This is a genomic window from Burkholderia sp. BCC1993 (genome assembly GCF_905339865.1).
GTDB lineage: Bacteria > Pseudomonadota > Gammaproteobacteria > Burkholderiales > Burkholderiaceae > Burkholderia.
In genome coordinates this window covers 114,661-170,631 of sequence record NZ_CAJPGZ010000017.1, presented here as the reverse complement: position 1 = coordinate 170,631, position 55,971 = coordinate 114,661, and the positions used below count along the sequence as shown (strand labels likewise).

Here is a 55,971-nt window from a genome sequence, read left to right as displayed (position 1 = left end):
ACGCGGCAAGGGGCCGTTCGTCGCGATCAACTGCGGCGCGATCCCGCATCACCTGCTGCAGTCGGAACTGTTCGGCTACGAGCGCGGCGCGTTCACCGGCGCGAACCAGCGGCGCGCGGGCCGGATCGAATCGGCGAACGGCGGCACGCTGTTTCTCGACGAAATCGGCGACATGCCGGTCGAAAGCCAGGCAAGCCTGCTGCGTTTCCTGCAGGAAGGGAAGATCGAGCGGCTCGGCGGCCAGGAATCGATTCCGGTCGACGTGCGGATCATCTCGGCGACGCACGTGGATCTCGACGGCGCGGTCGAAGCCGGCCGCTTCCGCGCGGACCTCTATCACCGGCTCTGCGTGCTGCGCATTCACGAGCCGCCGCTGCGCGCGCGGGGCAAGGACATCGACATCCTCGCGCATTACGTGCTGCAGAAATTCAAGGGCGACAGCGGCCGCAAGATCAGCGGCTTCACGTCGGCCGCGCTCGACGCGATGCGCCGCTACGAGTGGCCCGGCAACGTGCGCGAGCTGATCAACCGGGTGCGCCGCGCGATCGTGATGGCCGAGAGCCGGCTGCTGACGCCGCACGATCTCGGGCTCGAGATCCCGGGCGAAACGGAGCCCGTGACCCTCGAGCAGGCGCGTTCGCTCGCCGAGCGCGTCGCGATCGAGAACGCGCTGCTGCGCAACGATCACCGGATCAACAAGGCCGCCGCCGAACTCGGCATCTCGCGCGTGACGCTCTACCGGATGATGATCGAGCACGGACTCAACGACCACGACAACACCGGCGACAACGGCGGGAAGGACGGCTCGCCGCCCGACGACGCCGACCACCAGCGAGTCGGCTGAAGGCGGCACGAAAAGCGTCCGCGGCCGGTCCGTGCGCGGGCGTCCGGCGGTATGTAAAGGGCGTGAAACGTTTCCTGCCGGCGGCTGTGCAAAAAGCCCCGGCAAACGCGGGCGGCGACGTGCGGCCCGCGCCGGGAAAATTTTCCGGCTCGTCCGCGTGCCTTGTCCGGCAAGGCGCTGCCGCCACGCGACCGAGGCCGCTCGCGCCCGGCATGTTTCAGTTTCGCAACGTCCGGCAGGTCCCGCCCGTTCGGGCCGCGCGCTGGTCCGATGAAAGGCTTGTGCCGTCGGCCCCGAACGAAGCTGGCGCGCTCCTTGCACAGGTTGGGGTGCGAGAGTCGACGACGCGACGTCCGGCCGGTTCGGCAGCGAACCATTCGAGCGCCGGCCAGGACGCAGTCCGCGGGGATGACGGTCGGACGGGCAGCATGGCCCCGTTCCGGGCGGCATGGGCCGTCGTCGTCGGATCGTCGGAGCACCGGCGGTGTCCGGTTGCCGGCACAAGCAACGACTCGAATACGGGGTAGAAAAATGAACGATCTCAACACGCCGCGGCCGGCAGGCCGCGATCGCAGTGATTCGACCCATCGCCGGTCGACCGCGCACCTTGCTGCCGGCCGGCACGCGTCGACAGGCCACCTCTCCGCGCCCGGTGCGAGGCGGATCCGGCTGATACCCGGTCATCCGCGCCGGGCCGGCGCTTTCCTGCTCGCCAATCCGGTCCGCATGGGGATGTGCACGCGGGCGCCGGTACCCCGGCGCCCGATCTTCGCTTATTGAGACGTCGAGCGCCTGCGGTCGCCAGCGCAGGCGATCCGTTTGCCATGCGAATGACGTGCGGCATCCGGTTGCGCGATACGGACGATGAAACCGGTGCGACGGCAGACGTCAGGGAGGCGTCGCCGTCCGGTGAGCAGGGAGGGGCGGTCGGGCCGCGCGCGACGGGCATCGCACCCGTGCGCGCGCGGCGCCGCTTCAGCCGCCGTAGATGTCGAAGTCGAAATACTTCGACGCGAGCCGCTTGTAGGTGCCGTCCTTGACCATGTCGAGGATCGCGCGATCGATCTTCGCCTTCAGGTCGGCGTCTTCCTTGCGCAGCCCGATACCGGCGCCGATGCCGAGCACCTTCTCGTCGACGAGTTCGGGCCCGACGAACTGGTAGCCCGCACCGCGCGGCGACTTCAGGAACCCGATCGCGGCCTGCACCTCGTCCTGCAGCGCGGCGTCGAGGCGGCCCGACGTCAGGTCCGCATACACGCCGTCCTGGTTCTGGTACGACACGACGTTCGCACCCTGCTTCGCCCAGTACGCCTTCGCATACGCTTCCTGCGTCGTGCCCTGTTCGACGCCGATCGACTTGCCCTTCAGCGATTCGGCCGTCGGCAGCAGCGGCGAGCCCTTCTTCACGACGAGCCGCGTCGGCTGGTTGTAGATCTTCGTCGTGAAGCCGATCTGTTCCGCACGCTGCGGCGTGATCGACATCGACGACAGCACCGCGTCGAACTTCTTCGCCTTCAGCGCCGGGATCATCCCGTCGAAATCGTTCTCGAGCCACACGCACTTCGCCTTCAGCCGTGCGCAGATCTCGTTGCCGAGGTCGATGTCGAAGCCGACGAGCTTGCCGTCGGGCGCCTTCGATTCGAACGGCGCGTAGCTGGCGTCGGTGCCGAAGCGCAGCGTGGTCCAGTCCTTCGCGACGGCGGGGCCTGCCGATACCGCGAGCAGGGCGATCGAAACGGCGGCAATCAGTCTCTTCATGGTGGTTCCTTGGCGTGGTCTATCCGGTTCTGGGCGACACGGTTGCTGCGGGGACGCACCGCGTCCCGATGCGCTGTCCGCACGGTCATTAACGCAGAAAATAAAATTCTAGTCCAGAATGGACAAAAAATATCGATCCTTCGGGTGGAATGCCGGCACGTCGGGGGGCGACCCTTGCAAAAATACGAAAATGGACTAATCTTGTTAGTAAATTCGTTTCGAGACTAACGATCATGTCACAGCCCGCCTTCGATCCGCATTCCACCCCGCGGCAGGCTTCGGTCGCGCAGATGTCGGCGGCCGGCCTGCGCGCGTTCTTCAACATCGCGCGCGACTGGGAGCTGACGATCGACGAACAGATCGTCCTGCTCGGGTCGCCCGGCCGCTCGACGTTCTTCAAGTGGAAGGCGTCGCCCGAATCGGCGCGCCTGCCGCGCGATACGCTCGAGCGGCTATCGCTGCTGCTCGGCATCTACAAGGCGCTGCAGATCCTGCTGCCGCAGCCGGCCGCGGCCGACGCCTGGGTCAAGCGGCCGAACGACGCCGCGCCGTTCGGCGGCAAGCGCGCGCTCGACCGGATGCTCGCCGGCAACGTCGGCGACCTGGTCGCCGTCCGGCAATACCTCGATGCGATGCGGGGTGGCTGGGCGTGACGATGCCGATCGAAGCAGTACAGCACTGGCCCACGACCGTCGTCGACTGGGCACCCGCCTATCGCGTGATTCCCACTCGTTTTCCAGCCGTCAACCTGTTCGACCGCGTCGCGTCCGCCGAGGATTTCGATGCGCTCTATGCGCTCGAATCGCTGACCAACGATCGCATCCGCAACGAAGTCGGCACGCTCGAACTCGTGCCGCCGGCGGAGCGTCGCTACGGCCAGGGCTGGGGGCCGATCATGGCCGCGTTCACGCATCTGAATCCGCAGGGCAGCCGCTTTTCGGACGGCAGCTACGGCGTGTTCTACTGCGGGCGGTCGCGCGATACGGCGATCGCCGAAACGCGCTATCACAGCGGGCTGTTCCTGGCCGCGACGAAGGAGGCGCCGATGCGTCAGCAGATGCGGCTCTACACGGTGTATGCGCAGGGCGACGTCGCCGACGTGCGCACGTGGCCGCAGCGCAGCCCGGCGCTGCTCGATCCGCTCGATTACGGCGCGGGGCAGGCACTCGGCCGCGCGGTGCGCAACGCGGGCGGCGCGGGGATCGTCTATCCGTCGGTGCGCGACCCGCGCGGCGAGTGTCTTGCGGCGTTTCGTACGACGCTGCTGCGCGATTGTCATCACGCTGCGTATCTCGAATACAACTGGAACGGATCCGCGATCGATGCGGTGTTCGAGCTGAACCAGGTGGGTTAGCGCGGTGCTCGCGCACGCAAACGCGCGCGTGAGCGTGAGCGTGAGCGTGAGCCCGCCGGGCGTTGCCGGCCCGCGGCCAGCGCAGGCCCGTTATCGGCGTGAACGCGGGCCTAAGGCAGCGGCAGGTCGCCCGCATGACGGGCGCGCGCGTCGGCCTGCGTCAGCGACCACGTGTCGCCCGTGCGCGGTTCGACGATCGTCAGGCGTCCCGACGGTGCGAACGCGCCGGTGTCGATGAACCATTGCGCGCCGATGCGCTGCGGCGCCCGCACCGGCGTGTGGCCGGTGCAGGTCAGGGACAGGCCGGCCTGCCGGGCCGGGTTGACGAGCCCCTGGACCAGGTCGCGTCCCCAGATCAGCCGCTCGCGCACGTCGGGCGAATAGCTGCCCGTGTCGAGTTCGGCGTCCGGACCGAGGAATTCCGCATGCAGCACGTTGAAGCGCGCGGGGCCGTCGCCGATCACGCGTACGAGCGGCAGCGCGTCGACGCGCGCCGCGTGCGCGTGCAGCCGTTCCGGCGGGAGGTCGGCGCCCCAGTCGCCGCCGATCCCGCGCCACGCGTCGGGCGACAGCTTGCCGCGCGCGACGAGGCTCAGCACTTCTTCGTGATTGCCGCGCACCACGTGGCACCACGGGCGGTCGAGCAGCTCGAGCGCGGTTTCGGACGCGGGGCCGCGGTCGACGAGATCGCCGACCGAGAACAGCCGGTCGCGAGCCGGGTCGAAGCCGATGTCGTGCAGCAGCGCGCGCAGCACATCCACGCAGCCGTGCAGATCGCCGACGACGAAGTCGCGTCCGGCCGCGTTCGCGGGATGATGGCAGAGGACGGGAGTCATCCCGATATCTTAGGCGCTCACGCCCTTCGCAACGTCATGCAGGAATGGCGATAATCGGGGCGGTACCCGCCGGCGCGGCCCGGCGGGCCGTTCGCACGCGGGCCGAACCCTTTCCATCCGCTTTCGGAATCACACGATGACGCTTTATCCGCAGGTATTACGCAACCGGCCGCGCATGGTCGCCGCCTTCGCCGCGGGCGTGCTGTGCGCGGTGCTGCTGCCGTTGCAGTTGAGACCGACCGCGCGTGCGCTGATCGGCTGGGATTGCACGGTCTGGCTGTATCTCGTGCTGATGTGGGGGCGCATGGTCACGGCACATCACCACCAGGTGCGCGAGATCGCGATCCGCGAGGACGAGAACGCGACGACCGTGCTGACGGTCATCTGCATCGCGACGGTCGCGAGCGTCGCCGCGATCGCGATCGAGCTCGCCACCGCGAAGAACGTCGGCTTTCGCGCCGGGCTCGGCCACTACGCGGTCACGGGCGCGACGCTGTTCGGCGCATGGTTCCTGATCCCGACGATCTTCACGCTGCACTATGCGCGGCTCTATTACGGCTCGCCGAGCAGCGATCGCGCACTGCGGTTTCCCGACCGCAACCCCGAGCCCGACTACTGGGATTTCCTGTATTTCGCCTTTACGCTCGCGGTCGCGTCGCAGACGGCCGACGTGTCGCTCGCGAATCGCTCCGCGCGCCGCGCTGTGCTCGCGCAGTCGATCCTGTCGTTCTACTTCAACATGGCCGTGCTCGGGCTGTCGATCAACGTCGCGGCAGGGTTGCTGAGCTGACGCGGTTGACTCGAGCCGTTCGTACCGCGCCGCACCGCGATCCACGCGCCCCAGAACAGGCTCGAGAAAAAGCGCAGCGGCGCATCGAAGCCCGCATCGTGCAGCAACGCGAAGACGGCTTCCTCGGCAGCGGGCGGATCGGCGCCCTGCAGGATTTTCGCAAGCTGCGCACGCACGGCGTCGGGCGTCGCGCCCTTCATCCGCCAGCGCTGCTGCCACGCGTCGAGCAGGCGAGGGTGGTCCGCATAGCGGCGATAGTTGCCCGCGATCACGAGCGGTGCGCCGGGCTTCAGGCGGCGCGCGATCGCATCCAGCAGCGCGGCCTTCGCCGCATCGCCGGGGACGTGATGCAGCACGCCGATCAGCGTCGCGCCGTCGAACGCCGGCGCATCGGGCAGCGCGTAGACGCCGGCCTCGACGAATTGCGTGCGGGCGGCGAACCCCGCCGCTTCGACGTTGGCACGCGCGAGCGCGAGCATCGGCGCGGACGGATCGACGGCCGTGAACTGCCAGCCCGGTTCGAGCGCCGCGGGCACGCAGATTTCCTGCCCCGTGCCGCCTGCGCCTACGACGAGGAGCCGCGCGTCGGGACCGCCGATCGCCGACGCGAGCATGCACGCGGCGAGTTCGTGGCACGCGTCGTAGCCGGCGAGCGCGATGCGGGATTGTTCGGCGTATTCGTGCGCGCGTGCCGGATCGAACTTCGCGGCGCTGGCGGGGAGCGACATGGGAGATTCCTCGAATTCGGGCGCGGGCGGGGTGCCCACGCGCATTGCATCGAGCGTAAGCGCGGGGCTGCGGCGCAACAAGGCGAGCGGCCATTCCGGTATGCGGACTACCCGATTCGACGCGCATCGCGCGCAACCGTTGCCGGGGTCGATTCGCATTTAAAAATGTGAGGATTCGATGCGTCGCGATCGTCAAAGCGGCGCATACTTTTCTTCCCCCCTGCCTGGCCGTCGCATGCCGGGCCCGATGCGCCGCGCGAATCGCGCGGCCATGCCGCTCGGCACGCACGAGGAGCGCATGATGTCAGATTGTCCGCACGATCCGTATGCGCAGCACTACATACACTGCCTGCCGTCCGGCGCGCAGCCCTGTGGCGCGCTCGGCACGTCGCCGCGCACGCATTTCCGCGTGTGGGCGCCGGGCAGCACGCATGTTCAGCTCGAACTCGATACCGGCTACGGCCCGACGCTCGTCCCGATGACCGCGGCCGGTCCGCACTGGTTCGAAGTGTTCGTCGAATGCGGTGCGGGCGCGCGTTACCGTTACCGGCTCGACGATGTCGTGTCGATTCCCGATCCCGCGTCGCGTTCGCAACCGGACGGGCTCAACGGCCCGAGCGAGGTCGTCGATCCGCGCGCGTTCACATGGCGCAACACGTTCTGGCGCGGCCGCCCGTGGGAAGACATCGCGCTGTACGCGATTCGTCCGCACGCGGTGGGCGGCTTCGACGGCGTGCGCCGCCGGCTGCCGCGGCTCGCGCGTCTCGGCGTGACCGCGCTGGAGTTGCTCGCGTCGCCGCACGACAGCCTGCCGTTCGCGCCGCTCGCGGCCGAGGGCGGCCCCGACGCGCTGAAGGCGCTGATCGACGCCGCGCACGGCTACGGTCTCGCGGTGCTGCTGGAACTCGATTACGCGCGCTTCGGCAGCGGCACCGACGCGCTGCGCCATTACGCGGCGCCGTTCTTCCATACGCGCGACGATCCGCTGCAGGCGGCGCCGCTCGCGCTCGACCATCCGGAAGTCTGCGACTTCTTCTGCGACAACGCGCTGTACTGGATCGACGAATACCGTTGCGACGGCCTGCGGCTGCGCGAGGCCGACCGGATCGGCACGTCGTGGCTGCGCGAGATCGCCGACCGCGTGCGCGCGGCCGTGCCGGCCGACCGGATGATCCACCTCGTGCTCGGCAGCGAGCGTCATCCGGTGCACCTGGCCGATACGCATTTCGATGCGCAGTGGAACGGTTGCGGAGAGCGCGCGCTGCATCGGCTGACGGGGCGCGACACGTCGGCGCACGAAGGGATTTCGCCCCACCAGTCGATCCACACGCTCGCGCGCGCGCTGACCGCGGCAGGCGCGGCGTTCCAGCCGGCCGCGGCGGGCGACGGCCCATGCGCCGAAGGGCTGGCGCTCACGTCGCTGGTGCTGTCCGACGGCGCGTGGTGCGACAGCGAACAGGGCGACAGCGAGCAGGCGGCGGGCCTCGCGGCGCTTGCGTTGTCGCTGCTCACGCCGCAGATCCCGCTGATCTTCGACGAAACCGCGCGCGATGTCGATCGGGCGCATTTCGTGCAGTCGGCGCTCGCGGTGCGCGCGAAGCTGATTGCGCCGCGGCTGTCCGATTGCCGGCCGCAGGACGCGCATGCGCTGAAGGCGACCGGTGACGGCGATGCCGATGCGCTGCTCGCGTCATGGCGGCTCGCCGACGACGAGACGCTGACCATCGCCTTGAACCTGTCGCCCGACGCGGTGCCGTTCGATGCGCCGAGCGGGCAGGTCGTGTTCGAGACGCCGGCACGCGCACGCGACCGGGTCGATGAAGGGGAGTTGCCGCCGTATTCGCTCGTCGCGTGGCTGACGGGCGACGTCAACCGGTACGCGCTGACGCACGACGTGCGTCGGATCGACGACAGCGCATGGCGGGCAATGCGTTCCGTTCCGCGCGCGTGATGCCCGGAGGGTCGGGCGCTGGCGCGCCCGGCCGCCCTTACCAGAAACTGCGAATGCCCGCGACGCCGTACGCGCCGTGGCGGCGCGCGTCGTCGAGATGCGCGCGCGTCATGCCGCCGAGCGCATAGACCGGCATCGCGGCCTGCGCGGCCAACGCAGCGAATTGCGTCCAGCCGAGCGTCGGCGCGCCGGGATGGCTGAGCGTCGGCAACACGGGCGACAGCGTGACGAAATCCACGCCCGCGCGCGCGGCCAGCACGAGATCGTCGGCCGCATGGCAGGCGGCCGACATGCGGCGAGCGGCCGGCAGCGGCCGCTGCGCGACGGCGCGCAGCGCGGCGCCGTCGAGGTGCCAGCCCGCGCCGTCGAGCCGCATCACGCCGGCCGCGTCGATCGGCCCGTTGAGCATCAGTTGCGCGCCGGCCGCGTCGCAGCGCGCGAGCGCATCGGCGGCCAGCCGCGCGAACGCGGCCGCGTCGAACGACTTCACGCGCAGCTGCACGAGCGTTTCGCCGCGCGCGAGCACGGCCGACAGCGTGTCGAGGAATGCGAGGCAATCGGCGGCCGACGCGGACGCCGGCTCCGGCGTGATCACGCAGCAGCGCGGCAGCGTCGGCGTCATCGCGCGCGGCGCGCGGCAGCCGTCATTCGTCGGCCTCCTTCGCAATCTTCGGATAGACGCGCACCAGCACGATGCGCGGACCGTTCATCTTCTTCACGACGACGTCGAAGCGATCGAACGACACGCGCTGCCCTTCGGTCGGCAGATCGCTGAGCGCCTGGATCACCAGGCCGCCGACCGATTCCGCACGCCCTTCGTCGATGTCGATGCCGAGCGCCTGCTCGAGCGACACGACGGGCAGGCTGCCCTTGCCCATCAGCGTGCCGTCGTCGAGGCGGCTCCAGTCCGCGTCGCCCTGGCGGAACTCGTCGTGGATCTGGCCGACCAGCGCACCGAGCAGGTTGTCGAGTGTCAGGAAGCCGATCGGCTTCTCGCCCTTGTTGCCGACCAGCGCGAAGTGCGGCGCGCCCTTGCGGAAGCGGCGGAACAGCTCCAGCGCCGGCGTGTCGGGCTTCACGTACTGCACCGGGCGCACGTAGTCGGACAGGTCCTCGAGCGCCGCCCCGGCGTGACGCGCGAGCAGCAGGTCCTTCAGGTGGATCAGCCCGCTCACCTGTTCGCGCGACGCATCCTCGAACAGCGGATAGCGGCTGAAGCGGTGCCGCGCGACGATTTCCATGTTGTCGGGCAGCGGCAGGTCGCGGCGCAGGCCGATCATTTCATGCGCCGGCCGCATCAGGTCCGACACCGTCATCGACGAGAAATCGAGCGAGTGCGCGAGCGTGTTCCACTCGTCGTTGGTGTACGTGCCGCGCGCCGGCTGGGCCGCGTTGCCCGCGCTGCGGCGGCTGCGCAGGATCAGCTTCAGCTCGTCCGTCGAGTAGTGCGCATCGCCGCCGTGGTCGGCCGACAGGCCCGCGAGCTTCAGCACCGCGTTCGCGCTGGTGTTGAGCACCCAGATCGCCGGATACATCGCCCAGTAGAACGCGTAGAGCGGCAGCGCGACCCACAGGCCGACCTTCTCCGACTGGCGGATCGCCATCGATTTCGGTGCGAGTTCGCCGACCACGATGTGCAGGAACGAGATCAGCGAAAACGCGAACACGAGCGAAATCAGATGCACGATGCGTTCGGACTGCACGCCGATCAGGTCGAGCAGCGGCCCGATCAGTTCCGCGAACGCCGGCTCGCCGACCCAGCCGAGGCCGAGCGACGCGAGCGTGATGCCGAGCTGGCAGGCGGACAGATACGCGTCGAGCCGGCCGTGCACGATGGCGAGGATGCGCCCGCGCAGGCCGTGCTTGCGGGCAAGTGTCTTGACGCGCGTCGCGCGCAGTTTGACGAGGCCGAATTCGGCTGCGACGAAAAACCCGTTGAGGGCCACCAGGAACAACGCGCCGATGAGCGCGAAGATCTGTAACAAAGAATCGCTCCAGTCATGACAGGCCCAACAGTATAGGGCCGGAAAGGGAAATGTAATGTGTCGGGCGGCCGATGGCTTACACCGGCGCCTCGCAGGGGACGGCGAGCGACAGGGTGACGGCGGCGCCGTCGGCGAACGGGGCGTGCGTGAAGGTGCCGCCGTGCGCGAGCGCGACACGCTGGCACAGCGCGAGCGCCGCTGCGACGCGCTTCCCGTCGCGCGGGCGCAGCATCTCGCGACGCGCGAACGGTTCGAATGCATGCGGCAGCGCCGGATCGGCGAGGGCGGCGGCGTTCACGTCGCAGGCGACGTGCGCGACGCACTGTGCGCCGTCGCGCGTGCACGTGAACGTCACGCGGCTGCCGGCGGCGCTGGCTTCGACGGCCGTCGTCAGCATCGTCCAGAGCGCCTGCGCGATGCGCTCGCGGTCGGCGGTCAGCGACGGCTCGCCGTCGGGCAGCGTCGCGTCGACGCTCACCTGTCGTGCGTCGGCGAGCGCGCAGCGCACCAGTGCGAGCGTGTCGTCGAGCAGCGGGCGCAGCGCGAACGGCTGCGTGGCGATCGCCAGGGTGCGCGTTGCCGCGCGCGGTGCGTCGAGCACGTCGTCGATCAGCGCGACCTGCTGGTCGATCCCTGCGCGGATGCCCGCGAGCGCGCGTTGCAGGTTCGGGTCGGCGCTGGCGAGCTGGCGCTCGAGCACGTACGCCCAGCTGTGCATCGCGTTCAGCGGGCTGCGCAGGTCGTGCGAAGCGATGGACAGCGCCTGGTCGCGCTGGAACAGCGCGGCCTCGGCGGCATAGTGCGCTGCGCGTTCGCGCAGCAGGTCGGCGGCGGGATCGACGGGAGTGGACGTCACGGGGCTGGCCTGTCGGAAGCGGTTGGCATGAAAAATACGCGAACCGCCATTATAGGGATCGCGCGTGTCACGCCGGCAGCGCGTCCTCGTCCTTTTTCCGGGCGTCGCCATTCGGCAGCAACTGGCAGGCGAGCAGGCCGGCGAGCATCAGCGCGCAGCCGACCAGCGCGCGCAGCGTCAGCGTCTCGCCGAGCGCGGCCCAGCCGGCGATGGCCGCGAACACCCCCTCCATGCTGAAGATCACGGCCGCGTGCGCGGGTGCCGCATCGCGCTGCGCGACGACCTGCAGCGTATAGCCGACGCCGACCGACAGCAGCCCGCCGTACAGCAGCGTCGGCAGCGCGCGCTGCAGCATCGCGAGGTTGACCGGCTCGATCGCGAGGCCGGCCGCGAGGCACAGCACGCCACACGCGACGAATTGCAGGAACGCGAGCACGAGCGGATCGTGCCGCTTCGCGAAATGGCCGACGGTCATCACGTGCGCGGCGATGATCACGGCGCCCGCGAGCTGGAACCAGTCGCCGTAGAGCACCGAGAAATGCTCGTCGATGCTGAGGAAGTACAGGCCGATCGCCGCGAGCAGCGCGCCGAACCACGTGCCGGCGCCGATCCGGTGGCGCGCGAACACGCCCATCAGCGGCACGATCACGACGTACAGCGAGCTGATGAAGCCCGCGTTCGCGACCCGCGTGTACTGCAGGCCGACCTGCTGCAGCGAGATCGATACGGCGAGCAGCCCGCCGAGCGCGAGGCCCGGCGCGAGCAGGGCCGGCTCGCGGCGAATCGCCGCGAACTGCGCGCGCGAGCCCGCGTTGACCATCAGCAGCGGGAGCAGCACCAGCGCGCCGAGCAGGAAGCGCAGCCCCGTGAACAGGAACGGCCCGATCACGTCGAGGCTCAGTCGTTGCGCGACGAACGCCGAGCCCCAGATCGCGGCGGCGGCGAGCATCAGCAGGTTGGCACGGAGGTGCTTGCGGGCTTCGGACTTCATTGGGATTCTTCTGAGGATTGCGGGCGGCGAAACCGTTTAGTTTACGCCGAGATTGCAAGGCTGTCGGAAAACCTGCGAAGTGCGGCCGCCGCGCGGGCGTCGCGCACGCGCGAATACAGCACGACCTGCGAATGCGGCAGCGGCGGCAAGCCGAATTTCGTGCCGACGTCGACCAGCGTGCGCGGCGCGACCCGCCGGGCCAGCGGGCAGACCGCGAGCCCGGCCGCGGCGGCGGCCGTGACCGCCGCGACGCCGCCGCCCGTAAAGCGCTCGCGCCACGGCCGCCCCGCATGCTCGAGCGCACGCAACGCGGCGGCCCGCACGCCGCACGGCCCGGCCAGCACCGCGAGCGGCAGCGGCTCGCCCGCGCGCGGCGCCCAGTCGGGCGCGGCGAGCCAGGCGAGCGGTTCGGTGAACAGCAGCGTGCCGTCGTCGCGCGGCGGATCCTCGCCCGGTTCGTGCCGCACGATCGCCGCGTCGAGCCGCCGTTCGTCGTATTGCGCGAGCAGGCTCGCCGACATGCCCAGATGCATCTCCAGCGACAGTCCGGGATCCTGCCGGTGCAGGCTCGTCAGCACGGCCGGCAGGTCGGGCACCGCGACGTGCTCGCTGACACCTAGCGACAGGCGGTGCGTGCCGGCCGAAATCGCGCCGAGTGCCTGGTCGTGCGCGTCGAGCAGCGCGCGGGCGGCCGGCAGGAAGTTCTCGCCGTCCGCCGCCAGCTTGACGACGCGCGGCGTGCGTGCGAGCAGCGGCTTGCCGAGGTGCGCTTCGAGCCGCTTCAGCTTCAGGCTGACAGCCGACTGCGTGGTGCCGAGCGCGTCGGCGGCGCGCGTGAAGCTCGCGAGATCGGCGACCAGCACGAATGCGCGCACCGCATCGAGGTCGAGGACTTTCATTTCAAATGTAAATGAATGAAATATCGGATGATGACTGTTCATTATAGTTCTGCGCGCCTAATCTGACATTGCGTTTCCGATTCTCAACGTCACCGAAAGGAGCAGGACCATGCCATTCACCCGTATCGCAGTGCGCGAAGGCAAACCGGCCGCCTACCGTGCGGCGCTCGTCGACGGCGTGCACCGCGCGCTCATGAACACGTTCAATGTGCCCGAGGACGACATCTTCATGGTCGTGACCGAGCATTCGGCCGAAAACTTCTTCTTCGGCCGCCACTACCTCGACATCGAACGCAGCGACGATCTGGTGATGGTCCAGATCACGGCGAACAACACGCGTACGCTCGAGCAGAAGCAGGCGCTGTACCGGACCATCGCCGAGAACCTCGCGCGGCAGCCCGGCGTGCGGCCGCAGGACGTCTTCATCAGTCTCGTCGAAGTGCTGAAGGAGGACTGGTCGTTCGGTAACGGCATCGCGCAATACGTCGTCTGATAAGTCGTCTGATACGTCGTTTGATGCGTGACAGGGGCGACAGGGCCAGATCGTCGCCCGCGCGTATTGGCGGCGTGTACTATGGAAGCTGCTTCACGGGCGACGCCGGCACGGAGGACGTGCCGGCGATTCTTCATGTGCAGGAGCCTCCATGTCGCGTGTGCTGGAAGTCGTGTTGTGCCTGTCGCTGGAAGGTTGGCCGGTCAGCGCGGGAAGCCGGGCCCGTGGTGAGCAGCGCAACTTCGGCGCCGAACTCGTCCGTGCGTGGCGGATCTGTCCGCAGGTGCGGATGCGGCGCGGCCAGGAGCGCGTGACGATCGAGCCATGCCAGGTCGAGGAAGCCGAGCCGAGCCCCGGCGAGTGCTGGTGGACGTGGATCGAGTCGAACGCGCAAGGGCGGCGGGTCGTCGCGTCGCGCACGAAGGCATTCGCGCCCGGCGTCGTGGAGCGCGAACTGTTCGATGCCGAACACGCGGGCATTGCCGTGGCCACGCCCGCATCGGCGCCGATCGCCGATGCGGATGCGGCGCAGGCGACCGGCGAGGGCGAGGGCGACCGCGTGACGGCCGACGCCGTTGACGAAGCGGCGGTCGCCGCATCGTCCGGGCCGGCGCCGCTGCGGCTCGTCAGCGAGCGGCGGCGCGGGCGCTGGGCGGACGACAGCGGCGTGGTGGTCGAGATGACGCTCGACGACATCATTCTGCACCGTGGCATCGAACCACCGCGCCGCCAGGTCGAGCTGCGCCTCGCGGCGCCCGACTGGGAAACCGTCGCCGCGCGCACGGCCGCGCTGCGCGCGCTGTTCGCCGCCGCGCGCGAACTCAGCGGCGCATGGCCCGCGTTCGTGCAGCTCACCAGCGTGATCGATCGCGCGTGCGCGGGCGAGCCCGCCGTCGCCAGGCCGGTCAAGGCGCAACTCGTCGACCTGACCGGCATCCGCACGCAGCGGGCCGCGCTGTTCGCGCTGTCCGGCGACATCGCCGCGCAATGGCTCGGCAACGAGGGCGGCGTGCTCGATCGCGACGATCCCGAGTTCGTGCACCAGATGCGCGTCGCACTGCGCCGGCTGCGCACGCTGATGCGCTTCTTTCCACGCTTCGCGGACGAGCAATGGAAGAACACGTTCGGCGTCGACTTGCGCTGGGTCGCGTCGCTGCTCGGCACGGTGCGCGACTGGGACGTGTTCTCGACCGAAAGCCTGCCCGCGCTGATCGCGGCCGACGGCGGCAGCGCCGACTGGGACGGCACGCTCGACGCCGCGCGCGTCCAGGCGACGGCGGCGCGCGTCGAATTGCGCCAGGCGTTGCATTCGGCGCGCTATGCGCGCCTGACGCTCGGCTGGCTCGAATGGCTGAGCGCGCTCGCGCTGCCGCCGGCCGCCGGCGACGACGACACGCCGTCGCTGCGGCGCCACGCGACCAAGCGCGTGCGGCGGCTGTTCGGTCATCTGTATGCATCGCCGTCGCTCACGTCGCTCGACACGGCCGCGCGGCACCAGGTGCGGATCGACGCGAAGCGGCTGCGCTACGCGCTCGAGTTCTTCGCGTCGCTGGCCTCGCGCCGCACGCGCAACGAAACGGTCAAGACGCTCGCGCGCGTGCAGAGCGTGCTCGGCGAGGCGAACGACACGATCGTCGCGCTGCATCATCTCGAGCAACTGGCGGCGCCCGCGTACCAGCTCGGTTTCGTGCGCGGCTACGGTGCGGCGCTCGAGCAACGCGCGGCGCGCGACGCCGAGGCGCTGCTCGCGAGCCTGCGCCCGCCGAAACTCGACGGCAAGGCGCGTTGAGCGGCGCGCGCTCACTATAATGGCCACCCGTTTTCTTTCGACAGACCGATGAGCGACGCATCGCCTCCTTCCTCTTCCGCCGGGCCGCTCGAACTGGGCGGCGAACTGTGGCTGCGCGCGGGCGAGCAGACGCTCGGCGGCGCCACCCGCATCGCGCTGCTCGCGGCGATCGGTGACACCGGGTCGATCACGCGCGCGGCAAAGGCCGTCGGGCTCAGCTACAAGGCCGCGTGGGAGGCGATCGATACGATGAACAACCTGGCCGGCGAGCCGCTCGTGACGCGCTCGACGGGCGGCAAGGGCGGCGGCGGCACGACGCTGACACCGCGCGCGACGTCGCTGATCGCCGCGTTCCGCACGATCGAGCGCGAGCATCGCCGCTTCATCGACGCCGCGAGCGCGGCGGTATCCGGCTTCGACGTCGACTGGGCGCTGATCGGCCGGATCGGGATGAAGACGAGCGCGCGCAACCAGTGGTTCGGCAAGGTCGAGTCGATCGTGCGCGGCACGGTGAACGACGAGGTGACGCTCGTGCTGCCGAGCGGGCAGGCGATCGTCGCGGTGCTGACGCACGAAAGCGCCGACGCGCTCGGCCTGCAGCCGGGCGCGGATGCGTGCGCGCTCGTGAAGGCGTCGTGGGTCGTGCTGGCGATCGACGATGACGGCGGAGCCGACGCGACCTTGAAGGTGTCCGCACGCAACCAGTTGCACGGGACGGTCGAAACGGTCGCGGCGGGCGCGGTGAACAGCGAGGTGACGCTGGCGCTCGACGGTGGCGGGACGCTCACGGCCGTGGTCACGAACGAGAGTGTCGGTGCGTTGCAACTCGACGCCGGCCGGCGTGCGATCGCGCTGTTCAAGGCATCGAGCGTGATTCTCGCGGTGACGGGCTGAGCGCGCGACGGCAGCGCGCGCCGTCTCTGTCGATGACCGTGGGCGGACGCGGCGAAACCGGCGAAACCGGCGAAACCGGCGCCGCCCGACATGCACGAGGCGCCGGCTTCGATCCCGTTTTCAGCTCGTCCCAGCTTGTGCCGCCCGTGCGGCTTCTCTCAGGCTCAAACGTGGCCGCGTGGGCCACCGCCTTCGCGCGATCACGTGACGCGCGTCGGCCACTCGGCGTGCGGTGTTGCGGCCTGCACGCGTCCTTCGCTCAATTGCACGACCTGGTCGCCGAATGCGGCGACGTCGTCGGGGTCGTGCGAGATGAGCACCATCGGGATATCGAGCCGCGCCTGCAGTTCGGCGAGCTCGTGGCGCATGCGCTGGCGCAGCGCGCCGTCGAGCGCCGCGAACGGCTCGTCGAGCAGCAGGATGTGCGGCTGCGCGACCAGCGCGCGGGCAAGCGCGACGCGCTGTTTCTGCCCGCCCGACAACTGCGACGGGAATTGCCCGGCGAGCGTGTCGAGTTCGAACGCCTGCAGCCAGTACGCGACTTCGGGCGGCACCGCCTTCGCACGCGGGTTGCGCAGGCCCGGCGTGAGCCCGAACGCGATGTTCTGGCGCACGTTCAGGTGCGGAAACAGCGCATAGTCCTGGAACAGATACGCGACGCGGCGCGCACGGGTCGGCACGTCGATGCCGCGCGCGGCATCGAACAGCGTTTCGCCGTTCAGCGTGATCGTGCCTTCGTCTGGTGACAGCAAGCCGGCGATCGCCTGCAGCGTCATGCTCTTGCCGGCGCCGGACGGCCCGAACAGCACGACGCGCTGCGTGCTGGCCGTGAACGACACGTCGAGCGTGAAGCGGCGCTCGGCGTTCGCGTAGGTCTTGCGGATATCGACGGCGACGCTCATGCGGGCCTCCGTCGTGCCGCGCCGTGCGTGCGGGAAACCGCCCGCGCGACGGGACGGCGTGTTGCCGCGGCCGGTGCGGCGCAGCGGTACGGATGCGGCCGGCGCGTCATGTCGGCTGGCTGCGCCGCGCAGCACGCGACGGCACGAGCCAGCCGGTCGCGAGCAGCACGAGCACGCAGGTGATCGACGTCACCAGCACGAGGAAATTGGCCGTGCTGTCGTCGCCGGCCTGCACCGCCGCATAGATCGCGACCGACAGCGTCTGCGTGCGGCCGGGCAGGTTGCCCGCGATCATCAGCGTCGCGCCGAATTCGCCGAGCGCGCGCGCGAAAGCAAGCAGCGCACCGGCCAGGATGCCGCGTGTGGCGAGCGGCAGCGTCACGCGGAAGAACACCGCGGCTTCGCCGAGCCCGAGCGTGCGTGCCGCGCGCTCGAGATGCGGATCGACGCTTTCGAACGCGGTGCGCGCCGATTTCAGGATCAGCGGGAACGCGACGACCATCGACGCGATCACCGCGCCCTGCCACGTGAAGACGAGTTCGATGCCGAGCGTGTCGAGCCACGCGCCGAACACGCCGCGCCGGCCGAGCAGCACGAGCAGGTAATAGCCGAGCACCGTCGGCGGCAGCACGAGCGGCAGCGTCAGCAGCGAATCGACCACGTCGCGCAGCGGCGAGCGCCAGCGCGCGAGCACGAAGGCGGCGGCGACGCCGAGCACGATGTCGAGCGCGGTCGCCCAGCCGGCGACCTTCAGCGACAACAGCAGCGGTACCCAGGCGTCCTGCATCATGCTGCGCTCACTTGCCCGCAGGCTTGAAACCGAACGTCGCCAGCACGGCCTGGCCCTGCGGCGACGCGACGAAGTCGATGAACGACTGCGCCTGCGCGGCATGGCGGCTGTCCTTGACCACCGCGATCGGATAGGTGATGGCCGTCTGCGTCGGCACGGTCAGTGCGACCTTCACGCGGCCCGGCATGATCGCCGCGTCGGTGCCGAACACGAAGCCCGCGTCGACTTCGCCGCGCGCGACGTAATCGAGGCTCTGGCGCACGTTGGCGGCCAGCACGCCCTTCGCGCTGACGGCGTCCCACACGCCTGCCGCGCGCAGCGCGCCTTCGGTGTAGCGGCCGACCGGCACCGACGCCGGGTCGCCGTACGCGATGCGCTTCACGCCGGGCGCCGTCAGGTCGTTCAGGGACGTCGGCGCGGCCGCGCGGCTGTCCGCCGGCACGATCAGCACGAGCGAGTTCGCCGCGAAATCGCGGCGCGTGCCCGGCACGATGACCTTTTCGCTGACTGCGCGATCCATCGCCTTCTGGTCGGCCGAGGCGAACACGTCGGCCGGTGCGCCCTTGGCGATCTGCTGCATCAGCACGTCCGACGCGCCGAAGTTGAACAGCACCTTGGTGTCCGGATGCTGCTTCTGGTACGCATCGCCGACGGCCTTGAACGCGTTCGTCAGGCTCGCGGCCGCCGACACGACCAGCTCGTCGGCAGCGGAAGCCGGCGCGCTGAACGCGATGCCCGCGGCAAGCGCGGCGAGCGGCAGCAGGCGGAGCAGGGTGCGGCGAAGCGGGCGGACGGTCGAGCGCATGATCGGGTCGTTTGAATGGTTGGAAACCGTAATCGTAATATAGGGCGGGTTATAACGCTCGACATACCGTTCATGCGACGGCGCGCATGACAATCTTCAGACTTGAAAGGCGACCGGATGACGTGCGTGCGGCCCGTCACGCGTGCAGCAACGGCTGCGACGAATCGGTGCGCTGCAGCGACGACGGCTGCGATGCCGGCCGGTAGTTCGGATTCGCTTTCCAGCGGGCGCGGACGAACGGCCGCTCGTGCCCCGACAGCTCCAGCGCGACCCGGGTGACCCAGCGGTGCGACGGCACCGTGATGCCGTGCAGTGCGATGGTGACGAGCACGAGGCTCGCGACGACCGCCGGCACCGACCAGCGGTGCGGCACCGCGTGCCACGAGCCGGCGATGAACGCCAGCGCGGCGATCGCGCCGACGATGCAGCCGGTGATCGATTCGGACGGCGAATGCGCGTCGAGCGCGACGCGCGACACGCCGACCGCGATGCCGGCCGCGAGCCCGAGCGCGATGCCGGCGATCCGCACCGGCGTGCGCGTGCGGATCAGCGCGAGGAAGATCGCGACGGGATAGACCGACGTCGACAGCATCGCGTGGCCGCTGAATCCCGTGAAGTCCCACGCGCGGATGCCGATGCCCCAGCCGAGGAAGGCGATCTTCGTGAGCGCGACGATCCCGATCGCGGCCGCGAGCACGCCGAGCCATGCGGTCGCGCGCTGCCACGAGTAGCCGAGCGCGAGCCACACGGCGATCGTGATCGCGAGCGGCAAGGTCAGGCCGGCGCCACCGAACGCGGTGATCGTGATCCACAGGTGAGAGGACAGGTCGAACATCGGGAGGGGAACGAGCAGGGGCGGGACGAATGCTTAAATCAACGCGCGAGCCGGGAAGAACGACTACAACGGATACAAGCGGCCAAACCCCAGTATAGCGCCGCGTGTGTTCGAGGCCCGTTTTTTGCGCCGCGGGGAACTATCCACGCGCAGGAAAAATCCCAGAAACAATGTTATGGTGCATTGCACAAAGTCGAATGATGCACCCCGTGTCGTATCCCTATTTTTCCTGACTGCGAGCCCGATTGATGACCAAAAGTCTGACGAAGGTATGGCTAGGCGGCATGAAACGAATGCTGTCTCCGGCCGCCAAACGCGCAGCGCGCGATGCCCAGCGGATCGCGCGCGATACGCTCGAGGCCGCCGCATCGCCCGCCGCAACTGATCTGTCGCCGCCGCGCGAGTCGCGCGTGCGGCCGCGCGCTGCCGCATGGGCGGCCGGCGAGTGGACGCGCGGCGAGCATCCGATGGCGCCCGCGCTCGGCCGCCTGGTCCAGCAGCTCGCGTACGGCCTGTACGTCCCGCCTGGCCGCCGGCGCGGCGCGCTGCCGCTCGTCGTGATGCTGCACGGCTGCCAGCAATCGGTCGACGAGTTCGCGCAGGGCACCCGGATGAACCTGCTGGCCGACCAGTACGGTTTCGCGGTGCTGTATCCGGAGCAGTCACTGCGTGCGCATGCGCACGGCTGCTGGCACTGGTATGAAGACACCGACCGCGCGGGCCGCGGCGAGGCGGATGCGGTCGCGTCGCTCGTCGATGCGCTCGTCGACGAGCACGGCTTCGATGCATCGCGCGTCTATGTCGCCGGACTGTCGGCCGGCGCGGGCCTGGCGGGGCTGCTCGCGCTGCATCATCCGGACCGCTTCGCGGCGGTGGCGCTGCATTCGGGCCCAGCGCTCGGCGAGGCGAATTCCGGAATCAGCGCGATGGACGTGATGCGGCGCGGCCTGCGGCAGAACCCGGCCGCGGTGGTCGACACGCTGGTCGACGCCGGGGCCTATCCGGGCATGCCGGTGCTGATCGTGCAGGGCGACGGCGACCATGTCGTCGCGCCGAAGAATGCGGACCAGCTGACGGTGCAGTTCATGCGCCTGAACGGGCTCGCGGACAGCCGCGGCGCACTGCGCGGCGGCGAGCGGGTGGAGACGCGCGAGGCCGGCGCGCAGATCACCGACGTGCGTCGCGACGGCGAGTCGATCGTGCGGCTCTGTCATGTGAAAGGGCTCGATCATGCATGGGCGGGCGGCGACGAAGCGGTGCCGTTCCACGCGGCGGTCGGCCCCGATGCGAGCGCGATGATCTGGGCCTTTTTCGAACAGAATCGCCGCACTGTGGCGACCGAACGACGCACTGTCTGATCGACGCTGGCCAATGGCTAGGGTTTTCCCTATAATTCGGGAAAACCCTAGTCAAAGAACCTTTGGATTGCGAGATCGACCATGTACCTGCTGAGCCACCTCTTCCTGATGCTGACCAAGAACGCTGAAAAGGCCGCGAAAGAGCGCGCCGACGCGTACCTGTCCGAAGCAACCGACATCTATGATCTCGAATTCCGCATGCGCAAGATCGATCGCGAAGCGGCGATGAACCGTCCGTTCTCGTTCGGCTCGCGTTAAGCAGCGCAGCGCGGGCCGGCGTGTCAGCCGGTCCGGCGAATCACGCAAAAGGGCGTGTGCGGCAAGCAGCCGCACACGCCCTTTTGCATTCGACGTCGTGCGTCGCGTCAGACGACCGTCAGGCGCACCGGCACGTTGTTGCGGGTCGCGTTCGAGTACGGGCACACGTGGTGCGCCTTGTCGACCAGCGCCTGTGCATCGGCCTTGTCGAGCCCCGGCAACGACACGCGCAGTTCGATGTCGAGCCCGAAGCCGCCTGCGTCGTTCGGGCCGATGCCCACTTCCGCGGTCACTTGCGTGTCGGCCGGCAGCGTCTGCTTGTTCTGGCCCGCGACGAATTTCATCGCGCTGAGGAAACAGGCCGAGTAACCTGCGGCAAACAGCTGTTCCGGGTTCGTGCCCTCCGCACCCGTGCCGCCGAGCTCGCGCGGCGCGGCCAGCTTCACTTCCAGCCTGTTGTCGGCGGATACCGCGCGGCCGTCGCGGCCGCCCGTGCTCGTGGCGCTGGTCTTGTACAGAATGTTCATGGTGCAGCTCCTGTCGGAAGAATGGGAGGAAGCGGTCCGGTCGGACGGGGTGTCGCCGGCCACGAGGAAAATATAGAACACAAATGATTTGTGTGCAAATGAAATTTTGAAGAAAAGGCCCGGCAGTGCCGGGCCGTTTGCGATCGCGGGTTCGTCAGCCTTCGTTGGCGGCCGACAGCGCGTGGCGCAACTGCTGGAGATCCGCGCGCAACCTGACCAGGAACTCGGGCGTTTGCTGCATTGCGCAAAAGAGATCGGCGGGTACCGAGCGGGCCTTGTTCTTCAGCGCGCGGCCTTCCGCCGTCAAGTGCACGTTGACGACGCGCTCGTCGGTCGCGCTGCGCACGCGTTCGACGTAGCCGAGCGCCTCGAGCCGCTTCAGCAGCGGCGTGACGGTGGCCGGATCGAGATCGAGGCGGGCGGCAATGTCCTTTACGGCGATGTCGTCGCGCTCCCACAGCACGAGCATCGCCAGATATTGGGGATAGGTCAGCGACAGCTTGTCGAGCAGCGGCTTGTACGCCTTCGTCATCGCGTGCGATGTCGAGTAGAGCGCGAAGCACAGTTGCTCGTCGAGCGTCTGGGGCAGCGGGGGCAGGCGGTCCATGATTCGGGCGGCGCGGCGGACGCGCTAACGATTTGTACGCAAATTATTTTGCGCGCAAAAGATTCGATTGAACAGGGGTGGGGCGTGGCGCGGAGGATCCGCGCCGGGGCTGGCCGGGAGGGGATGGACGGCCGGCGGCGTGCGCCGGCCGAGCGGCATCAGCGGCCGGTGGTGGGCGTCGCGGCGCCCGGTTCCTGCACGCCGAAGCAGCCGCGATAGGTCGCGTAGAACGAGCAGTACATCATCGTGACGATGAGGATCGTCACCGGCATCATGATCGTCAGCACATAGGCGCCAGCGCCGAGCGCCTGCAGCAGCAGCGACAGGCCGAACGACGTGCCGAGCGCGACGGCGAACCACAGCAGACCGTACACGACGAATGCGCCGCGATTGCGCCAGCAGCTGACGATGCTGAAGAACAGCGCCTTGGCGGGCGGAATGTCGTGCCACGCGGTGAGCACCGGCGCGAACCAGAACAGCATCGCGACCGGCGCGTAGAGCAGCGTCGCCAGCAGCAGCGCGCCGAGCGTGCCTTGCGCGGCGAGCGTTTCCGGCGTCGGACTCGCGTCGTTCGTGGCGCCGAGCATCATCTGGAGCAGCCCGCCGCCGTCCACGAGGGACGACGCGGCGAACACCAGCACCATCAGCGCGACATAGACCACGCCGAGCACGAGCAGCCGCTGCGTCGTCGCGGTGCCGTACGAGCGGAAGCCGTCGATGAGGATCGTCGGCATCACCGGCTTGCCGGCCACCGTGTCGCGGCACGCGGCCATGAAGCCGACGGCGATGCCGGGGATGAACAAAAGCGGCAGCGCCGCGCCGATCACCGGCACCATCGACACCAGCGTGATCGCCAGCAGGTACGTGAAAAACAGCGTGATGAACGCGAGCGGGTTCCGGCGGAACAGCCAGATGCCTTGACGGAACCAGACATAGCCCGCTTTCGCGGGCACTTCGATCAGTTGCATGCGGTATGGGTCTCGGGAAGCACGGGCGTGTGGGCGATACGCTCACGCAGGATGCGTTCGAAATGACCGGGATCGTGCGGTTTGAGCATTTCGGCCGCGCGCGGCAGGTAGAAATCGTACAGGCGCGACACCCAGAAGCGGTACGCGCCCGCGCGCAGCATGTCGCTCCAGTGGCGGCGCTCCTCGGCCGTGAACGGCCGGACCGTCTGGTAGGCGCGCACCAGCGCATCGGCGCGCGCGACGTCGAGCACGCCCGTCGCGAGGTCGACGCACCAGTCGTTGACGGTGACCGCGACGTCGAACAGCCATTTGTCGCAGCCCGCGAAATAGAAATCGAAGAAGCCGCCGAGCCGTACGTCATGACCGGTGCCGGGCGCCGCGTGCGCGAACAGCACGTTGTCGCGGAACAGGTCGCAGTGGCACGGGCCGCCCGGCAGCGCCGCGTAGTCGTCCGACGAGAAGAACGCGGCCTGGTGCGCGAGTTCGTCCTCGAGCAGCGTGCGCTGCGCGTCGGAAACGAACGGGACGATCGCCGGCACGTTCTCCTGCCACCACGGCAGGCTGCGCAGGTTCGGCTGGTGACGCGAATAGTCGCGCCCCGCGAGGTGCAGGCGCGCGAGCATCTGCCCGACCTCGATGCAGTGTTCGACCCCCGGCGCGAGTTCGGCGGCGCCGTCGAGCTTCGTGACGATCGCCGCCGGCTTGCCGTGCAGCTCGCCGAACAGTGCGCCGTCGTCGCGCGGGACCGGATCCGGCACCGGCACGCCGTGGCTCGCCAGATGGCGCATCAGGTCCAGGTAGAACGGCAGCTGTTCCGCCGTCAGCTTTTCGAAGATCGTCAGGACGTACTCGCCACGCGTCGTCGTCAGGAAGAAGTTGCTGTTTTCGATGCCGGACGGAATGCCGCGGAACGCCAGCACGTCGCCCAGTTCGTAGTGGCGCATCCATTGCGCGAGATCGGAGTCGGAAACAGCGGTGAAAACGGCCATGCGAGATGCGTCTGGTCAGTTGTCGGCACGCGCGCGGCGTGCGGCGCGACAGGAGGTGAAGGGAATACCGGCGCGCCGCGTCGGGACCGACGCGGCGCGGCAGGAAATCAGTAGCGCAGGTTGACCGACGGCAGGCGCGTGATCGGGACGCCCGCGTCGTGCGGCTTCGGCGACGTGTCGAGCGTCGAGCTCATCTGGTAGCGCGTGCCGAAGTTCGACTTCACGTCGATCTCGACCGGCTTGCCGCGATCGCGATACTCGGTGACCTCGGTGCCGTTCTTGCTCTTTGCATGGAAGCTCGGCGTGCGGCGGATGTCGGCGAAGTCGACTTTCGACGTGACTTCGGCGCCCGGCCGGTTGATCTTGCGGAGATCGGGCAGGCCGGCGGCTTCGTTGGCCTCGGCCCGGGCCTGCGCGTCGGCGTCGGGCGTGCCGCCGGCGGCGTAAGCGGCGCCGGCAGCGGCAAACGTGCCCGCAAACACGGCGGCAGCGGCGACGAGAATGAGCGGCTTCATGATGAGTCTCCAGTGAACCTTCCGATTTTAGCAAATACTGCGCGCGGCCCGGCCCTCGCGTGCAAGCGGCGTGCAAGCGGGCGGCCACGAGCGTGACCGGGTTCCGTGGTAATGTCGTCCGATCAGACGAGGTGATGAAAATGAAGAACGATTTGAGCCGCCGGCATCGGGTGCTGACGCCCGAGAGCCCGCCCGTCGAAGCATTCGACGATTCCGTCGCCGCCGTCGCGCGGCTGTCGGCCATCTACGACACCAACACGGGCTTCCTGCGCGATGCCTTCGCGCGTTATCGCCGCCACGAACCGATCACCGAGCACGTGCGTGCGTGCTATCCGTTCGTGCGGATTCGTACCGACGTCAACACGCACGTCGATTCGCGCCGTTCGTACGGTTTCGTCGCGGGCCCCGGCGTGTTCGAGACGACCGTCACGCGCCCCGACCTGTTCGCGAACTACTATCGCGAGCAACTGCGCCTGCTGTCGAAGAATCACCATGTGAAGATCGAGATCGGCGTGTCGTCGCAGCCGATTCCGGTTCACTTCGCGTTTCCCGAAGGCATCCACCTCGAAGGCGAGCTCGACCGCGACCGCCTGCTCGCGATGCGCGACATCTTCGACACGCCCGACCTGTCGTACCTCGACGACCGCATCGTCAACGGCACGTTCGAGCCGGCGCCCGGCGAGCCGCATCCGCTCGCGCTGTTCACCGCCGCGCGCGTCGACTTCTCGCTGCACCGGCTGCGTCACTACACGGCGACGTCGCCCACGCACTTCCAGAACTACGTGCTCTACACGAACTACCAGTTCTACATCGACGAATTCGTGAAGCTCGGCCGCACGATGATGACGGAAAGCGACGATCCCGAGGTGCGCGCGTACCGCAGCCAGTACAGCGCGTTCGTCGAGCCGGGCGACGTCGTCACGTACAACGCGAACCTCGGCAGCGAGCCGGCCGAGGGCGCCGCGCCGCCGCGGCTGCCGCAGATGCCCGCGTATCACCTGAAGCGCGCGGACGGCAGCGGGATCACGATGGTCAACATCGGTGTCGGCCCGTCGAACGCGAAGACGATCACCGATCACATCGCGGTGCTGCGTCCGCACGCGTGGGTGATGCTCGGCCACTGCGCGGGCCTGCGCAACACGCAGCGCCTCGGCGACTACGTGCTCGCGCATGGTTACGTGCGCGAGGATCACGTGCTGGATGCTGACCTGCCGCTGTGGGTGCCGATCCCGGCGCTCGCCGAAGTGCAGCTCGCGCTCGAGCGCGGCGTGGCCGAGGTCACCCGTCTCGAAGGCGCCGAACTGAAGCGCGTGATGCGCACGGGCACGGTCGCGAGCGTCGACAACCGCAACTGGGAGCTGCGCGATCACCGCGAGCCCGTGCAGCGGCTGTCGCAGAGCCGCGCGATCGCGCTCGACATGGAAAGCGCGACGATCGCCGCGAACGGGTTCCGGTTCCGCGTGCCGTACGGCACGCTGCTGTGCGTGTCGGACAAGCCGCTGCACGGCGAGCTGAAGCTGCCGGGCATGGCCGACACGTTCTATCGCGGGCAGGTCGACCAGCATCTGCAGATCGGCGTGAAGGCGATGGAGATCCTGCGCACGAACGGGCTCGACAAGCTGCATAGCCGCAAGCTGCGAAGCTTCGCGGAAGTGGCGTTCCAGTGACGTGAACGCCGGCCCCGGCCCCGGTGACGGCGCGTGTCGCGACGTGCGGCGTACCGTCGACCGGGGCAGGTCAGCCTTCCTCCCGTCGAGCCGCGCGTTCAGTCACGATCGCGCCGCGAACCTGCGTCAGCGCGACGCCTTTGCGGCCGCTTCGTGCGATTCGCCCAGGCCCGTTTCGCACATCGAATCACGCACCGCGTCGACGATCCTGATCGCATCCGCGCGCCGCTTGGTCGCCAGCCGCTGCTCCCCGAGCGCCCGCAGGGTCGCGCCGCCGAAATACTCCATGATGTCCGGCAGGCGGCGCACCGTGCCGCGGCTGCCCCAGCAGCCGTCGTCGATCTCCGTCGGAAACACCCACACGCGCGTCGCGACGGCGTCGACCGATACGCCTTCCGCGCGTGCGACGGCGGCGGTGACGTCGGCGATCAGCGCGGCGCGCGCGGCATCCGTGTACTGTCCTTCAGGCACGGTCGGCACGATCCGGTAGACCGGTGCAGGCGCGACGGCACCGGCGCGATACACGGCCGCCGGTCGATGGACGAAGATCCACGTCACGTCGCGCACGCGCGGATCGTCGGGATCGAGTCCCTCGTGACGGATCAGCGTTCCGGTCAGGTCGTTCATCAACTGCGCCTCGGCATGCGGCGCGAGCGCGCCTTCGGGAAGGGTGACGTCGATCATCGGCATGGCGGTGTCCTGGTTCGGTGGAGACGGCGTCGCCCCGGTTCCGGCGACTTGAATCCAGTGTATGAACCGCATGCCCGCACGCGAAGTGGCGAAACTGCCATTCGGCGATGCCATTCCCGACATCGCGCTCGACACATCTCGACCTTCACGGCTAGCGCGCGAAGCGACGGCGGTATTCGCCCGGGGAGATGCCGGTTTCGCGCTTGAACAGCTGCCGGAAACCGCTGATGTCCGCATAGCCGACGCGCTCGCAGACCGCGTCGATCGCGAGTCGCGTTTCCGCGAGCAGGCGCTTTGCGACTTCGATCCTGAGCGTTTGCAGATACCTGAGCGGCGGGGCGCCCACCGCGTCCCTGAAGCGGCGATGGAGCGTGCGTTCGCTCATCGCGACGTGGTCGCTCAGCCGGGCGAGGCTGAAGGGTTCGCGCAGATGCTTTTCCATCCAGCGTTGCGCGCGCGCGATGGCCGGGTCGTCGTGCCGGTCATGGCCCATCCGGTCGAGGTCGATGAACGAATCCTGCGACGCGCGGTTCATGTCGATCAGCATGAGTCTGGCGACGGACGCGGCAAGGCGCGCGTTCGCGAGCTTGTCGACGATCCGCAGCGCGAGATTCTGGTACGAGGTGACGGCGCCGCCGCACAGGATGCCGTCCTGCTCGGTCAGGATGTCCGATGCGCGCAGCGCCACGTCCGGATAGCGCGAGCGGAAGCGCGACGCTTTCGACCAGTGCGTCGTGGCGACGCGGCCGTCGAGCAACCCGGCTTCCGCGAGCAGGAACGCGCCCGTGCAGTACGTCGCGATCAGCGTGCCACGTGCATGTTGCCGGCGCAGCGCGTCGAGCAGCGGAGCGAGCGATGCGGGCCGGTCGAGCAGCCGGTCGAGATCCGCGACGAACGGGGCGGTCAGCCAGATCGCGTCGGCGTTGCTGCCGCCGTCGATCGCACCGTCGACCGGGATGAGCTGGCCGGAGGCTGTGCGCACGGGGCGTCCGCCGATCGATTCGACGCGCCAGCGGAACGGTGCGGCCGCGCGGCCTTGCGGTAGCGACGACGCGAGATGATTGGCCGCCGTGAGCATGTCGGTCGGCGCGGCGATGCCGGACGCCAGGGCGTGGTCGACGGCCCAGATTCGGATGAGCGGCATGAGTGGCGGGATTGGCCTCGGACAAGGGCGATGCTACCACCGGCGTCATGCGGTCTGTCTGGCAGACCGATCGCTCATTCGAGACGAGCGCGATGAACAGCAATGAACGGCAGCGCACCGGCAAGCCGTTTCCATGGGAATTCCTCGTCGACGGCAGGGTGCATACGCGGCAGGTGCATCCGTTCAAAGCGGCAAGGCCGCCTGGCGCCGTAGCGCGCAGGCGGCCTTGCCGTCGACGTTCGAGCCGTGATGCTCAGCATTCGCCCTTCTTCGCGTGTCCCGGCGGGCAATGGTAGCCGCCGTGACCGCGATGGCGCTGATGATCGTCCCACTCGCGGCGCTCCCAGTAGCGGCGGCCGTCCCAGTAACGATCGCCGTGCCAGCCGACGATGACCGCGGGCGCCGGTGCGACCACGACAGGCGCGGGCGCGACGACGACCGGCGCGGGCGTGCCGATGTTGACGTCGACGTTGACGGCGTGGGCGAGGCCGGACAGCGAAACACCGAGGCCGGCGAAGGCGAGGGCGATCAGCGAACGTTTCATGTTGTTTTCCGTGGTGTCGTTGTCAAAAGGCCGGCGCGACGCGATGGACGCGAGGGGGGATCGTTCCACCGGGGGGACGCCACGCCGACGAGAGGCAGTGTGCGGGCGCGGCACGGAAAAGGCGAGCGGCATTTGTTACGGAAGATTGACGTCAGGCCGGCCGGCTGGACCGATGGCACGCAGCGTGATTTGACAATGGTCGGCCCGGGCGTGGCGCGCGTCGACTGCGTTGTGCGGCACCGGCCGCCCGGATTTGACATTCGACGGCGCGCGGCCGCGTTGCGGGATTAATGCGGCGTTACAAAATGACGTGCGGCAGGCGGCGGAATCGCCATGCCTGCCGCGCGGGAAGCGGGATGCCGGCCGTGAGGCCGGCCATCGACACCGATCGAATCACAGATAGAACATGCGGTCTTCTTCGGGCCGCGGCGGATGATCGTCGCCGTCCGAGCCTTCTTCCTCGCCGCTGTCCTCGTAGAACGCGAGCACGGCGTCGAGCACCTGGTCGGGATCGTCGATCACCTGCATCAGGTCCATGTCTTCCGGATTGATGAGGCCGTTCGGGATCAACTGGTCGCGGAACCATTGCAGCAGCCCCTGCCAGAACGTGCTGCCGACGAGAATGATCGGCACGAGGCGCGACTTCTTCGTCTGGATCAGCGTGAGCACTTCGGACAGTTCGTCGAGCGTGCCGAAGCCGCCCGGCATCACGATCACCGCGTCGGAGTTCTTCACGAACGTGACCTTGCGCGTGAAGAAGTGGCGGAAGCGCAGCGAGATGTCCTGGTAGTGGTTGCCGGCCTGCTCGTGCGGCAGCTCGATGTTCAGGCCGACCGACGGCGCCTTGCCGGCGTGCGCGCCCTTGTTCGCGGCTTCCATGATGCCGGGGCCGCCGCCGGAGATCACCGCGAAGCCGGCGTCGGACAGCTTGCGCGCGATCTGCACGGCCAACTTGTAGTGCGGCGTATCGGGCTTCAGACGGGCAGAACCGTAGATGCTGACGGCCGGGCGGATCTCCGACAGGTACTCGGTCGCCTCGATAAACTCTGCCATAATCGTGAACATCTGCCACGATGCGCGCGCCTTCTTGGCCGTCGCGCGTTCTTGATCTGCGAGCGAACGCAGACTCGGAATCACTTTTCTCTTGTTCATAATGCCTGAAGAACGAAATCTGGAAGGTAAGACCCTGCTATTGGTTGACGGTTCGAGCTATCTGTATCGGGCTTACCATGCGATGCCTGATTTGCGTGGCCCTGGCGGGGAGCCGACCGGAGCGCTCTACGGAATCATCAACATGCTGCGTCGTATGCGCAAGGAAGTCAGTGCAGAGTATAGCGCTTGCGTGTTCGATGCAAAGGGCAAGACGTTCCGCGACGACCTTTATGCCGACTATAAGGCAAACCGTCCGTCCATGCCGCCTGATCTTGCATTGCAGGTCGAACCGATTCACGGTGCGGTGCGCGCGCTCGGCTGGCCGCTGCTGATGGTCGAGGGCGTCGAGGCCGACGACGTGATCGGCACGCTCGCGCGCGAAGCCGAACGGCACGGGATGAACGTGATCGTATCGACCGGCGACAAGGACCTCGCGCAACTCGTCACCGATCACGTCACGCTCGTCAACACGATGACCAACGAGACGCTCGATCGCGACGGCGTGGTCGCGAAGTTCGGCGTGCCGCCCGAGCGGATCATCGACTACCTCGCGCTGATCGGCGACACCGTCGACAACGTGCCCGGTGTCGAGAAGTGCGGGCCGAAGACGGCCGTGAAGTGGCTGTCGCAATACGACAGCCTCGACGGCGTGATCGAACACGCAGGCGAGATCAAGGGCGTGGTCGGCGACAACCTGCGCCGCGCGCTCGACTTCCTGCCGCTCGGCCGCAAGCTCGTGACCGTCGACACGGCCTGCGATCTCGCGCCGCATCTCGAATCGATCGAAGCGTCGCTGAAGAGCGACGGCGAAGCACGCGACCTGCTGCGCGACATCTTCGCGCGCTACGGCTTCAAGACGTGGCTGCGCGAAGTCGACAGCGCGCCCGCCGAAGGCGACGGCGCCGATGCGCCGGAAGGCGAGCCGGCGCAAGTGGTCGCGGCGGACATCGTCCGCGAATACGACACGATCCAGACCTGGGAGCAGTTCGACGCATGGTTCGCGAAGATCGATGCGGCCGCACTGACCGCGTTCGACACCGAAACCACGTCGCTCGATCCGATGATCGCGCGGCTCGTCGGCCTGTCGTTCTCGGTCGAGCCGGGCAAGGCCGCATATCTGCCGGTCGCGCATCGCGGTCCCGACCTGCCCGAACAGCTGCCGATCGACGACGTGCTCGCGCGCCTGAAGCCGTGGCTCGAATCGGCCGACCGCAAGAAGGTCGGCCAGCACCTGAAGTACGACGCGCAGGTGCTCGCGAACTACGACATCGCGCTGAACGGCATCGAGCACGACACGCTGCTCGAATCGTACGTGCTCGAATCGCACCGCACGCACGACATGGACAGCCTCGCGCTGCGTCATCTGGGTGTCAAGACGATCAAGTATGAAGACGTGGCCGGCAAGGGCGCGAAGCAGATCGGCTTCGACGAAGTGGCGCTCGAGCAGGCCGCGGCGTATGCGGCCGAGGATGCGGACATCACGCTGCAGCTGCATCAGGCGCTGTATCCGCAGGTCGCGCGCGAGGCGGGCCTCGAGCGCGTGTATCGCGAGATCGAGATGCCGGTGTCGCTCGTGCTGCGCAAGATGGAGCGCACCGGCGTGCTGATCGACGACGCACGCCTGCAGGCGCAAAGCAGCGAGATCGCGACGCGGCTCATCGAGCTCGAGGGCCAGGCGTACGAACTGGCGGGCGGCGAGTTCAATCTCGGCTCGCCGAAGCAGATCGGGCAGATCTTCTTCGAGAAGCTGCAGTTGCCGGTCGTGAAGAAGACGCCGAGCGGCGCACCGTCGACCGACGAGGAAGTGCTGCAGAAGCTGGCCGAGGATTACCCGCTGCCGAAGCTGCTGCTCGAGCATCGCGGGCTGTCGAAGCTGAAGTCGACCTACACCGACAAGCTGCCGCGCATGGTGAATCCCGCAACGGGCCGCGTGCACACGAACTATGCACAGGCGGTCGCGGTCACGGGCCGTCTCGCGTCGAACGATCCCAATCTTCAGAACATTCCGGTGCGCACGGCCGAAGGCCGGCGGATCCGCGAGGCGTTCATCGCATCGCCGGGGCACCGCATCGTGTCGGCCGACTATTCGCAGATCGAACTGCGGATCATGGCGCACATTTCCGGCGACGCGTCGCTGCTGCGCGCGTTCTCGCAGGGCGAGGACATCCACCGCGCAACCGCCGCCGAAGTGTTCGGCGTGACGCCGCTGGAGGTCAATTCCGACCAGCGCCGGATCGCGAAGGTGATCAACTTCGGACTCATCTACGGGATGAGCGCGTTCGGCCTCGCGTCGAACCTCGGCATCACGCGCGATGCGGCGAAGCTCTACATCGACCGCTATTTCGCGCGCTACCCGGGCGTCGCGCAGTACATGGAAAACACGCGTGCGGTGGCGAAGGAGAAGGGCTACGTCGAAACCGTTTTCGGCCGCCGCCTGTGGCTGCCGGAGATCAACGGCGGCAACGGCCCGCGCCGTCAGGCCGCCGAGCGCGCCGCCATCAATGCACCGATGCAGGGCACGGCGGCCGACCTGATCAAGCTGTCGATGATCGCGGTGGACGACTGGCTCACGCGCGACCGGCTCGCGTCGCGGATGATCATGCAGGTGCACGACGAACTGGTGCTCGAGGTGCCGGACGAAGAACTGTCGCTCGTGCGCGAGAAGCTGCCGGAAATGATGTGCGGCGTGGCGAAGCTGAAGGTGCCGCTGGTCGCTGAAGTGGGCGCCGGCGCGAACTGGGAAGAGGCACACTGACGCACCCCCGTGCGATTCCCGTTTCCCGCGGCATATTGTTGCAGGGATGCTGAATATCGAGATGGTTTGCTTGTGGTCAACGCGCAAGCTCCCGGACAATGCAAGTCAGTCAGGTCATTGTCGCGGGCGCAGCGCGCCCCGTGTTCCGGCATCGGACGCATCGAAGTGTTTCGAACTGCACATCGATGATGTCCGAACCGGTTAATCCAACGGGCGGCGCGAACGCATCGCGTCTGCCTCGTGCGGCGGCAGCAGTTTCGAATCGCAAAGGGGGAATCAGATGCATCGGATCATCATCGTAGGCGGCGGCGCGGGCGGCCTGGAACTGGCGACGCGGCTCGGCGACCGTTACGGCGCGCGCGGCAATCGTCCCGCACGTGCGCTCGTCACGCTCGTCGACCGCAATCCGACCCACATCTGGAAGCCGTTGCTGCACGAGGTCGCGGCCGGCAGCATGGACCCGTTCACGCAGGAGCTCGAATACGCGGCGCAGGCGCGCTGGCATGGCTTCGAGTTTCAGCAGGGCGAGCTGACCGCGCTCGACCGCGCGGCGAAGCGCATCACGCTGTCGCCCGTCAACGACAGCGACGGCGCGGAGCTGCTGCCGTCGCGCGACCTGGAATACGACACGCTCGTGATCGCGATCGGCAGCACGACGCACTTCTTCGGCGTGCAGGGCGCGGCCGAAAATGCGATCGCGCTCGATACGGTCGGCGAGGCCGAGCGCTTCCGCAAGCGCCTGATCGCCGCGTGCATGCGCGCCGAGCATCAGGCGCCGGCGCAGCCCGCGCCGGGGGCGCCGGCCGAGCCGCGCATCCAGGTCGTGATCGTCGGTGGCGGCGCGACGGGCGTCGAGTTGTCCGCCGAGCTGCGCAATACCGCGCAGGTGCTGTCCGTCTATGGGCTGCACAAGCTCGACCCGCAGCACGACGTCGGCATCGTGCTGATCGAATCGGGGCCGCGGATTCTGCCCGCGCTGCAGGAGCGCGTATCGACGGCAACGGCCGAGCTGCTCGAAAAGCTCGGCGTGCGCTTGATGCTCGCCGAGCGCGTGACCGAAGTCGCGCCGGGTGTCGTGCACACCGCGAGCGGCAAGACGGTGCGTGCGGATCTCACGGTCTGGGCGGCCGGCATCAAGGCGCCGTCCGTGCTGTCGAATCTCGACGGCCTGCAGGTCAACAAGCTCGGCCAGCTCGACGTGCGCCGCACGCTGCAGACCTTCACCGACGACAACGTATTCGCGCTCGGCGATTGCGCGGCCTGCGTATGGCCCGGCAACGAGCGCAACGTGCCGCCGCGGGCGCAGGCGGCGCACCAGCAGGCGAGCTTCCTGCTGAAGGCGATCGGCTGCCGGCTCGACGGGCGTTCGCTGCCGGAATTCACGTATCGCGATTTCGGATCGCTCGTGTCGCTCGGTCATTTCAGCGCGGTCGGCAACCTGATGGGCGGGCTGATCGGCGGCAACATGCTGATCGAAGGGCTGTTCGCGCGCTTCATGTACATGTCGCTGTACCGGCTGCACATCGCGGCGCTGCACGGCTATCCGCGCATGATGCTCGATACGGTCGCGCACTGGCTGCGCCGCACGACGCTGCCGCGCGTCAAGCTGCACTGACGCGGCCGCACGTTCGTGCGCCGGGCGGGCAGGGAATGCGCATCGCGCGCATTTCCTGCCCGTTGTCATTTCAAGTGCCGGGTGACCGCGGGTTCGCTCGCCGGGTCTGTTTATTGCGCGTCGTTTCGTGCCGATCCGCAAGCATTCGAGCGCGCGAAGGCGCTTGCCGCATGTGCGCCGCGGATGAACTCGCCGGGCCGGACCGCGGTTATCGATACCGTGACGGACGCCGCCGGATTACACCTTCGTAATCGAGTCTTACACATCTGACAGTTGACGCGACAACGGATTATTGGGCGTCTTGTCCGGGTTTCCGCTTGCGGCGGGGTGCCAACCGCCGCGACATCCGCGCCGTCCGCCGGCGCGATGCCCCGTCAGGTCGAAGCCATGGCCGTGACGGCGGCGCCCAATCGAGGAGTGCATTCATGTTGAAACCCGAAGTCGACAGCCTGGTTCCCCATGTTCCGTTCTCGCGCCGCAAGTTCATGCAGGCCGCGCTGGGCGGCACCTTCGCGGCGGCCGTGCTGCCCGTGTCGGCGCAGACGATCACGACCGACAGCGCGGGGCTGGACGTCGACACCATCGAGATCCGCTCGGGCGACGCGAGCATCCCCGCGTATCGCGCGCAGCCGGTCGGCAAGACGAACCTGCCGGTCGTCATCGTGATCCACGAGGCCTTCGGCGTGCATGCGCATATCGCCGACGTCTGCCGTCGCTTCGCGAAGCTCGGCTATCTCGCGATCGCGCCCGACCTGTTCGCGCGCCAGGGCGACGTGTCGAAGTATCCGACCATCCAGGCGCTCGTCGACAACATCGTCAACAAGGTGCCGGACCGTCAGGTCACCGAGGATCTCGATGCGACCGTCGCGTGGGCCGGCAAGAACGGCGGCGACCTGTCGCGTCTCGGCGTGACGGGGTTCTGCTGGGGCGGCCGCCAGGCGTGGCTCTATGCGGAGCACAATCCGCACGTGCTGGCGGCCGTCGCGTGGTACGGGTTCGTTGAAGGCAAGACCGACGAGATGACACCGTTCAATCCGGTCGATCATGCGTCGTTGCTGAAGGTGCCGGTGCTCGGGCTGTACGGCGAGAAGGATACGAACATCACGCAGGCAGCGCTCGCGAACATGCGCAAGGCGATCCAGGCGAGCGATTCGAAGCTCGCACGCCAATCGGAGATCGTCGTGTATCCGGATGCCGGTCATGCGTTCTTCGCCGATTACCGGCCGAGTTACGTGAAGGGCGATGCCGAGGACGGCTGGAAGCGCGCGATCGAGTGGTTCCACAAGTACGGCGTGATGTAAACGACAAGACGGCGGCAGATGCCGCCGCGTTGTCGGCGTGTCGCGCCGGTGCTTACGGGTTCGGGCCGGTCGCGATCGGCCGCGACGGATCGGCGCTCCATTCGCTCCACGAGCCCGGATACAGCGACGCACCGTGGAGCCCCGCGATCTCGAGCGCGAGTGCGTTGTGGCACGCGGTCACGCCGGATCCGCATTGCAGGATCGCGTTGTTCGGTTCGGTGCCGGCCAGCAGCGCGGTGAACGTCTCGCGCAGCTCGTGGCCGGTCTTGAAGCGGCCGTCGGCAGCCAGGTTGTCCTTGAAGAACCGGTTGCGTGCGCCCGGAATGTGGCCGCCGACACGATCGATCGTTTCGTTTTCGCCGCGATAGCGATCCGGCGCGCGCGCATCGATCACGACGCGCTGGGCCGACGTCACGTTCGCGAGCACGGCCGCCGCGTCGACCGTCGATTCGAGCGGGGCTGCCGCGCGGAAGTCGCCGGCGGCCGGGTGCGGCACGTCGGCGGTCAGCGGCTGGCCGGCTGCTTCCCATGCCTGCAGGCCGCCGTCGAGCACCGCGACGGAATCGTGCCCGAGCCAGCGCAGCAGCCACCACAGGCGCGCCGCATAGGCGCCGCCGTGTGCGTCATAGGCGACGACCTGCTGGCCCTGCTTGACGCCGCGGCTGGCGAGCAGCGTGGCGAGCGCGTCGCGGGTCGGCAGCGGATGGCGGCCGTTGGTGCCGGTCTTGCGGCCGGACAGGTCGCGGTCGAGATGGAGATACTGTGCGCCCGCGATATGGCCGGCTGCGTAGGCGGCTTCGCCTGCGCCCGGATCGGCGAGATCGAAGCGGCAGTCGAACACGGCGACGCTGCCCGGCGCCGCGGCCAGGCGCTCGGCGAGATTGGCTGCTGAGATGAGCGTGGTGTAGTGAGTATGTGGCATGACGGCTCCCTGGAGTGCAAACGACCTGATACTCCAAGTCTAAACAAAAAAAGACGGGCCGGAACCCGTCTTTTCATATGCCGAATGCCGTGCGGCGCGCCAGCGCCGCGCGCAGCTCAGAGATCGCCGAGGTGGCGGCGCAGGAACTCGTGGAAGTGCTGCATGCCGTCTTCCATCGGGCTCTGGTACGGGCCGACCTGCGATTCGCCGCGCGCCATCAGTGCACGGCGGCCTGCGTCCATCCGCATCGCGATTTCGTCGTCCTCGATGGCCGTCTCCATATAGGCGGCGCGCTCGGCCTCGACGAACTCGCGCTCGAACAGCGCGATTTCCTCGGGATAGTAGAACTCGACGATGTTGGTCGTCTTCTGCGGGCCGCGCGGAATCAGCCACGACACGACGAGCACGTGCGGATACCACTCGATCATCAGGCCCGGGTAGTAGACCATCCAGATCGCGCCGAACTCCGGCGGCACGCCGTTGCGGAACTTGAGCACCTGCTCGTGCCAAGTCTTGTAGGTCGCGCTGCCCGGTTTCGCGAGCGCGTTGTGCACGCCGACCGTCTGCACGCTGTACCAGTCGCCGAACTCCCATTTGAGATCGTCGCACGACACGAAGCTGCCGAGGCCCGGGTGGAACGGGACGACGTGGTAATCCTCGAGGTAGACCTCGATGAACGTCTTCCAGTTGTAATCGCACTCGTGCACTTCGACGTGATCGAAGTGATACTCGGAGAAGTCGAAGTGATGCTTCGTGCCGAGGTTCGCGAGATCGCGCGCGACGTTGCGGCCTTCGGCCTCGAACAGCAGCCCCTGCCAATTCTGCAGCGGGCTCTTGCCGAGGTTCAGGCACGGCTTGTCGGGAAAGTGCGGCGCGCCGAGCAACTGGCCTTCCAGATCGTACGTCCAGCGGTGCAGCGGACACACGATGTTCTGCGTGTGGCCGCGCCCGTTGAGCATGATCGCCTGCCGGTGGCGGCACACGTTCGACAGCAGTTCGATCTGGTTCGCCGGGTTGCGGACCAGCACGCGGCCTTCCTTCTCGGACGGCAGCGCAAAATAATCCCCCGCCTCGGGCACCATCAACTCGTGCCCGACGTAACGAGGTCCTTTCTTGAAGAGGGTTTCGATCTCGCGCTCGAGCAGCGCCTCATCGAAGTATGCAGTGACTGGAAGCTGGCTGTGAGCCGACTTCAACTGAAGCGCATCGCTCAGATTGGACATTCCCACTCCCGGTGTTAGCGTGAAAGCAGTGAACAACCCAACCATCGAAAAATCGATTTAGGGAAACGCGGAATTATACCCGGTTCGCCTCGCAAGGCTAGGATTAAGTGCCTGATTTGTGTCAATTTTTTGTCCGGCGACGATCGGGTGGCGCACAATGTGCGTCGAAGAAGGGGCCCGAATGCGTGCCCGGGTGCCCAAGTCGGCAGGTCGGAAAATTCTCTTTTGCCGTAGAATGTCCGACTTGTTTTGAAATTTGACACCCTCGTCCATGGCGAAAACCGCATCCCAAGGCGCCACCCCGCCCGGCAATGGCACCGAACCGTTGCCGGACAACTATGAAACGGCGCTCGCGGAACTCGAGACGCTGGTTGCCCGGATGGAAGGCGGCACGTTGAGCCTCGAGGATTCGCTCGCTGCGTATCGCCGCGGTGCGACTCTCGTTGCGTTTTGCCAACAGCAGCTCGAGAAAGTGGAGCAGCAGGTTCGCGTGCTCGACGGCGCGACGCTGAAGCCGCTTTCGTCCGGAACGGCCGCCACGGACGGCGAAGACGACGATCTATGACATTCGAACAATGGATGCGGTCCGTGCTCGACCGTGTCGAGGACGCACTCGGCCACTATTTGCCGGCTGACAACGTGGTGCCCACGCAACTCCACGAAGCGATGCGCTACGCGGTCCTCGGCGGCGGCAAACGCGTTCGCCCGCTGCTGTGCCATGCGGCAGGCGAACTGACCGGCGCGACCGAAGCGGCGCGCAACGCGGCAGCGGCGGCGCTGGAGATGATCCACGTCTACTCGCTCGTGCACGACGACATGCCGTGCATGGACGACGACGCGCTGCGACGCGGCAAGCCGACCGTGCACGTGCAGTACGACGAGCCGACGGCGCTGCTGGTCGGCGATGCGCTGCAGTCGCAGGCCTTCGTCGCGCTGACCGACGCCGCCGCGCTGTCGCCGGTGCAGCAGGCCGCGCTTGTGCGCGAGCTGGCGCTGGCGAGCGGCTCGATCGGCATGGCCGGCGGGCAGGCGATCGACCTGGCGAGCGTCGGCCTCAAGCTGACACGCGAGCAACTCGAGACGATGCACCGGATGAAGACGGGCGCGCTGTTGCGCGCAGCCGTGCGGATGGGCGCGCTGGCCGGCGAAACGCCGTCCGCGGAAACGATGGCCGCGCTCGACGTTTACGCGGGTGCCGTGGGTCTGGCCTTCCAGGTCGTCGACGACATTCTCGACGTCACGACCGATTCGGCGACGCTCGGCAAGACGGCTGGCAAGGATGCGGCGAACGACAAGCCGACCTACGTATCGATCCTCGGCCTCGACGCGTCGCGTGAGCTCGCAGCCCAGCTGCGCGCCGAAGCGCACGATGCGCTGAAACCGTTCGGCGCACGCGCACAGCGTCTCGCCGAACTTGCCGACCTGGTGGTGAACCGGGTCAGCTGACGCGAAGCCCGCCGCTGCGCACACGCTACGGTGCGTGCAATAGAATGCGGGCGCGTTTGATTTCCTACAATGGAACGACGATGTACGACTTGCTGAAAACCATCGACGACCCGGCGGATCTGCGCCGCCTCGATCGTCGCCAACTCCAACCGCTCGCGGATGAACTGCGCGCGTTCGTGCTCGACAGCGTGTCGAAGACGGGCGGCCATCTGTCGTCCAACCTCGGGACGGTCGAGCTGACGATCGCGTTGCACTACGTGTTCAACACGCCGAACGACCGGATCGTCTGGGACGTGGGTCACCAGACCTACCCGCACAAGATCCTGACGGGCCGCCGCGACCAGATGCATTCGCTGCGCCAGTACGACGGCATCTCGGGTTTTCCGCGCCGCAGCGAGTCCGAATACGACACGTTCGGCACCGCGCACTCGAGCACGTCGATCTCGGCGGCGCTCGGGATGGCGATCGGCAGCCAACTGAACGGCGACGACCGCTTCTCGATCGCGGTGATCGGCGACGGCGCAATGACGGCCGGCATGGCGTTCGAGGCGATGAACAACGCGGGCGTGTCGGAGGATGCGAAGCTGCTCGTGATCCTCAACGACAACGACATGTCGATTTCGCCGCCGGTCGGCGCGCTGAACCGCCATCTCGCGCGCCTGATGTCGGGCCGCTTCTACGCGGCCGCGCGTGCGGGCGTCGAGCGCGTGCTGAGCGTGGCGCCGCCGGTGCTCGAACTCGCGCGCAAGCTCGAGGAGCACGCGAAGGGCATGGTCGTGCCGGCCACGCTGTTCGAGGAGTTCGGCTTTAACTACATCGGCCCGATCGACGGTCACGATCTCGATTCGCTGATCCCGACGCTGCAGAACATCCGCGAACTGCGCGGCCCGCAATTCCTGCACGTGGTGACGAAGAAAGGCCAGGGCTACAAGCTCGCCGAAGCGGATCCCGTCCTCTATCACGGCCCCGGCAAGTTCAACCCGGCAGAAGGCATCAAGCCGTCGGCCACGCCCGCGAAAAAGACTTATACGCAAGTATTCGGCGAATGGCTGTGCGATGAAGCCGAGCGCGATACGCGCGTCGTCGGCATCACGCCCGCGATGCGCGAAGGCTCGGGCATGGTCGAGTTCGAGAAGCGTTTCAAGGATCGCTACTACGACGTCGGCATCGCCGAGCAGCACGCGGTGACGTTCGCCGGCGGCATGGCAACCGAAGGCCTTAAGCCGGTCGTCGCGATCTACTCGACGTTCCTGCAACGTGCGTACGACCAGCTGATCCACGACGTCGCGCTGCAGAACCTGCCGGTCGTGTTCGCGATCGACCGAGCGGGCCTCGTCGGCGCCGACGGCGCGACGCACGCGGGCGCATACGATCTCGCGTTCATGCGCTGTATCCCGAACATGACGATCATGGCCGCGTCCGACGAGGACGAGTGCCGCCAGATGCTGCACACGGCGCTGCAGCAGCCGAACCCGACCGCGGTGCGCTATCCGCGCGGCGCGGGCACCGGCGTGCCGACGGTGAAGGAATTCACCGAGATCCCGCTCGGCAAGGGTGAAGTGCGTCGCCGTACGTCGCAGCCGGAAGGCAAGCGCGTCGCGATTCTCGCGTTCGGCACGATGGTCGCGCCGTCGCTCGCGGCGGGCGAGGAACTCGACGCCACGGTCGCGAACATGCGTTTCGTAAAGCCGGTCGATGCGGCGCTCGTGCGTGAACTCGCCGAGACGCACGACTACCTCGTCACGGTCGAGGAAGGCTGCGTGATGGGCGGTGCGGGCTCGGCCTGCGTCGAAGCCCTGATGGAGAGTGGGGTTATCCGACCCGTAATACAATTGGGCCTCCCTGACCAGTTCATCGATCATGGCGATCCCGCGAAGCTGCTGTCGCAATGCGGCCTCGACGGCGCGGGCATCGCGAAATCGATTCGCGAACGCTTCCTGAGCCCGGCGGCCGATGTCGCCGATCAGGCGAAGCGCGTCGCATAAGCTGGCGCCGCCTGCGGGCGGCGTCGGTGCGACTGGCGCAACCGGTCTACATTGATGCGGAAAACATGGGCCTGCGGGCCCATGTTGCTTTTCCGGCTGCCGCGTGACGCGGCGTGCGCGTCGTCGAACGCGCGGCTTACAAGGATTGAACAAGATGAACCAGATGAATCCCGCCTTCGTGATGCCCGACGTGCAGAGCACGGTGGATACCCGCCAGATTCCGATTCAGCGCGTGGGCGTGAAGGCGGTCCGGCATCCGTTGACGGTGTGCACCGAGAGCGGCGACGTGCAGCCGAGCGTCGGCGTCTGGAATCTCGACGTGCGCCTGCCTGCCGATCAGAAGGGCACGCACATGTCGCGCTTCGTCGCGTTGCTCGAAGAGAACCGTGCGCCGCTGACGGTCGAGCGCTTCCGCGCGATGCTCGCGTCGATGCTCGAGAAGCTGGAAGCCGAGGCCGGCCGCATCGAGGTCACGTTCCCGTACTTCGTGAACAAGACGGCGCCGGTGTCGGGCGTGCAGAGCCTGCTCGACTACGAAGTGACGCTCGCGGGCGAAAGCCGCAACGGCGAAGCGCGCCTGTTCCTGAAGGTGCTCGTGCCGGTGACGAGCCTGTGCCCGTGTTCGAAGAAGATTTCGCAGTACGGCGCGCACAACCAGCGCTCGCACGTGACGATCGATGCCGAACTCGCGGCCGACCTGCCGGTCGAGGCGCTGATCCGCATCGCGGAAGAAGAGGCGTCGTGCGAGCTGTGGGGCTTGCTGAAGCGTCCGGACGAGAAGTTCGTGACGGAGCGCGCGTACGAAAACCCGAAGTTCGTCGAGGATCTGGTGCGCGACGTCGCGCAGCGTCTCGACGCGGACGAGCGCGTGATCGCCTACGTGCTCGAAGCCGAGAACTTCGAATCGATCCACAATCACAGCGCGTATGCGCTGATCGAGCGCGACAAGCGACACGCGGCGTAACGTCGCGTCGCTGCGGCACTGCGTCGTATTGCCGCTGCAATGAAGAAGGCCGCTCGAATCGAGCGGCCTTCTTGTTTTCCGTCCGGCGCGTGCAGGTGCGAGCGACGTTGTGCAGCGCCGTGCCGCGCGACTCAGCGTGCGAGCGACGCGAGATCCCAGCGCGGCTTCACCGTGAACGCGTAGTCCGCATTCGCCTGCTCGGGCCAGCGGCCGAGCCGCAGTGCGCCGGCGAGCGCGATCATTGCGCCGTTGTCGGTGCAGAGCGCGAGATCGGGGTAGTGCACGTCGAAGCCGCGCTTGACCGCGGCGGCCGACAGCGCCGCGCGCAACTGGCGGTTTGCACCGACGCCGCCCGCGACCACGAGGCGCTTGAGCTTCGTCTTCTTGAGCGCGGCGAGCGATTTCGCGACGAGCACGTCGACGGCTGCGTCGACGAAGCCGCGCGCGAGATCGGCCTTCGCGCGCTCGAGCGCAACGCCTTCCAGCTTCGCCGCTTCGAACTTCTTCATCTGCGTGAGCACGGCCGTCTTCAGGCCGCTGAAGCTGAAGTCGAGATCGCCCGAATGTAGCATCGGGCGCGGCAGCATGACCGCGCCGGGCGTGCCCGTTTCCGCGAGCTTCGACACTTCCGGGCCGCCCGGGTAGCCGAGGCCGATCAGCTTCGCCGTCTTGTCGAACGCTTCGCCGGCCGCGTCGTCGAGCGTCTCGCCGAGCGTCTCGTACACGCCGACGTCGGTCACGCGCATCAGTTGCGTGTGGCCGCCCGACACCAGCAGCGCGATGAACGGGAACGGCGGCGGCTCGTCGACGAGCAGCGGCGACAGCAGGTGGCCTTCGAGGTGATGGATGCCGACGGTCGGCTTGTTCCATGCGAGCGCGAGTGCATTCGCGATGCTCGCGCCGACCAGCAGCGCGCCGGCGAGGCCGGGGCCTTGCGTGAATGCGATCGCGTCGATGTCGTCGCGGCGCGTGCCGCTTTGCGCCATGACTTCCTCGAGCAGCGGCAGCGCGCGGCGGATGTGGTCGCGCGACGCGAGCTCGGGCACGACGCCGCCGTATTCGCGGTGCATCGCGATCTGCGAATGGAGCGCGTGCGCGAGCAGGCCGCGCTGCGTGTCGTAGAGCGCGAGGCCGGTTTCGTCGCAGGAGCTTTCGATGCCGAGAACGAGCATGGGTCAGGGCGGGGCACGCTGCATCGAGCGCGCCGCAAGAAGGTAAACGTAACCGTAAATTATAGCAGGCGACGGCCAGCCGCCGCCGGGGTGCGGCCCGGGCGCGCGGCCGGACAGGTACAATCCGCGCCATGGAAACTTACGACATCGCCGTGATCGGCGCGGGCGCCGCCGGGATGATGAGCGCCGCGGTCGCCGGGCAACTCGGCCGCCGCGTGGTGCTGATCGACCACGCGCCGCGGCTCGCCGAGAAAATCCGCATCTCGGGCGGCGGCCGCTGCAACTTCACGAACCTCCATGCGGGCCCCGACAACTACCTGTCGTCGAACCCGCATTTCGCTCGCTCGGCGCTTGCGCGCTACACGCCGCGCGACTTCCTCGGGCTGCTCAAGCGCCATCACGTGACCTGGCACGAAAAGCACAAGGGGCAGCTCTTTTGCGATCACGGCAGCGACGCGGTCATCGACGTGCTGAAGCATGAATGCGACGCGGGCGGCATCGCCTGGCGCCGGCCGGTGGTCGTCGACGCGGTGCGCCACGCGCCGGCCGACGGCTTCACGCTCGACACGCAGCAGGCGGGGCCGATCCGCGCACGCGCGCTGATCGTCGCCACCGGCGGCCTGTCGATCCCGAAGATCGGTGCCACCGACTTCGGCTACCGGCTCGCGAAGCAGTTCGGCCACAAGCTCGTCGATACGCGGCCCGCGCTCGTGCCGCTCACCTTTGCGTCGCAGGACTGGGAGCCGTTCGCGGCGCTGTCCGGCGTGTCGCTCGAAGTGCGCGTGTCGACCGGCGACAAGAAGCGCGGCGGCGAATTCGTCGAGGACCTGCTGCTGACCCATCGCGGCCTGTCGGGCCCGGGCATCCTGCAGATCTCCAGCTACTGGCACTCCGGCGACCCGATCCGTATCGACCTGCTGCCGCAGCGCGACGCGGTGGCCGACCTGCTCGACGCGAAGCGCACGTCGAAGCGCCAGATCGGCTCGCTGCTCGCGGACTGGGTGCCGTCGCGCCTCGCCCACGTCTGGCTCGACACGCACCGCGTCGCGGCCGACGCGCGGCTCGCGGACCTGCCCGACAAGACGCTGCGCCAGATCGGCGACGCGCTGTCCGGCTGGACGCTGACGCCGAACGGCACCGAGGGCTACAAGAAGGCCGAGGTGACGAAGGGGGGCGTCGATACGCGCGAACTGTCGTCGGCGACGATGATGAGCGCGCGGGTGCCGGGGCTGTTCTTCATCGGCGAGGCAGTGGACGTGACGGGCTGGCTCGGCGGCTACAACTTCCAGTGGGCATGGGCGTCCGGCACGGCGGCCGGGCAGGCGGCGGCGGAGTTCTCGCGCGGCGCCTGATACGGCTGCGTGGCCTGCCGTTGACGGGACCCGGCCCTTATGTCTTCGCACGACGCTCTGCTATACTCGTAAATCTTCCCTGCAAACCTTTATTCGTGTCGGATCATGACGATCATTCGCGTTAAAGAAAACGAGCCGTTCGAAGTCGCCATGCGTCGCTTCAAGCGCACGATCGAGAAGAACGGTCTGCTGACCGAGCTTCGTGCGCGGGAGTTCTACGAGAAACCGACCGCCGAGCGCAAGCGGAAGAAGGCTGCTGCGGTGAAGCGTCATTACAAGCGGATCCGCAGCCAGACGCTGCCGAAGAAGCTGTACTGAACGATTGAGCGCCGCGCGGTTCGCTGAGCGGCGCACCGGCGACCTCCGCACGATCGGCCTCGTTCCGGGGCCGCGAGTCGCCGATGCCGGATTCGAGCAACCCGCTTGAGACTTAGTCCCAAGCGGGTTTTTGTGTTGACGCCCGTTCGCGGGCGTCGAAGTCACGTTTCCATCCCGGGTGCAAGATGAGTTTGAAAGAGCAGATCAGCGAAGACATGAAGGCCGCGATGCGCGCGAAGGAAAGCGAGCGTCTGGCGACGATTCGCCTGCTGATGGCCGCGATCAAGCAGCGCGAGGTCGATGATCGGGTGACCCTCGACGACGCGGGCATCACCGCGGTGATCGACAAGATGATCAAGCAGCGCAAGGACTCGATCAGCCAGTTCCAGGCCGCCGGCCGCGACGATCTCGTCGCGAAGGAGCAGGCCGAGCTGACGGTGCTGGGCGCCTACATGCCCACGCAACTGTCGGACGCCGAAGTGGCCGCCGAAGTCCAGGCCGCGGTCGCGGCAACCGGCGCAGCCGGCCCGCAGGACATGGGCAAGGTGATGGGCGTGCTGAAGGGCAAGCTCGCAGGCCGCGCCGACATGACGGCCGTTTCCGCGCAGGTCAAGGCCGCGCTGTCGAAGTAAAACCCGCTTCCCGGCGCGTCGCATGCGCGTGCGCCGGGGCGTCGTATTGTCTTTTTTTCGCTCGATCCCACGGTGATTCCGCATTCGTTCCTGCAGGACTTGCTGAACCGCGTCGATATCGTCGACGTGGTGGGCCGGTACGTGCAGCTCAAGAAGGGCGGCGCCAACTTCATGGGGTTGTGCCCGTTCCATAACGAGAAGAGCCCGTCGTTTACCGTCAGCCCGACCAAGCAGTTCTATCACTGCTTCGGCTGCGGCGCGCACGGCACGGCGATCGGCTTCCTGATGGAGCATGCGGGGCTCACGTTCCCGGAAGCCGTGCAGGAGCTCGCGCAGTCGGTCGGGCTGACCGTGCCGCACGAGCCGTCGATGCGCGGCGGAGGTGGGGGAGGTGGCGGCGACTATCCGGCGCCCGTGTCGAAATCGGTCGCGACCGCGCTGTCCGACGTGATGTCCGCCGCGTGCGACTACTACCGCAAGCAACTGCGTGGCGCGACCGTCGCGATCCAGTACCTGAAGAACCGGGGCCTGACCGGCGAGATCGCCGCGCGCTTCGGGCTCGGCTATGCGCCGGACGGCTGGCAGAACCTCGAAACGGCGTTCCCGGACTACCGCGACGACTCGCTCGTCGAATCGGGGCTCGTGATCGTCAGCGAGAAAACCGACGCGCAGGGCGTGGCGCGACGCTACGACCGGTTCCGCGAGCGGATCATGTTCCCGATCCGCAACGTGAAGGGGCAGGTGATCGGGTTCGGCGGACGCGTGCTCGGCAGCGGCGAGCCGAAGTACCTGAATTCGCCTGAAACGCCGCTGTTCAACAAGGGCAGCGAACTGTACGGGCTGTTCGAGGCGCGCCTCGCGATCCGCGAGCGCAAGTACGTGCTGGTCGTCGAAGGCTACATGGACGTCGTCGCGCTCGCCCAGCTCGGCTTCCCGAACGCGGTCGCGACGCTCGGCACGGCATGCACGCCGATCCACGTACAGAAGTTGCTGCGCCAGACCGACACGGTCATTTTCAGCTTCGACGGCGACTCGGCCGGCCGGCGCGCGGCGCGCCGTGCGCTCGAAGCGTGCCTGCCGCATGCGGCCGACAACCGGACGATCCGATTCCTTTTCCTGCCGGCCGAGCACGATCCGGACAGCTATGTACGCGAATTCGGTGCGGACGCATTCTCCGAGCAGGTCGAGCGTGCGATGCCGCTGTCGCAATTTCTGTTGAACGAAGCAATTGCGGGCAAGGCGCTCGATCAGCCGGAAGGTCGCGCGAAGGCGCTGTTCGACGCGAAGCCGCTGTTGCAGGCGCTGCCGGCGAACGCGTTGCGCGCGCAGATCATGCACATGTTCGCCGACCGTCTCGATATCCCGTTCGAGGAAGTCGCGGGGTTGTCGGACGTCGATGCGCGCATCGCGGCGCCGCCGCGCCAGGCGCCCGCGCGCAGCGAGCGGCGGCGCGTGACGGACAGCGAAAAGCGCGCGTTGCGTACGCTCGTGATGCATCCGCGGATCGCGTCGCAGCTCGACGACGAACAGCTTGCGACCCTGCGCGCGCTGCCGCGGATCGGCGAGCTGTTCGCCGAAGTCGTCGAGCATGCGCGTGCGCTGGGCGACGGCGCGGAGTTCCGGCTGCTGACGGATGTCCTGCGGACCTCCTCGAACGGCGCGACTTACGAGGAAATCTTCCGCGAAATTCTGGACTATGATGAAAACGTCCGCGATTTGCTGTTACAGAATCCGGAAGACGAGACGGTGCCCGAGCGGCAGCGTGAACAGGAACGGATCGCGGGGGAGGAACTGCAGGCCGCGGTGCTCAAGATGCGCTATGACGCCTGCTGCGACCGGCTCGATCGGCTGGCGCGGCAATCGACCTTCACACCCGAGGAACTGGCCGAATTGACGGAATTGAACCAGCAGCGAACCGACATGAAACGTCGGCTCGGGCTGTAGGCGGCCGGGGCGCTGAGAGAGGGCGCCCCAGCGTGCTATAATATAAGGTTTCCAGCGGTTTGTTTTCTAAGCAGAGGCGAGATTCGCGATGGCAAAGACGACAGGCGGAAAGAAAGCAGCAGGCAAGGGCTCGACGGAGCCGACCACCAAGGTCACAGCGGCCAAGTCTGCTTCTTCCACCAGGACAACGTCTTCAGCCACGTCAACCCCTGCAGGAAAGAAAACCGCGGCCGGCACTGCTCAGGCTGCGCCGGCGCCGGCAGCCAGAACACGGGCTGCCGCCAGACCCGACTCCGGGCCGGCCCAGCCGGCGGCGAAGCGGGCAAGTGCGAAAAGCGCAAGGGACACGACTGCCGCCGCGGACGAAACGGCAGTACGTACTACTCATGCACCCACGGTTCAACCGGCTGTCGTCCAGCAGCCGCGAGTCGATATAGCCGGTACGGCGAACTCCATGACCAAAAAGCTGAACGAAGTATCCGTCGATGACGACGCAAATCAGAGCGACGAGCAGCCCGTAGCCGCGGCTGCCCCGGGCAAATCCAAGGTGCGCGATCGTCGCGCCAAGGAAAAGGCGCTGCTGAAGGAAGCGTTCGCGACGAGCACGCCCGGCACGGCCGAGGAGCTCGAAGAGCGCCGCGTGAAGCTGCGCGCGCTGATCAAGCTCGGCAAGGAGCGCGGCTTCCTCACGTATGCCGAAATCAACGACCACCTGCCGGACAACTTCACCGAGACCGAAGCCCTCGAAGGCATCATCGGCACGTTCAACGACATGGGCGTGGCGGTTTACGAGCAGGCTCCGGACGCGGAAACGCTGCTTCTGAACGACAACGCGCCGGCCGCGTCGTCGGACGATGAAGTCGAAGAAGAAGCGGAAGTTGCGCTGTCGACCGTCGATTCGGAATTCGGTCGCACGACCGATCCGGTCCGGATGTACATGCGCGAGATGGGCACGGTCGAGCTGCTCACGCGCGAAGGCGAAATCGAGATCGCGAAGCGGATCGAGGACGGCCTGCGCCACATGGTGATGGCGATTTCCGCGTGCCCGACGACGATCGCCGACATCCTCGCGATGGCCGAGCGCGTCGCGAACGAAGAGAGCCGCGTCGACGAGCTCGTCGACGGCCTGCTCGATCCGAACGCTTCGGACTCCGCCGATACGGACGGTTTCTCCGCGAAGGAAGCGGAAGCGATCGAGAACGAGGACGAGGAAGCCGAAGAGGAAGAGGAAGAAGAGGAAGAGGAGGAGGACGACGGTGCCGCGCAGGCGTCGGCCAATGCCGCCCAGCTCGAAGCCCTCAAGCGCGCATCGCTCGACAAGTTCTCGCAGATCAGCGAGTGGTTCGACAAGATGCGCCGCGCGTTCGAGAAGGAAGGCTACAAGTCGAAGTCCTACCTGAAGGCGCAGGAAACGATCCAGACCGAACTGATGACGATCCGCTTCACCGCGCGTACCGTCGAGCGTCTGTGCGACACGCTGCGTGCGCAAGTGGACGAAGTGCGTCAGGTCGAGCGTCAGATCCTGCACATCGTCGTCGACAAGTGCGGCATGCCGCGTTCGGAATTCATCGCGCGCTTCCCCGGCAGCGAGACGGATCTCGACTGGGCCGAGAAGATCACGGCCGAAGGCCATCCGTACAGCGCGGTCCTGTCGCGTAACGTTCCGGCGATCCGCGAACAGCAGCAGCGTCTGATCGACCTGCAGGCGCGCGTCGTGCTGCCGCTGAAGGACCTGAAGGAAACCAACCGCCAGATGGCGGCCGGCGAACTGAAGGCGCGTCAGGCGAAGCGTGAAATGACCGAGGCGAACCTGCGTCTCGTGATCTCGATCGCGAAGAAGTACACGAACCGCGGCCTGCAGTTCCTCGACCTGATCCAGGAAGGCAACATCGGCCTGATGAAGGCGGTGGACAAGTTCGAATACCGTCGCGGCTACAAGTTCTCGACCTATGCGACGTGGTGGATCCGCCAGGCCATCACGCGTTCGATCGCGGACCAGGCGCGCACGATCCGTATTCCGGTTCACATGATCGAAACGATCAACAAGATGAACCGCATCTCGCGGCAGATCCTGCAGGAAACCGGTCTCGAGCCGGATCCGGCAACGCTCGCCGAGAAGATGGAGATGCCGGAAGACAAGATCCGCAAGATCATGAAGATCGCGAAGGAGCCGATCTCGATGGAAACGCCGATCGGCGACGACGACGACTCCCATCTCGGCGACTTCATCGAGGACAACAACACGGTCGCGCCGGCGGATGCCGCGCTGCATGCCAGCATGCGCGACGTCGTGAAGGACGTGCTCGATTCGCTGACGCCGCGTGAGGCGAAGGTGCTGCGGATGCGCTTCGGTATCGAGATGAGCACCGATCACACGCTCGAAGAAGTCGGCAAGCAGTTCGACGTGACCCGCGAGCGGATCCGTCAGATCGAGGCCAAGGCGCTGCGCAAGCTGCGTCACCCGAGCCGTTCCGACAAGCTGAAGTCGTTCCTCGAAGGGAACTGATTTCCAGCGTCTCACTTGCGAACGCCGCCGGTATCCGCGTGATGCCGGTGGCGTTTGTCCTCTTTAGCGGCTTTATTGTTACAATGCCGGCCCGGCTTCGTTGCCGGGGTGGCGTGTAGCACAGGTTGCTTCCCGTCTGGGCCCCTAGCTCATGCTTGGTTAGAGCAGCGAACTCATAATTCGTTGGTGCCGGGTTCGACTCCCGGGGGGCCCACCAGATTCGCTTTCTTCGAAAGTTTCTACGCGGTGCAACCGACCGCGATTGGACGCGACAAGCCGGCCCAGTGGGCCGGCTTTTTCGTTTCTGGAGAATCGGGCGCCCAGCTCGGTCCGGGCGCCTTCTGCGGCGCCTGATGCACGTATGGCACCGTGGATGCCGGCCGTGACCTCGGACATCGTCGACGCCGGCATTCTCTATACGAGCAAGAGCGTGAATCCCGCGACCGGGCAGAACGCTGGCCATCAGTTTTCGATGGTGACGGGCGGCATGACACCGTCGCTGTTCGGCCTGAAAGGCTCCGAGGATCTCGGCGGCGGGGTGAAGGCGGGCAAGCGCCGGGCCTGGGCGGCATCGCCTGATCAACATCGACAACGGCGGCACACTGACCGATATTTGCGTGATGGACAGCGACAAGGTGGTGCGCACGAAGACGCTGACGACGCCGCACGATCTGTCGCAATGTCTGTTCGACGGATTGCGTAAGGCATCCGAAGCAATCTACGGACGCGAGGATCTCGAGGCGCTGCTGCTGTCAACGGCGGCGATCCGCTATTCGACGACGCAAGCATCGCGCACGATGTTTGGCGAGGGTGCCGCGATCGAGGACTGCCGGCTGGTCTACACGCTCGAGGCCACCGGCGCCGACGGCAAGACGGTCGAACCTGCGTTGCAGGGTCGGGCGTTGCCGCCGGGCATTGAGCCGGGCACCACGCTGTCGGTGACGCCTGCTTTGCTTACGTGACTAGGCCCCTGTTTGTTCAGAGTTCTTCTCATTTTGCGGTCGGGTGACGCCGCGCTGGGCCGTGACGTCCGCGGGCTTCCATATCCACGTCGACGAAGGCAGCGGCGACGCTTCGCCCGATCCGGGTAGCCACGCAATGCTCTACGCACTCGCTACCACCTATAATCCGAGCAAGCGCACCTTCTTGTACGGCACGATCGCTCACGTGGACAACAGCAAGAACGGCAACTCCTCGGTGTTTGCGACGGCTCGCGATTCCAGCTTCCAGCTCACCGACCCGTCCGAACATGGGCGAAGGGCAAACCGGCGCGTACGTCGGGATGATGCACGTCTTCTAAAGCAACAGGCCTTTTCGCGGAGCGTTTTCCGCACAGCCGGCCACTGCGGGCATAGCGCAATGGCTGGACGACTCGCCGGTGTTCGCGCGGGCGAGCCTCGCCACAGGCATCGAGTGACAAGCGATGCTGGCGCCGTCCTCAAAAGAAGGTTGAGATCATCATGACCAGATCAAGCGAATCATCATCGCCGGGGTTCATCGGCGTCGTAACGCTACTATTTATCGCGCTTACATCGCTCTTTCTGCTGATAGGCGGCACGTACCTGCTCTCGCTCGGCGGTTCGGCGTATTACGTCGTGACCGGCATCGTGCTGCTGGCAGTCACGTGGCTGCTGTATCGCCGCAGTCCCACTGCGCTCGTGCTCTACGCGCTCGTGCTCGTGGGCACTGCCATCTGGTCGCTGTGGGAGTCGGGTCCCGACTTCTGGGCGCTCGCGCCGCGCTCGGGCGTGCTCGTCGTGTTCGGCGTGTGGTTGCTGCTGCTCGTGAGCTGGCGTCTCGACGCGCCGCGCAAGCTCGGCGTTCAGTCGCTCGTCGGCGCGCTCGTGATCTGGGCGGGCGTGCTCGTGTACGCCTGCTTCAACGATCCGCAGACGGTCAATGGCACGATGGCTTCGTCTGTCGGTTCGCCCGCCGCGAACGCCAACGGCATTGACGCCTCGGACTGGCCCGCGTACGGCCGCACTCAGGAAGGCACGCGCTACGCGCCGCTGCAGCAGATCACGCGGGATAACGTGAAGAACCTGCAGGTGGCCTGGACGTTCCGCACGAACGACATGAAAGGCCCGAACGATCCGGGTGAAATCACCGACGAAGTCACGCCTATCAAGATCGGCAATCTGCTCTACCTGTGCTCGCCGCACCAGAAGCTCTTCGCGCTCGACGCGCAGAGCGGCGCGCTCAAGTGGACCTTCGATCCGAAGCTCAAGACCGATCCGTCGTTCCAGCACGTGACTTGCCGCGGCGTGTCGTATGTCGATCTGACGGCGAGCGCCGATGTATCGGCAACGGCTGCTCCGGCTAGTGACGCTGCTGCTTCGGCGCCGCAGGCCGCCGCACCGGCAAGCGACGCTGCCGTATCGGCTACGGGGGCGTGCTCGCGCCGTATCTACCTGCCGGTCAACGACGGCCACCTGTACGCGGTCGACGCACTGACAGGCGAGCGCTGCGCGGGCTTCGGCAGCAATGGCGACCTCGATCTCCAGCACGCCATGCCGGTCACCACGCCGGGTATGTACGAGCCAACTTCGCCGCCGGTTGTCACCAGCAAGGTGATCGTCGTAGCGGGCGCGGTGGAAGACAACTTCTCGAACCGTGAACCGTCGGGCGTGATCCGTGGTTACGACGTGCGCACGGGCCAGCTCCTGTGGGCGTTCGATCCGGGCGCGAGTGACCCGAACCATATCCCGGGCCCGGGCGAGCACTACACCTGGAACTCGCCGAACTCATGGGCGCCCGCCGCCTACGACGCGAAGCTCGATATCGTCTATCTGCCGATGGGCGTGCGCACGCCGGACATTTGGGGCGGCGACCGTACGCCGGAAATGGAGCGATATGCAAGCGGCCTGCTCGCGCTGCACGCCTCGACGGGCAAGCTGGCCTGGTTCTACCAGACCGCTCACCATGATCTGTGGGACATGGACATGCCGTCGCAGCCGACGCTCGCCGACATCACGACCAAGGACGGCAAGACCGTGCCGGTCGTGTACGGGCCGGCCAAGACCGGCAACCTGTTCGTGCTCGATCGCCGCACCGGCGAAACCGTCGTGCCGGCTCCGGAACTGCCGGTGCCGCAAGGCGCCGCGCCTGGCGACCGTACCTCGCCGACGCAGCCGTTTTCCGAACTCACGTTCCGTCCGAAGAACCTGCTCACGGACAAGGACATGTGGGGCGCGACGATGTACGACCAGTTGGTCTGCCGCGTGATGTTCCACAAGCTGCGGTATGAAGGCACCTTCACGCCGCCGTCGCTGCAAGGCACGCTGGTGTTCCCGGGCAACCTGGGCATGTTCGAGTGGGGCGGCATTGCGCTCGACACCGATCGTCAGATCGCCATCGCCAACCCGATTGCGCTGCCGTTCGTGTCGCGTCTGATCCCACGCGGTCCGGGCAACCCGATCGAACCGGCATCGGGTGCCAAGGGGAGCGGTACGGAATCGGGTATCCAGCCGCAGTACGGCGTGCCGTTTGGCGTGACGCTGAACCCGTTCCTCTCGCCGCTTGGCCTGCCCTGCAAGCAACCGGCATGGGGCTACATCGCCGGTATCGATCTGAAGACCAACGAGATCGTCTGGAAGAAGCGTATCGGCACGGTGCGTGACAGCTCGCCGATCCCGCTGCCGTTCAAGATGGGGATGCCGATGCTGGGCGGCCCGATGATCACGGCCGGTGGTGTGGCATTCATCGGCGCAACGGCGGACAACTACATCCGCGCGTTCGACGTGAACAACGGCAAGCAACTCTGGGAAGCCCGTCTGCCGGCAGGCGGCCAGGCCACGCCGATGAGCTACTCGATCAACGGCAAGCAGTACGTCGTGATCGCCGCAGGCGGCCACGGCTCCTTCGGCACGAAGCTCGGCGATTACGTGATCGCTTACGCGCTGCCGAACTAACACGCGTTGCTGTTCGCACCGAGCGCCGGACAGAGGTATCGAGCCTCGCGGCGCACGGTCCGATCCCCGAAACGGCATGCCTGGCATGCCGTTTTTTTGCCTGCTTTCTGGCGACTCTTTTGCCAACCTGATCTTTTTCGACATGAGCCAGCTCTGCCAGATGAACACGGGATTGTCGATCAATGGCGCTTTGCACGAGGTGCCCGGAACTTCGGTGGGTACCACGGTGGGCCTTCGCCATACGTTCTAGGTAAAGGTGCAGGGCCACGACGCTGCACAAGTGTCGAAGCGCGCTGCGTCCATCGAGTGTGTGGTCTCGATCGTTCACATCGGCGTCGCATGTCGTATCGCCGCCACCGGGGAAACACGGAGAGCGTGCCGTCCCGATATCAATCGAAGTATGCTGTGGCGCGACCGGCGCGCACGCTCGGGATTCGTCGAACGCGCACGCCGGAGACCAGCGCCGCGCCCCGTCCGGCAGCCAGAACAAACACAAACAGACTTCGCCCGACAGTGGGGTGGCCATCATGATCATGTTGCGTTCGTGGAGTGCGATTCTCTCGTTGCTGATGCTTGCCGCGTGCGCCAGCCTGCCGCCGCAGGCTGATCGCGCGCCGACGCATGCGTTCTCCGATACCGAAAACACGCGCCTCGGCGCGGCGTTCCGCCAGCAGGCCGCCACCCATCCTGGGCAGGATGCGTTTCATCTGCTGCGCGACCCGGTCGATGCACTCGATGCGCGCGTGCTGCTCGCCGATCGCGCGGACCGCTCGCTGGACCTTCAGTACTACATCTGGCACGACGACCTGACCGGGCACGAGCTCGCGGATGCGATCATCCGCGCGGCCGATCGCGGGGTCCGCGTGCGCGCGCTGCTCGACGATCTCGGGACGAACGCGGACGACCGCAAGCTGCTCGAGATCAGCTCGCATCCGAACATCGAGATCAGGCTCTTCAATCCGGTCGCCACACGCCACTTCAAGAAGATCGGCACGGTGCTCGAGTTCTCGCGGGTCAACCGGCGCATGCACAACAAGGCGATGATCGCGGACAACCAGGCGGCGATCGTCGGCGGCCGCAATATCGGCGACGAGTACTTCGGCGCGTCGTCGATGCTGGAGTTCGGCGATCTCGACGTGGTCGTGCACGGCCCGGTCGTGAAGGACATCTCGACCGAATTCGATACGTTCTGGAATTCGCCGTATGCATATCCGGTCGATGCGCTGGTCGGGCACGACGCGGCGCCCGGCGGCCTCGACCGCGAGCGCGAACGGCTGCGCGATTACCTGCGCGCGATGGAGGACAATCCGTACGTGCTCGAGGCCCGGCAAAGGCTCGACCAGATTGTGCATGGCCAGGGCACGGATCTGTCGTGGGGGCGCGCGACGGTCCTGTACGACGATCCGGCGAAGATCGCACGGGCCCCGAAGGACAGCGAAGGGCACCTGATGCCGCAACTGCGCGCGCTCGCGTTGCGGCCCGAGCACGAACTGCTGATCGTGTCGCCGTATTTCGTGCCGGGCAAGGAGATGGTCGAACGGCTGCGCACGCTCACGGCGCGCGGCGTGAGCGTGACGATCCTGACCAACTCGCTCGCATCGACCGACGTCGCGGCCGTGCACGCGGGTTACCGGCGCTACAGGCGCGATCTCGTCGAAGCCGGCGTGCGGCTTTACGAGCGGCGCCCCTCCGGCGACAAGAGCATCTCGAAGCGGGTCATCATCGGCTCGTCGCGTGCGTCGCTGCATGCAAAGACGTATGTGTTCGATCGCAAGAGCATCTTCATCGGATCGATGAATCTCGACCCGCGCTCGCTGAACCTCAATACCGAGATCGGCGTTTACTGCGAGAGCCCGGCGATTGCATCCGAAGTCGCGACGGACCTGGTGCCGCGGCTCGATCGAATCGCGTGGCGCGTCGAAGCGAGGACCGACCCGGCCGGGAAGGGGCGGCTCAAGTGGATTCAGACCGACGCGGACGGGAAGGTGACCGAGCTCGATCACGAG

General features: G+C 67.3%; 52 protein-coding genes, 1 tRNA gene and 2 pseudogenes (2 of these 55 cut by a window edge). 31 read left to right on the top strand and 24 right to left on the bottom strand.

Going from position 1 to position 55,971, the window contains the following annotated elements:
- On the top strand, window positions 1-844 hold the 3' portion of the coding sequence (locus U4Y91_RS36800; protein ID WP_415750503.1) for a sigma 54-interacting transcriptional regulator. 629 nt of this gene lie to the left of the window's left edge; the window shows 844 of its 1,473 coding nt (coding positions 630-1,473); its start codon lies beyond the left edge, outside the window; the stop codon is at window positions 842-844.
- A 531-nt stretch (window positions 845-1,375) separates the two neighbouring features.
- Complete coding sequence (locus tag U4Y91_RS27330; RefSeq protein ID WP_321807702.1) at window positions 1,376-1,624, top strand: hypothetical protein; 249 nt, start codon at window positions 1,376-1,378, stop codon at window positions 1,622-1,624.
- Between the two features lie 195 nt (window positions 1,625-1,819).
- Here U4Y91_RS27330 and U4Y91_RS27325 read toward each other — a convergent pair whose 3' ends face one another.
- Window positions 1,820-2,602 carry an ABC transporter substrate-binding protein gene (locus U4Y91_RS27325; RefSeq protein WP_044846588.1) on the bottom strand — a complete coding sequence of 261 codons (783 nt, stop codon included), beginning with the start codon at window positions 2,600-2,602 and terminating at the stop codon, window positions 1,820-1,822.
- 233 nt (window positions 2,603-2,835) lie between these two features.
- On the opposite strand from U4Y91_RS27325, the gene U4Y91_RS27320 reads away from it, so the two are divergent.
- On the top strand, window positions 2,836-3,255 hold the full coding sequence (locus tag U4Y91_RS27320) for an MbcA/ParS/Xre antitoxin family protein (RefSeq protein ID WP_321807701.1): 420 nt from the start codon (window positions 2,836-2,838) through the stop codon (window positions 3,253-3,255).
- 2 nt (window positions 3,256-3,257) lie between these two features.
- Window positions 3,258-3,956: an RES family NAD+ phosphorylase gene (locus tag U4Y91_RS27315; protein ID WP_321807700.1), complete on the top strand. Its 699-nt coding sequence runs from the start codon at window positions 3,258-3,260 to the stop codon at window positions 3,954-3,956.
- A gap of 110 nt (window positions 3,957-4,066) precedes the next feature.
- Here U4Y91_RS27315 and U4Y91_RS27310 read toward each other — a convergent pair whose 3' ends face one another.
- The gene (locus U4Y91_RS27310; protein WP_321807699.1) at window positions 4,067-4,792 is read right to left on the bottom strand and encodes a metallophosphoesterase; all 726 of its coding nucleotides are present in this window, start codon (window positions 4,790-4,792) and stop codon (window positions 4,067-4,069) included.
- 136 nt (window positions 4,793-4,928) lie between these two features.
- Here U4Y91_RS27310 and U4Y91_RS27305 point away from each other — a divergent pair, with 136 nt between their 5' ends.
- Window positions 4,929-5,582: a DUF1345 domain-containing protein gene (locus U4Y91_RS27305; protein ID WP_321807698.1), complete on the top strand. Its 654-nt coding sequence runs from the start codon at window positions 4,929-4,931 to the stop codon at window positions 5,580-5,582.
- Window positions 5,583-5,608: 26 nt separating this feature from the next.
- Here U4Y91_RS27305 and U4Y91_RS27300 read toward each other — a convergent pair.
- Window positions 5,609-6,310, bottom strand: a pseudogene (locus U4Y91_RS27300) (class I SAM-dependent methyltransferase); the annotation flags it as partial.
- 301 nt (window positions 6,311-6,611) lie between these two features.
- Here U4Y91_RS27300 and U4Y91_RS27295 point away from each other — a divergent pair.
- Entirely contained in the window at window positions 6,612-8,261 is a 1,650-nt protein-coding gene (locus tag U4Y91_RS27295; protein ID WP_321807748.1) for a DUF3459 domain-containing protein, read from the top strand.
- Between the two features lie 37 nt (window positions 8,262-8,298).
- Here the strand turns inward: U4Y91_RS27295 and U4Y91_RS27290 are convergent, their stop codons facing one another.
- From U4Y91_RS27290 to U4Y91_RS27270, 5 genes are all read right to left on the bottom strand, one after another.
- Window positions 8,299-8,883, bottom strand: coding sequence for a thiamine phosphate synthase (locus U4Y91_RS27290; protein WP_321807697.1), 585 nt, complete (start codon window positions 8,881-8,883; stop codon window positions 8,299-8,301).
- A gap of 22 nt (window positions 8,884-8,905) precedes the next feature.
- Window positions 8,906-10,246, bottom strand: coding sequence for a hemolysin family protein (locus U4Y91_RS27285; protein WP_124486445.1), 1,341 nt, complete (start codon window positions 10,244-10,246; stop codon window positions 8,906-8,908).
- A 76-nt stretch (window positions 10,247-10,322) separates the two neighbouring features.
- Window positions 10,323-11,102, bottom strand: a complete 780-nt coding sequence (locus tag U4Y91_RS27280) for a HAMP domain-containing sensor histidine kinase (protein ID WP_321807696.1) — start codon at window positions 11,100-11,102, stop codon at window positions 10,323-10,325.
- 67 nt (window positions 11,103-11,169) lie between these two features.
- Window positions 11,170-12,093 (bottom strand): DMT family transporter, encoded by a 924-nt coding sequence (locus tag U4Y91_RS27275; protein ID WP_321807695.1) that lies wholly within the window; start codon window positions 12,091-12,093, stop codon window positions 11,170-11,172.
- Window positions 12,094-12,134: 41 nt separating this feature from the next.
- Window positions 12,135-12,992, bottom strand: coding sequence for a LysR family transcriptional regulator (locus U4Y91_RS27270; RefSeq protein ID WP_124486442.1), 858 nt, complete (start codon window positions 12,990-12,992; stop codon window positions 12,135-12,137).
- Between the two features lie 109 nt (window positions 12,993-13,101).
- On the opposite strand from U4Y91_RS27270, the gene U4Y91_RS27265 reads away from it, so the two are divergent.
- From U4Y91_RS27265 to U4Y91_RS27255, 3 genes are all read left to right on the top strand, one after another.
- Window positions 13,102-13,485, top strand: coding sequence for a tautomerase family protein (locus U4Y91_RS27265; RefSeq protein WP_321807694.1), 384 nt, complete (start codon window positions 13,102-13,104; stop codon window positions 13,483-13,485).
- A 151-nt stretch (window positions 13,486-13,636) separates the two neighbouring features.
- A complete protein-coding gene (locus U4Y91_RS27260; RefSeq protein ID WP_321807693.1) occupies window positions 13,637-15,274 on the top strand; it encodes a CHAD domain-containing protein in 1,638 nt (545 codons plus the stop codon).
- Between the two features lie 48 nt (window positions 15,275-15,322).
- Window positions 15,323-16,168, top strand: a complete 846-nt coding sequence (locus U4Y91_RS27255) for a TOBE domain-containing protein (RefSeq protein WP_321807692.1) — start codon at window positions 15,323-15,325, stop codon at window positions 16,166-16,168.
- Between the two features lie 200 nt (window positions 16,169-16,368).
- On the opposite strand, the gene U4Y91_RS27250 is transcribed toward U4Y91_RS27255, so the two are convergent.
- From U4Y91_RS27250 to U4Y91_RS27235, 4 genes are all read right to left on the bottom strand, one after another.
- The gene (locus U4Y91_RS27250) at window positions 16,369-17,070 is read right to left on the bottom strand and encodes a sulfate/molybdate ABC transporter ATP-binding protein (protein ID WP_321807691.1); all 702 of its coding nucleotides are present in this window, start codon (window positions 17,068-17,070) and stop codon (window positions 16,369-16,371) included.
- A gap of 106 nt (window positions 17,071-17,176) precedes the next feature.
- A complete protein-coding gene (gene modB, locus U4Y91_RS27245) occupies window positions 17,177-17,857 on the bottom strand; it encodes a molybdate ABC transporter permease subunit (protein ID WP_321807747.1) in 681 nt (226 codons plus the stop codon).
- 10 nt (window positions 17,858-17,867) lie between these two features.
- Entirely contained in the window at window positions 17,868-18,665 is a 798-nt protein-coding gene (modA, locus tag U4Y91_RS27240; protein ID WP_321807690.1) for a molybdate ABC transporter substrate-binding protein, read from the bottom strand.
- A 136-nt stretch (window positions 18,666-18,801) separates the two neighbouring features.
- The gene (locus U4Y91_RS27235; RefSeq protein ID WP_321807689.1) at window positions 18,802-19,500 is read right to left on the bottom strand and encodes a phosphatase PAP2 family protein; all 699 of its coding nucleotides are present in this window, start codon (window positions 19,498-19,500) and stop codon (window positions 18,802-18,804) included.
- A gap of 248 nt (window positions 19,501-19,748) precedes the next feature.
- Here U4Y91_RS27235 and U4Y91_RS27230 point away from each other — a divergent pair, with 248 nt between their 5' ends.
- Window positions 19,749-20,858 (top strand): PHB depolymerase family esterase, encoded by a 1,110-nt coding sequence (locus U4Y91_RS27230; RefSeq protein WP_321807688.1) that lies wholly within the window; start codon window positions 19,749-19,751, stop codon window positions 20,856-20,858.
- Between the two features lie 81 nt (window positions 20,859-20,939).
- A complete protein-coding gene (locus U4Y91_RS27225) occupies window positions 20,940-21,116 on the top strand; it encodes a DUF3563 family protein (protein WP_006753395.1) in 177 nt (58 codons plus the stop codon).
- 107 nt (window positions 21,117-21,223) lie between these two features.
- On the opposite strand, the gene U4Y91_RS27220 is transcribed toward U4Y91_RS27225, so the two are convergent.
- The 5 genes from U4Y91_RS27220 to U4Y91_RS27200 all read right to left on the bottom strand — a co-directional run bounded on the left by U4Y91_RS27220 (window position 21,224) and on the right by U4Y91_RS27200 (window position 24,722).
- Complete coding sequence (locus U4Y91_RS27220; RefSeq protein ID WP_040139352.1) at window positions 21,224-21,643, bottom strand: organic hydroperoxide resistance protein; 420 nt, start codon at window positions 21,641-21,643, stop codon at window positions 21,224-21,226.
- Between the two features lie 154 nt (window positions 21,644-21,797).
- Window positions 21,798-22,250, bottom strand: a complete 453-nt coding sequence (locus tag U4Y91_RS27215) for a MarR family transcriptional regulator (RefSeq protein ID WP_321807687.1) — start codon at window positions 22,248-22,250, stop codon at window positions 21,798-21,800.
- Window positions 22,251-22,408: 158 nt separating this feature from the next.
- Window positions 22,409-23,218, bottom strand: a complete 810-nt coding sequence (locus tag U4Y91_RS27210) for a BPSS1780 family membrane protein (RefSeq protein ID WP_321807686.1) — start codon at window positions 23,216-23,218, stop codon at window positions 22,409-22,411.
- Entirely contained in the window at window positions 23,209-24,207 is a 999-nt protein-coding gene (locus U4Y91_RS27205; RefSeq protein ID WP_321807685.1) for a homoserine kinase, read from the bottom strand. Before U4Y91_RS27205 ends, U4Y91_RS27210 begins: the two co-directional genes overlap by 10 nt.
- 107 nt (window positions 24,208-24,314) lie before the next feature.
- Entirely contained in the window at window positions 24,315-24,722 is a 408-nt protein-coding gene (locus tag U4Y91_RS27200; protein WP_257770532.1) for a hypothetical protein, read from the bottom strand.
- A 140-nt stretch (window positions 24,723-24,862) separates the two neighbouring features.
- Between U4Y91_RS27200 and U4Y91_RS27195 the strand changes: the two genes are divergently transcribed.
- Window positions 24,863-26,389 carry an AMP nucleosidase gene (locus U4Y91_RS27195; RefSeq protein WP_321807684.1) on the top strand — a complete coding sequence of 509 codons (1,527 nt, stop codon included), beginning with the start codon at window positions 24,863-24,865 and terminating at the stop codon, window positions 26,387-26,389.
- A 126-nt stretch (window positions 26,390-26,515) separates the two neighbouring features.
- On the opposite strand, the gene U4Y91_RS27190 is transcribed toward U4Y91_RS27195, so the two are convergent.
- From U4Y91_RS27190 to U4Y91_RS27175, 4 genes are all read right to left on the bottom strand, one after another.
- On the bottom strand, window positions 26,516-27,079 hold the full coding sequence (locus tag U4Y91_RS27190; RefSeq protein ID WP_321807683.1) for a Tautomerase enzyme: 564 nt from the start codon (window positions 27,077-27,079) through the stop codon (window positions 26,516-26,518).
- 151 nt (window positions 27,080-27,230) lie between these two features.
- Window positions 27,231-28,223 carry a GlxA family transcriptional regulator gene (locus tag U4Y91_RS27185; RefSeq protein WP_321807682.1) on the bottom strand — a complete coding sequence of 331 codons (993 nt, stop codon included), beginning with the start codon at window positions 28,221-28,223 and terminating at the stop codon, window positions 27,231-27,233.
- A gap of 253 nt (window positions 28,224-28,476) precedes the next feature.
- Window positions 28,477-28,767, bottom strand: coding sequence for a hypothetical protein (locus U4Y91_RS27180; protein WP_321807681.1), 291 nt, complete (start codon window positions 28,765-28,767; stop codon window positions 28,477-28,479).
- Window positions 28,768-29,160: 393 nt separating this feature from the next.
- Window positions 29,161-29,919, bottom strand: a complete 759-nt coding sequence (locus U4Y91_RS27175) for a TIGR00730 family Rossman fold protein (protein WP_321807680.1) — start codon at window positions 29,917-29,919, stop codon at window positions 29,161-29,163.
- Window position 29,920: 1 nt separating this feature from the next.
- Between U4Y91_RS27175 and polA the strand changes: the two genes are divergently transcribed.
- The 3 genes from polA to U4Y91_RS27160 all read left to right on the top strand — a co-directional run bounded on the left by polA (window position 29,921) and on the right by U4Y91_RS27160 (window position 35,590).
- On the top strand, window positions 29,921-32,674 hold the full coding sequence (gene polA / locus U4Y91_RS27170) for a DNA polymerase I (protein ID WP_321807679.1): 2,754 nt from the start codon (window positions 29,921-29,923) through the stop codon (window positions 32,672-32,674).
- Between the two features lie 280 nt (window positions 32,675-32,954).
- Complete coding sequence (locus U4Y91_RS27165; RefSeq protein ID WP_321807678.1) at window positions 32,955-34,289, top strand: NAD(P)/FAD-dependent oxidoreductase; 1,335 nt, start codon at window positions 32,955-32,957, stop codon at window positions 34,287-34,289.
- A gap of 425 nt (window positions 34,290-34,714) precedes the next feature.
- Entirely contained in the window at window positions 34,715-35,590 is an 876-nt protein-coding gene (locus tag U4Y91_RS27160; RefSeq protein WP_321807677.1) for a dienelactone hydrolase family protein, read from the top strand.
- 52 nt (window positions 35,591-35,642) lie between these two features.
- Here U4Y91_RS27160 and U4Y91_RS27155 read toward each other — a convergent pair whose 3' ends face one another.
- Both U4Y91_RS27155 and U4Y91_RS27150 read right to left on the bottom strand, forming a co-directional pair.
- A complete protein-coding gene (locus U4Y91_RS27155) occupies window positions 35,643-36,512 on the bottom strand; it encodes a sulfurtransferase (RefSeq protein WP_321807676.1) in 870 nt (289 codons plus the stop codon).
- 116 nt (window positions 36,513-36,628) lie between these two features.
- Window positions 36,629-37,735 (bottom strand): aromatic ring-hydroxylating oxygenase subunit alpha, encoded by a 1,107-nt coding sequence (locus U4Y91_RS27150; protein WP_044845269.1) that lies wholly within the window; start codon window positions 37,733-37,735, stop codon window positions 36,629-36,631.
- Window positions 37,736-38,006: 271 nt separating this feature from the next.
- On the opposite strand from U4Y91_RS27150, the gene U4Y91_RS27145 reads away from it, so the two are divergent.
- From U4Y91_RS27145 to folE2, 4 genes are all read left to right on the top strand, one after another.
- Window positions 38,007-38,300 (top strand): exodeoxyribonuclease VII small subunit, encoded by a 294-nt coding sequence (locus U4Y91_RS27145; protein WP_044845270.1) that lies wholly within the window; start codon window positions 38,007-38,009, stop codon window positions 38,298-38,300.
- Entirely contained in the window at window positions 38,297-39,181 is an 885-nt protein-coding gene (locus U4Y91_RS27140) for a farnesyl diphosphate synthase (RefSeq protein WP_321807675.1), read from the top strand. Before U4Y91_RS27145 ends, U4Y91_RS27140 begins: the two co-directional genes overlap by 4 nt.
- An 80-nt stretch (window positions 39,182-39,261) precedes the next feature.
- Complete coding sequence (gene dxs, locus U4Y91_RS27135) at window positions 39,262-41,166, top strand: 1-deoxy-D-xylulose-5-phosphate synthase (RefSeq protein WP_321807674.1); 1,905 nt, start codon at window positions 39,262-39,264, stop codon at window positions 41,164-41,166.
- Window positions 41,167-41,320: 154 nt separating this feature from the next.
- Window positions 41,321-42,130, top strand: coding sequence for a GTP cyclohydrolase FolE2 (gene folE2, locus U4Y91_RS27130; protein WP_321807673.1), 810 nt, complete (start codon window positions 41,321-41,323; stop codon window positions 42,128-42,130).
- 131 nt (window positions 42,131-42,261) lie between these two features.
- Here the strand turns inward: folE2 and tsaD are convergent, their stop codons facing one another.
- Window positions 42,262-43,302 (bottom strand): tRNA (adenosine(37)-N6)-threonylcarbamoyltransferase complex transferase subunit TsaD, encoded by a 1,041-nt coding sequence (gene tsaD / locus U4Y91_RS27125; RefSeq protein ID WP_321807672.1) that lies wholly within the window; start codon window positions 43,300-43,302, stop codon window positions 42,262-42,264.
- A 122-nt stretch (window positions 43,303-43,424) separates the two neighbouring features.
- Between tsaD and U4Y91_RS27120 the strand changes: the two genes are divergently transcribed.
- The 12 genes and pseudogenes from U4Y91_RS27120 to U4Y91_RS27065 all read left to right on the top strand — a co-directional run.
- The gene (locus tag U4Y91_RS27120) at window positions 43,425-44,654 is read left to right on the top strand and encodes an NAD(P)/FAD-dependent oxidoreductase (protein WP_321807746.1); all 1,230 of its coding nucleotides are present in this window, start codon (window positions 43,425-43,427) and stop codon (window positions 44,652-44,654) included.
- Between the two features lie 105 nt (window positions 44,655-44,759).
- On the top strand, window positions 44,760-44,972 hold the full coding sequence (gene rpsU, locus U4Y91_RS27115; RefSeq protein WP_006479415.1) for a 30S ribosomal protein S21: 213 nt from the start codon (window positions 44,760-44,762) through the stop codon (window positions 44,970-44,972).
- A 185-nt stretch (window positions 44,973-45,157) separates the two neighbouring features.
- A complete protein-coding gene (locus tag U4Y91_RS27110) occupies window positions 45,158-45,604 on the top strand; it encodes a GatB/YqeY domain-containing protein (RefSeq protein WP_124611819.1) in 447 nt (148 codons plus the stop codon).
- A 72-nt stretch (window positions 45,605-45,676) separates the two neighbouring features.
- On the top strand, window positions 45,677-47,548 hold the full coding sequence (dnaG, locus tag U4Y91_RS27105; protein ID WP_321807671.1) for a DNA primase: 1,872 nt from the start codon (window positions 45,677-45,679) through the stop codon (window positions 47,546-47,548).
- Between the two features lie 88 nt (window positions 47,549-47,636).
- Window positions 47,637-50,054: an RNA polymerase sigma factor RpoD gene (rpoD, locus tag U4Y91_RS27100; RefSeq protein ID WP_321807670.1), complete on the top strand. Its 2,418-nt coding sequence runs from the start codon at window positions 47,637-47,639 to the stop codon at window positions 50,052-50,054.
- 138 nt (window positions 50,055-50,192) lie between these two features.
- Window positions 50,193-50,271, top strand: a tRNA-Ile gene (locus U4Y91_RS27095).
- Window positions 50,272-50,436: 165 nt separating this feature from the next.
- Entirely contained in the window at window positions 50,437-50,757 is a 321-nt protein-coding gene (locus U4Y91_RS36795; RefSeq protein ID WP_415750502.1) for a hypothetical protein, read from the top strand.
- Window positions 50,675-51,016 (top strand): hypothetical protein, encoded by a 342-nt coding sequence (locus tag U4Y91_RS27085; RefSeq protein ID WP_321807669.1) that lies wholly within the window; start codon window positions 50,675-50,677, stop codon window positions 51,014-51,016. The genes U4Y91_RS36795 and U4Y91_RS27085 overlap by 83 nt, the downstream gene beginning before the upstream one ends.
- A gap of 46 nt (window positions 51,017-51,062) precedes the next feature.
- Window positions 51,063-51,354, top strand: a pseudogene (locus U4Y91_RS27080) (porin); the annotation flags it as partial.
- Between the two features lie 160 nt (window positions 51,355-51,514).
- On the top strand, window positions 51,515-53,965 hold the full coding sequence (locus U4Y91_RS27075; RefSeq protein ID WP_321807668.1) for a glucose/quinate/shikimate family membrane-bound PQQ-dependent dehydrogenase: 2,451 nt from the start codon (window positions 51,515-51,517) through the stop codon (window positions 53,963-53,965).
- 76 nt (window positions 53,966-54,041) lie between these two features.
- Window positions 54,042-54,215, top strand: coding sequence for a hypothetical protein (locus U4Y91_RS27070; RefSeq protein WP_321807667.1), 174 nt, complete (start codon window positions 54,042-54,044; stop codon window positions 54,213-54,215).
- A gap of 277 nt (window positions 54,216-54,492) precedes the next feature.
- Window positions 54,493-55,971, top strand: partial view of a phospholipase D family protein gene (locus U4Y91_RS27065; RefSeq protein ID WP_321807745.1) — the 5' portion only. 72 nt of this gene lie beyond the right edge of the window; the window shows 1,479 of its 1,551 coding nt (coding positions 1-1,479); its start codon is at window positions 54,493-54,495; the stop codon falls past the right edge of the window.

What these genes read in the sequence shown, in the direction of transcription:
- U4Y91_RS27330 (WP_321807702.1), top strand. Translation starts at nt 1,376, where the DNA reads ATGAACGATCTCAACACGCCGCGGCCGGCAGGCCGCGATCGCAGTGAT.
- U4Y91_RS27325 (WP_044846588.1), bottom strand. Translation starts at nt 2,602, where the DNA reads ATGAAGAGACTGATTGCCGCCGTTTCGATCGCCCTGCTCGCGGTATCG.
- U4Y91_RS27320 (WP_321807701.1), top strand. Translation starts at nt 2,836, where the DNA reads ATGTCACAGCCCGCCTTCGATCCGCATTCCACCCCGCGGCAGGCTTCG.
- U4Y91_RS27315 (WP_321807700.1), top strand. Translation starts at nt 3,258, where the DNA reads ATGCCGATCGAAGCAGTACAGCACTGGCCCACGACCGTCGTCGACTGG.
- U4Y91_RS27310 (WP_321807699.1), bottom strand. Translation starts at nt 4,792, where the DNA reads ATGACTCCCGTCCTCTGCCATCATCCCGCGAACGCGGCCGGACGCGAC.
- U4Y91_RS27305 (WP_321807698.1), top strand. Translation starts at nt 4,929, where the DNA reads ATGACGCTTTATCCGCAGGTATTACGCAACCGGCCGCGCATGGTCGCC.
- U4Y91_RS27295 (WP_321807748.1), top strand. Translation starts at nt 6,612, where the DNA reads ATGTCAGATTGTCCGCACGATCCGTATGCGCAGCACTACATACACTGC.
- U4Y91_RS27290 (WP_321807697.1), bottom strand. Translation starts at nt 8,883, where the DNA reads ATGACGCCGACGCTGCCGCGCTGCTGCGTGATCACGCCGGAGCCGGCG.
- U4Y91_RS27275 (WP_321807695.1), bottom strand. Translation starts at nt 12,093, where the DNA reads ATGAAGTCCGAAGCCCGCAAGCACCTCCGTGCCAACCTGCTGATGCTC.
- U4Y91_RS27270 (WP_124486442.1), bottom strand. Translation starts at nt 12,992, where the DNA reads ATGAAAGTCCTCGACCTCGATGCGGTGCGCGCATTCGTGCTGGTCGCC.
- U4Y91_RS27265 (WP_321807694.1), top strand. Translation starts at nt 13,102, where the DNA reads ATGCCATTCACCCGTATCGCAGTGCGCGAAGGCAAACCGGCCGCCTAC.
- U4Y91_RS27260 (WP_321807693.1), top strand. Translation starts at nt 13,637, where the DNA reads ATGTCGCGTGTGCTGGAAGTCGTGTTGTGCCTGTCGCTGGAAGGTTGG.
- U4Y91_RS27255 (WP_321807692.1), top strand. Translation starts at nt 15,323, where the DNA reads ATGAGCGACGCATCGCCTCCTTCCTCTTCCGCCGGGCCGCTCGAACTG.
- U4Y91_RS27250 (WP_321807691.1), bottom strand. Translation starts at nt 17,070, where the DNA reads ATGAGCGTCGCCGTCGATATCCGCAAGACCTACGCGAACGCCGAGCGC.
- modB (WP_321807747.1), bottom strand. Translation starts at nt 17,857, where the DNA reads ATGCAGGACGCCTGGGTACCGCTGCTGTTGTCGCTGAAGGTCGCCGGC.
- modA (WP_321807690.1), bottom strand. Translation starts at nt 18,665, where the DNA reads ATGCGCTCGACCGTCCGCCCGCTTCGCCGCACCCTGCTCCGCCTGCTG.
- U4Y91_RS27235 (WP_321807689.1), bottom strand. Translation starts at nt 19,500, where the DNA reads ATGTTCGACCTGTCCTCTCACCTGTGGATCACGATCACCGCGTTCGGT.
- U4Y91_RS27230 (WP_321807688.1), top strand. Translation starts at nt 19,749, where the DNA reads ATGACCAAAAGTCTGACGAAGGTATGGCTAGGCGGCATGAAACGAATG.
- U4Y91_RS27225 (WP_006753395.1), top strand. Translation starts at nt 20,940, where the DNA reads ATGTACCTGCTGAGCCACCTCTTCCTGATGCTGACCAAGAACGCTGAA.
- U4Y91_RS27220 (WP_040139352.1), bottom strand. Translation starts at nt 21,643, where the DNA reads ATGAACATTCTGTACAAGACCAGCGCCACGAGCACGGGCGGCCGCGAC.
- U4Y91_RS27215 (WP_321807687.1), bottom strand. Translation starts at nt 22,250, where the DNA reads ATGGACCGCCTGCCCCCGCTGCCCCAGACGCTCGACGAGCAACTGTGC.
- U4Y91_RS27210 (WP_321807686.1), bottom strand. Translation starts at nt 23,218, where the DNA reads ATGCAACTGATCGAAGTGCCCGCGAAAGCGGGCTATGTCTGGTTCCGT.
- U4Y91_RS27205 (WP_321807685.1), bottom strand. Translation starts at nt 24,207, where the DNA reads ATGGCCGTTTTCACCGCTGTTTCCGACTCCGATCTCGCGCAATGGATG.
- U4Y91_RS27200 (WP_257770532.1), bottom strand. Translation starts at nt 24,722, where the DNA reads ATGAAGCCGCTCATTCTCGTCGCCGCTGCCGCCGTGTTTGCGGGCACG.
- U4Y91_RS27195 (WP_321807684.1), top strand. Translation starts at nt 24,863, where the DNA reads ATGAAGAACGATTTGAGCCGCCGGCATCGGGTGCTGACGCCCGAGAGC.
- U4Y91_RS27190 (WP_321807683.1), bottom strand. Translation starts at nt 27,079, where the DNA reads ATGCCGATGATCGACGTCACCCTTCCCGAAGGCGCGCTCGCGCCGCAT.
- U4Y91_RS27185 (WP_321807682.1), bottom strand. Translation starts at nt 28,223, where the DNA reads ATGCCGCTCATCCGAATCTGGGCCGTCGACCACGCCCTGGCGTCCGGC.
- U4Y91_RS27180 (WP_321807681.1), bottom strand. Translation starts at nt 28,767, where the DNA reads ATGAAACGTTCGCTGATCGCCCTCGCCTTCGCCGGCCTCGGTGTTTCG.
- U4Y91_RS27175 (WP_321807680.1), bottom strand. Translation starts at nt 29,919, where the DNA reads ATGAACAAGAGAAAAGTGATTCCGAGTCTGCGTTCGCTCGCAGATCAA.
- polA (WP_321807679.1), top strand. Translation starts at nt 29,921, where the DNA reads ATGCCTGAAGAACGAAATCTGGAAGGTAAGACCCTGCTATTGGTTGAC.
- U4Y91_RS27165 (WP_321807678.1), top strand. Translation starts at nt 32,955, where the DNA reads ATGCATCGGATCATCATCGTAGGCGGCGGCGCGGGCGGCCTGGAACTG.
- U4Y91_RS27160 (WP_321807677.1), top strand. Translation starts at nt 34,715, where the DNA reads ATGTTGAAACCCGAAGTCGACAGCCTGGTTCCCCATGTTCCGTTCTCG.
- U4Y91_RS27155 (WP_321807676.1), bottom strand. Translation starts at nt 36,512, where the DNA reads ATGCCACATACTCACTACACCACGCTCATCTCAGCAGCCAATCTCGCC.
- U4Y91_RS27150 (WP_044845269.1), bottom strand. Translation starts at nt 37,735, where the DNA reads ATGTCCAATCTGAGCGATGCGCTTCAGTTGAAGTCGGCTCACAGCCAG.
- U4Y91_RS27145 (WP_044845270.1), top strand. Translation starts at nt 38,007, where the DNA reads ATGGCGAAAACCGCATCCCAAGGCGCCACCCCGCCCGGCAATGGCACC.
- U4Y91_RS27140 (WP_321807675.1), top strand. Translation starts at nt 38,297, where the DNA reads ATGACATTCGAACAATGGATGCGGTCCGTGCTCGACCGTGTCGAGGAC.
- dxs (WP_321807674.1), top strand. Translation starts at nt 39,262, where the DNA reads ATGTACGACTTGCTGAAAACCATCGACGACCCGGCGGATCTGCGCCGC.
- folE2 (WP_321807673.1), top strand. Translation starts at nt 41,321, where the DNA reads ATGAACCAGATGAATCCCGCCTTCGTGATGCCCGACGTGCAGAGCACG.
- tsaD (WP_321807672.1), bottom strand. Translation starts at nt 43,302, where the DNA reads ATGCTCGTTCTCGGCATCGAAAGCTCCTGCGACGAAACCGGCCTCGCG.
- rpsU (WP_006479415.1), top strand. Translation starts at nt 44,760, where the DNA reads ATGACGATCATTCGCGTTAAAGAAAACGAGCCGTTCGAAGTCGCCATG.
- U4Y91_RS27110 (WP_124611819.1), top strand. Translation starts at nt 45,158, where the DNA reads ATGAGTTTGAAAGAGCAGATCAGCGAAGACATGAAGGCCGCGATGCGC.
- rpoD (WP_321807670.1), top strand. Translation starts at nt 47,637, where the DNA reads ATGGCAAAGACGACAGGCGGAAAGAAAGCAGCAGGCAAGGGCTCGACG.
- U4Y91_RS27085 (WP_321807669.1), top strand. Translation starts at nt 50,675, where the DNA reads ATGGACAGCGACAAGGTGGTGCGCACGAAGACGCTGACGACGCCGCAC.
- U4Y91_RS27075 (WP_321807668.1), top strand. Translation starts at nt 51,515, where the DNA reads ATGACCAGATCAAGCGAATCATCATCGCCGGGGTTCATCGGCGTCGTA.
- U4Y91_RS27070 (WP_321807667.1), top strand. Translation starts at nt 54,042, where the DNA reads ATGCCTGGCATGCCGTTTTTTTGCCTGCTTTCTGGCGACTCTTTTGCC.